Here is a 57,635-nt window from a genome sequence, read left to right as displayed (position 1 = left end):
TCTGCCAACCCGGCGGCTGATTTTGCCTGCTGCCGTGTCGATGGAGGCGCATTATAGGGCGCGCAGAGCGGATAGCAAGCGCAAAATTTAAAAAGTTTTTCAACCGCTCATTTTTCACGCACGAAGACGATAATTACCGCTTTTTAATCATTTCAGGCAGCGTTGCAAGGCTGTCGATAACCCAATCTGCCGCCGCCTCGCCTGCCGACGTCACCGGTTTACCGGTACGCACCAGCACTTTGGTGCCCACGCCTGCGGCTGTTGCCGCCTGCATATCTTCCAGCTTATCGCCTACCATATAAGAAGCCTCCATATCGATATGCAGAAAGTCGCGCGCGGCATTCAACATACCCGGCTGCGGTTTACGGCAGTCGCACTGCTGGCGACAGGCATCCAGTAAGGCTTCAGGGTGATGCGGACAATAATAAATACCGTCGAGATCCACCCCGCGGTCCGCCAGCGACCAGTCCATCCACTCGGTAAGTTGTTCAAACTGCGCTTCGCTAAAAATACCGCGCGCAATGCCGGACTGGTTTGTCACCAGCACCAGCGCAAACCCCATCGCTTTTAGCTCACGAAGGGCATCGATAACCCCATCAATAAATTCAAACCTGTCGATCTCGTGGACATAGCCGTGATCGATATTTATCGTGCCGTCACGATCGAGAAAAATGGCGGGGACACGTTTAGCCACCGGTAGCTCCTGTTTGGCATAGACTGACTGGCGCACATCATAGCCCTGATAGCCGAACGTGGCTATCACACTCTGATTGATTTAGACGTCTGGATGCCTTAACATCCATTTCCATTACGAACATGCTATACGCGGCACAACACCATGCCACGGCTAACTCTTTATAAGATAAAAATAATCTGATGATTAAACTTTCCAGAATCACTAAGGTGTTCCAGCAGGGCAATCGCACGATCCAGGCATTGAACAACGTCAGCCTGCACGTTCCTGCCGGGCAGATTTATGGCGTTATTGGCGCCTCCGGCGCAGGTAAAAGCACGCTTATCCGCTGCGTTAACCTGCTGGAGCGCCCAACGCAGGGCAGCGTGCTTGTCGATGGCCTGGATCTGACTACCCTGAGTGAAGCACAGCTAACCAAAGCCCGCCGCCAGATAGGCATGATATTCCAGCATTTTAATTTACTTTCATCGCGTACCGTTTTCGGCAACGTGGCGCTGCCGCTGGAGCTTGACAATACGCCGCGCGCTGAAATCAAACGCCGCGTTAGCGAGCTACTCGAACTTGTCGGCCTGTCAGATAAACATGACGCCTACCCTGCCAACCTGTCGGGAGGGCAGAAGCAGCGCGTCGCTATCGCCCGCGCGCTGGCCAGTAGCCCCAAAGTTTTGCTATGCGATGAAGCGACCAGCGCGCTGGATCCGGCGACCACGCGCGCCATTCTGGAGCTGCTCAAAGACATTAACCGCCGGCTTGGCCTGACAATTTTGCTCATTACTCATGAAATGGACGTTGTAAAACGCATCTGCGATTGCGTAGCGGTAATCAGCAACGGCGAGCTCATTGAGCAGGACACCGTCAGCGAAGTGTTCTCTCATCCAAAAACGCCGCTGGCGCAGCAGTTTATTCAGTCAACGCTGCATCTGGATATTCCGGAAGACTACGCCAGGCGGCTAAGCCCTGACCCCAGGACAGACTCGGTGCCATTAATGCGTCTGGAGTTCACCGGCCAGTCGGTGGATGCGCCATTGCTGTCGGAAACCGCGCGCCGCTTTAATGTTAACAACAACATCATTAGCGCGCAGATGGATTACGCCGGCGGCGTTAAATTCGGCATTATGCTGGCAGAAGTACACGGCGATAAAGAAAATACACAGGCTGCCATCGCATACCTGCAGCAGCATCACGTAAAAGTAGAGGTGCTGGGTTATGTCTGAGGCAATGATGTGGTTACTGGTTCGCGGCATCTGGGAAACGCTGGCAATGACCTTTGTCTCCGGCTTTTTTGGATTTGTGATTGGCCTGCCGGTTGGCGTATTACTCTATATCACTCGTCCAGGGCAGATCGTACAAAACGTGGCGTTTTATCGCCTGACGTCAGCGCTGGTCAATATTTTTCGCTCCATCCCCTTCATTATTTTGCTGGTATGGATGATTCCCTTCACGCGCGCCATTGTCGGCACCTCTATCGGGCTACAGGCGGCGATTGTCCCGCTGACCGTCGGCGCCGCGCCGTTTATCGCACGCATGGTGGAAAACGCGCTGCTGGAAATTCCATCAGGTCTGATTGAAGCATCCCGCGCGATGGGCGCCACACCGCTGCAAATTATTCGCAAGGTGCTGCTGCCGGAAGCGCTGCCGGGGCTTGTAAATGCCGCAACCATTACGCTTATCACGCTTGTAGGCTATTCTGCTATGGGCGGCGCCGTAGGCGCTGGCGGTTTGGGGCAGATTGGCTATCAGTACGGATATATCGGCTACAACGCGACAGTCATGAACACAGTACTGGTGCTGCTGGTTGTGCTGGTCTATCTGATTCAGTTCTGCGGTGACAGCATCGTTCGGGCCGTTACGCGTAAATAACACCACTTTCCTCACCGTTTCGGGCCGCGCGCACCGCGCGCGGCAACTAACGCAGCGTGAGGATTTCGTATTCGACTCATACAGAAGGAAGGGTTATGGCTATTAAGTTTAAAACTGTTGCGGCAATCGGCGCGCTGCTTGGCTCCCTGGCGCTGGCAGGCTGCGGGCAGGAAGAAAAAGATCCAAACCATATCAAAGTCGGCGTTATCGTTGGCGCAGAGCAGCAGGTTGCGGAAGTAGCGCAGAAAGTGGCAAAAGAGAAATATGGTCTGGATGTTGAACTGGTGACGTTTAACGATTATGTGCTGCCAAACGAAGCGCTGAGCAAAGGCGATATCGATGTTAACGCCTTCCAGCATAAACCCTATCTGGATCAGCAAATTAAAGATCGTGGATATAAACTGGTGCCGGTCGGCAACACGTTTGTCTACCCTATTGCCGGCTATTCCAAAAAAATTAAATCGCTGGACGAACTCCAGCCAGGCTCTCAGGTCGCTATTCCCAACGATCCGACCAACCTTGGTCGCTCTTTGCTGTTATTACAGCATGTAGGGCTGATTAAATTAAAAGACGGCATTGGCCTGTTGCCAACCGTGCTGGATGTGACCGAAAACCCCAAAAACCTGAAGCTGGTTGAGCTGGAAGCGCCACAGCTACCGCGCTCTCTGGACGACGCGCAAATCGCGCTGGCCGTGATCAACACCACTTACGCAAGCCAAATCAACCTGACGCCAGCGAAAGACGGCATCTTTGTTGAAGATAAAAATTCGCCGTACGTTAATCTTATCGTTGCGCGCGAAGACGACAAGGATGCGGAAAACGTGAAGAAATTTGTACAGGCCTATCAATCTGACGACGTGGCGAATGCGGCCGATAAAATCTTCAACGGCGGCGCCGTCAGGGGGTGGTAACGGGGTTTTCACACTTTTTACACAAAAAATTCAGGACGGGCCGCTGCCCGTCTTGTTATTTAGGCCATAGATTGATTCAATAAACGCCGTTTGATTATTCATTGAGGAAAAATTATGCGTGCTTTACCGATCTGTCTATTAGCACTCACGCTAAGCGGATGTACACTGCTAAACAGATCTCCCGTGGAACCTGTTGAAAGCACCGCGCCCCCCGTTAAGCCAGAGCCTGTTCGCCCGAAAGCGCCGCGCCCCGCACCGGTAAAAATTTATACCAAAGCTGAAGCATTAGTGGGAAAACCGTTTCGCGATTTAGGGGAAGTCACGGGCGAAGCCTGTCAGAGCAGCAGCCAGGACTCGCCGCCTAACATCGCAACCGCACGTAAACGAATGCAGATTAACGCATCAAAAATGAAAGCGAACGCCGTGCTACAACATAGCTGCGAAATTATCACCGGCGCGCCGGGCTGTTATCGCCAGGCCGTATGCGTGGGCTCTGCGCTAAAAGTTACTGCGCAATGACCAAATACCGTTTCGAACAAATCGGCGTTATTCATTCACCGTATAAAGAGAAGTTTGCCGTACCGCGCCAGCCAGGGCTGGTAAAAAGCGGCGGCGGCGAGCTTCATCTGCTTTCCCCCTGGCATCAGCCAGATGCTGTACGCGGTCTTGAAGGCTTTAGCCACCTCTGGATCCTGTTTATTTTTCACCAAACAATGGATAAAGGCGCAAGCCCCACTGTGCGCCCGCCCCGTCTCGGGGGCAACACGCGCATGGGTGTTTTCGCCACCCGCTCCACGTTCCGCCCTAATCCAGTCGGTATGTCGCTGGTTGAGCTAAAAGGTATTGAATACCGTAAGGATCGCATCATATTACAGCTGGGTAGTCTGGATCTGGTGGACGGCACGCCGGTTATTGACATTAAACCCTATTTGCCGTTTGCCGAAGCGCTGCCGGATGCGCGCGCCGGCTATGCGCAGCAAGCGCCCGAAGCGGCAATACATGTCAGTTTTACCCCCGACGCCGAACAACAGCTCAGCGCTCTGGCGACGCGTTACCCCAGCCTGAAAACCTTCATTATTGAAGTGCTGTCTCAGGATCCGCGTCCTGCCTATCGCAAGGGCGAAAATAAAGGCCGGGATTATGCCGTCTGGCTAATGGATTTTAACGTGCGCTGGCGCGTTAACGAGCAAGGCTTCGAGGTCTTTGCGCTGCAGCCGCGTTAATTTCCATATGTTCGCTTTTGGCAACTTCGCCACGCTGGTAAACTACGTCACAGTTCATTTGCGCGGCGGGAAACCCGCCGGTAATGCCGTCCGGGTCGCCAGCGTTACCATTGCCGAAAAATGAAGATTTAATTTTTGTACCAGGCTTGCTCTGAGCCTGTCTCAGACTGTTCATATGGAACCTTAAAACATGCGTACTAGCCAATACATGCTCTCCACACTCAAGGAGACGCCCGCCGACGCCGAAGTCATCAGCCACCAGTTGATGCTGCGCGCCGGGATGATTCGCAAGCTGGCCTCCGGGTTATATACCTGGCTGCCGACCGGCCTGCGCGTCCTGAAAAAAGTCGAAAATATCGTGCGTGAAGAAATGAATAACGCCGGGGCCATTGAGGTATCCATGCCAGTTGTACAGCCAGCCGATCTGTGGCAGGAAAGCGGGCGCTGGGAGCAGTATGGCCCGGAACTGCTGCGGTTTGTTGACCGCGGCGAACGCCCGTTCGTGCTTGGCCCTACGCATGAAGAAGTCATCACCGATCTGATTCGCAATGAGCTGAGTTCTTATAAACAGCTACCGCTAAACTTTTTCCAGATTCAGACAAAATTCCGCGATGAAGTACGCCCGCGCTTCGGCGTAATGCGCTCACGCGAATTCATCATGAAGGATGCTTATTCTTTCCATACGTCTCAGGCATCCTTGCAGGAAACTTATGACAGGATGTACGGGGCCTATAGCCAGATTTTTACCCGCATCGGGCTGGACTTCCGTGCCGTGCAGGCCGACACAGGCTCCATCGGCGGCAGCGCCTCGCATGAATTCCAGGTGCTGGCGCAGAGCGGCGAAGACGATATTATCTTCTCTACTCAATCCGATTACGCAGCCAATATCGAGCTGGCCGAAGCCGTCGCGCCGTCAACGCCGCGCGCCCCTGCGACGCAGGCGATGACGCTGGTCGATACGCCGAATGCTAAAACCATTGCCGAGCTGGTTGAGCAACACAATCTGCCTGTTGAAAAAACCGTGAAAACCCTGCTGGTGAAAGCGGAAGAAGGCTGCGAAACCCCACTGGTTGCTCTGCTGGTGCGCGGCGATCATGAACTCAACGAGGTAAAGGCTGAAAAGCTGGCCCAGGTCGCCAGCCCGCTCACCTTTGCAACCGAGGCTGAAATCCGCGCTGTGATCAATGCCGGCCCGGGATCCCTTGGCCCTGTTAACCTACCTGTGCCAATGGTCATTGACCGCAGCGTGGCGGTCATGAGCGATTTTAGCGCTGGCGCTAATATCGACGGCAAACATTTCTTCGGTATCAATTGGGAACGCGACGTCGCGCTGCCGCAGGTGGCGGATATTCGCAACGTCGTAGTAGGCGATGCCAGCCCGGACGGTAAAGGCACGCTTATGATTCGACGCGGTATCGAAGTGGGCCATATTTTCCAGCTCGGCACCAAATACTCTGAAGCGATGAAGGCGTCGGTGCAGGGCGAGGATGGCCGCAACGTCACGTTGAAGATGGGCTGCTACGGCATTGGCGTTACTCGCGTCGTCGCCGCCGCTATCGAACAGCATCACGACGAACGTGGTATCATCTGGCCGGACGCTATCGCGCCTTTTCAGGTGGCGATACTGCCAATGAATATGCATAAATCCTTCCGCGTGAAGGATCTGGCGGAACAGTTGTACAGCGAACTGCGCGCCCACGGCATCGACGTGCTGCTGGACGATCGCAAAGAACGACCGGGCGTAATGTTTGCGGATATGGAGCTGATTGGTATCCCTCACACTATCGTGCTGGGCGATCGCAACCTTGATAACGATGATATTGAATATAAGCACCGTCGCGAAGGTGAAAAACAGTTGATCAAAACCGGCGATATCGTTGATTACCTGTTAGCGAAAATTAAAAAGTAAAACGTTACGGCGCCCCGTTTCTCACGGGGCGTTGCTTTATCTGAGACAAAGGCGTGTCTTATGGCATTCAGATTCTCTCTGGCATTCCTGCCCGTTCTGGTCGGCTGTACTATGGATATCGGCCCTTCTCCTGAAACACAAAAGCTAACGCTCAGCCTACAGCGCCAAAGTTCAGCGCCCGGCAATACGCTGCGCGATATCGCGCCTGAGCAGTTGCTTGCCGGCGATTTGCTGTTTTCTTCTTCGCTCGGGCTAACTTCGCTGGGCATCCGGCTGTTCAGCACCTCGTCAGTCAGCCATGTCGCGGTTTACATTGGAGATGGGCAGGTCGCAGAAGCGGTTGGCGATGGCGTACAGATCGTAACGCTCGACGATGTGCTTCGCCATAGCGATAAGCTTTTTGCTCTACGGCTGGCGGACCTTACCCCGGAGCAGGCGCAGTCCATTACGCGCTTCGCCCATAGTAAAAACGGCAGCCGCTATAACTATGGCGGCATTGCTGAGATGGTGCCGTTTATGCTGACAAAACAGCTTTGCTCGCTAAACCCTTTCTCACGCGATTTTCGCCAACAGTGCATACAGGGGCTGGCCAGCGCGCAGCTCAGTACAGTAAACGGACAGACAAAGAACAGCTACTTTTGCTCTGAGTTTGTTACCGCCGCTTATGCCAGCGCCGGACGCCCGCTAACCCATGGGGAATCAAGCTGGGTCAGCCCGTCTGATCTAATGCATATGCGCGTTGGCGATGTGGCATCGCTGGCCCCCGAGCAATCGCTGATTTACGTAGGACACCTCAAGCAGGGGATTTATTTAAAGGCAAGAAAGCTGGCGCGGCTCGGCCGCTGAGCAACGCAGCGGCCAGGACTGCGGGTAAAAATTAGTCATCGCAGCCTTTGCCGGGGCTAAAGCGCCCGTCGCTATCGGCTTTTAGCGCCTTAAACGCTGCTCCCGTATCGGGGTTTTCCATATGGATGTAATGCGCTTTTAGCACCACCAGTACGGGTTTAGCCGCACCGCCAAAGCCGCGTTCCAACTGCGCGTTGTCTGCCATCAGAAAAGTGCGGCCAGTCGCACAATCCTGAAAGGTGGCGGTATCAGCCATATAGCGATACATTCCTTTCATCGCGATGGGCGTCGTCGGTAACGGCATATCCGTCGCTTTTAGCGTATGGTTGAACGGTGAATCAATGTGTTTACCACTGTTATCCAGTATTTCCAGCGCTTCGTTGCGAGCGAGAAGATACGTTTTCATGCCTTTATTATCTGTCAGAACCAGTTTTTCTGCGGTACGCGCCCATGTGCCATAGTTGCCATAGCTGCCCGGCGTTTTGCCGCCGATATAACGTATATTGCTCACCCAGGTACCGTCTTTTTCCAGAAACAGAGAAACATCAATACCTTCGCAATCAGCACACGGCAGCACGCCGTGATAACTTTGCTGCATCGGCTTTAGCGGCACCAACCGCTCATCCATGCCGGAACGGTTATGGCAGCCAAACAGAGAAAACAGTACGGCGGCTGCCATCGCAGATAACATCAGTTTTTTCACAGACAGCTCCTTGCAGATAAACAGTTAACTTAATTAATCCCGGACCCGGCCGCGCAGCGCCTTGGTTACCGATTTTTGCGCTTTAGCGTGCAGCCTGCGCTCTTTTGAGGCTCGCGTCGGGCGGGTGGCTTTACGGCTTTTAGCAACCGTCGTTAGCTCGCGAAGCAGCGTAACCAGACGTGCCAGCGCCGCCTCACGGTTCATTTCCTGGCTACGATATTCCTGCGCCTTGATAACGACAATACCTTCCGGCGTAATCAGGTGATGGCGAGCTGCCAGCAGGCGCGCTTTCCAGGCCTGCGGCAGGCTGGAAGCGCAAATATCAAACCGCAGGTGGATAGCCGTCGCGGTTTTGTTGACGTGTTGCCCCCCCGCCCCCTGCGCACGTATGGCGTTAAGGCTAACTTCCTCTTCGCTAATCGCCACGTTATGTGAGATGGCAATCACGCGCTCTGCCACACCGCTAACTGCAGTTCCAGATGGCGCTCTGCATCAGAAAGCCACAGGATGCCATCCTGGTACGTTGCCTGTAACGACATATTGCGCTCTGCCAACGCGCTCAACTGTGACAACTGTTCATCGTTAATGTTCCAGATAGTCAGATTAGTAAATTTCGCCAGCAGCGCCTGGTTCTGCTGCCGCCAGACCTGCGCTGCCCGGCTGTTGTAAGTAAACAACGCTACCTGCGCAGACTGGCTACACGCTTTTTTCAGCCGTTTTTCCTCCGGCAGGCCCAGTTCAATCCACCACTCAATTCCCATATGATCGTTACGCAGCCATAGATCCGGTTCTTCATCCGCACACAGCCCACGCGTAAAAACCAGCCGCTCATCGGCGTAAAGTATCCACGCCAGCAGGCGCAACATCATACGCTGCTGCGTTTCCGATGGATGACAGGCCAGCGTCAGGTTGGCGTCCAGGAAACGGTTACGATCAAGATCGGCAACGTTAACCGCTGCCTTATAGATAGTCGCTTTTAATGCCACAGGCCCCTCCGAAACAAACAGGCGTTAGTGTAACGGAAAGCCGGCAACGTTGCTGCATCGCCTCTGTATATCACGCCATTTAGTCTGTATCCGGCATAAACACCGTCGTGTAGAATATTGTCCACGCATAAGAGGGCTGGCGACCGCTCAGCCCGGGAAGGGCGCCGCCTTGCTAAACACGGTTAACCCTCGTAGGCTTAAACCGGCGCCCCGAATAAAAGTCTGTTGTCAGGGCTGTGACAGGAGGGCATATGGAAAAATATTGTGAATTAATACGCCGTCGTTACAGTGAGATCGCCAGCGGCGAGCTGGGTTATATCCCGGATGCGCTCGGCTGCGTATTAAAGGTTCTGAATGAAATAGCGTCTAACGAAGCGCTTTCAGAATCAGTCAGGGAACAGGCAGCCTGCGCTGCCGCAAATTTACTGGTGAGCGACTATGTCAATGAATGAAATGTATCACCCCATCAATTGCGATGATTATGACAATCTCGAACTCGCCTGCCAACATCATCTGCGGTTAACGCTGGAACTCAAAAGCGGAGAGGCATTTGAAGCAAAAGCCAGCGATCTTATCACCCGTAAAAATATTGAATATCTGATTATCGAAGATGCCGGCGTTCAGCGAGAAGTTCGCCTGGATAAGATTAACAGTTTCAGCCACCCCCGGATTGGCACCATTATCATTAGCGACGAATAGCACGACAATTCACATAACGGGCAGTTGTGGGCTTAACGCTGGCTGCGTAGGGCCACTGAAGCCCGCTGCCCCGCAAAGACTCCGCCGCTTCGCGGTACGCTCAACGCAAAGCGGTCGGCCCAACATTCTGTCTCCCGTCCCGGGCGCGCAGCCTTTGCCTGCGACTGCCGTTCGCCATTTTAGCGGGCGAACTTTCCATACGGTAAGGTAATTCTGTACGCGTTAAAAGCGACCTGGGATACGGCAAGCCGCCTGACAGGAGCCGTCCAACTTTATGGGGTCAGTCCATAATGCGGGCCTCAACCGACGGCGACCTTGTTTGCGCCTTAATGGGCAGCGTTGCCCTTGCTGGCGTAATAGGCCGCGAGATTCTCAATATCCTCATCAGATAAACCGCTAACATAGGCCTTCATAATCTCAGCCTGACCACCGCTGCGCTCACCCTTTTTATAGGCGTGCATCGCCTGGGAAAGGTATGCTTCGCTCTGCCCGGCAATGGAAGGGTACAGCGGTACCGACGAGACGCCCTCTGCGCCGTGACAGGCGACACACATCGCCGCTTTGCTTTCACCGGCCTGCGGGTCGCCTTTTGCCAGCGTTGGTAAACTTAGCGCAAGCAAGCCCATAACCAGCACTGCTCTTTTCATCATTGCTCCTGCTCCTTTTTCCAGTCTAATAGCCAACTCTGCCCGGGCTGCGCCTGGCCCTCCTGCGTAATGAACACGCCGGGCGCGGCGACAGGCTGCTCGCCATAAAACAACAGCGGCGTTGCGGCGCGCTGCCAGGGGGGGATCCCCAGTTCCTGCCACAGTTTTTTTATCGTTCTTCCACGCTCGCGGCCTACAATATGTATCTGCCCGTGCGCGCCGAAGCGCACGCTAACCGGCTCGTCGGCACGCGGCGGCCGCACAGCGATGCCGCTGTCGCCCCAACACAGCATACCCAGCCCCTCCGGCAATACAAGCGGCTGGCGGCTGTCGCGCCACTTAAGGCAAACGCCGTCTAACGACATACGCGTTTTTACCCACCACAGCGCCCCACGATAGCGTCGCACGGCATAAGCGCCAAAGCGCAGTTGCGGCGCTGCGTCTTCGCGGGCGCAGGCCACTTCCTCCCACAGACGAGTCAGCGCCGCCCGTGACGGCATGGCCACCTTCAGATGCGCAAACCAGCGACGCAGCAGCGCATTGCGCCGCGCCTCGCTCATTTCTGCCAGCGGCGCGATACGCAGCGTATTATCAGCGCCCAGCAGCCCGGACAAAGCATCGGACAACAGCTCATCCAACAGTTGCTCCTGTTCGCCGCACAGCGCCGCGCTACGGGCCGCTGCCCGTGCGAAGTGCGGCCAGCGCGCCTGCAAAAGCGGCAGCACATGCAGCCGCAAAAAGTTGCGATCGAAGCTATCGTCAGCATTGCTGTCATCGTCAATCCAGCACAAGCGATGTTGCCTGGCCCAGGCCTCAAGTTCGCTACGCGGCGTATCCAACAGCGGGCGCAACAGCACGGTGTGGGCAAATGCTAACCGCTGCGGCATTGCCGCAAGCCCTGCCGGACCACTCCCGCGCCGCAGCGCCAGCAACAGCGTTTCACACTGATCGTCCAGATGCTGCGCCGTCACCAACGCTTCATCCGGCGCCAGCGCCGAGGCGAGCGCCCGGTAACGCGCTTCCCGCGCCTGGGCCTCAGGCCCCTGCCCCCTGTTTTCCAGCGTCACGCGGCGCACCTGTAGCGGCACGTTCCAGCTATCACAAATTTCCTGGCAATGTTCAACCCAGGCATCGGCAAACCGGCTAATGCCATGATGTATATGAACCGCGCGCAGTTGCAGCGCGGGATGGCGCTCACGTAGCTGCACCAGACGATACAGCAGAACAGTAGAGTCCAGCCCGCCGCTGAAGGCCACCAGCAGACGGCGCTCTGGCTCCAGCCAGTCGGGCAACGGAGGAGATGTCATAGTCGGGATAAATATCAGAGAATGTTGCCGGCAACGTTACCGGGCCGCGCTGTGCGACGCAAGCTTTACTGCTGATAAAGCTCCAGCGGCAGCCCGTCGGGATCGGTGAAAAATGTAAAGCGCTTATCGGTAAGCGGATCGCGCCGGACGGGTTCGCTATGTATTCCATGATGCGCCAGATGGGCTACGGCGGCATCAAGGTCGTTAACGCTAAAAGCAAGATGACGTAGACCGCAGGCTTCAGGGTGACTCAAGCGCGCAGGCGGGAAAGGAAAAGAAAAAAGCTCAAGGGTGTATTGTCCATTGAGCGCCAAATCGCCTTTCCAGGAATCACGCTCTTCGCGATACACCTCTGACATCAGCGTAAAGCCAAGGATATCGCAATAGAATGCCTTACTGCGCGCATAATCGGTGGCAATAATGGCAATGTGATGTACGTTTTTCAGACCCAGCATGCGCGTCTCCTTTTTATCCCAATTCTGACGTTACGGGTTTCAGGCTCCGTTCGACAAGCCGCTTCTCGCCTTTTCGGAATGCTCTGCGAATGAAAAAGGCCGGAAAACCGGCCCCTTAGACGCATGATGCCCGGAATCAGGCGTAGCCGTAACTCATCAGGCGCTGATAGCGGCGATTGAGCAGATCGTCCGTGCTTAACACATCAAGATCCGCCAGATCTGCCAGCAACTGCGCCTTAAGCGCGGCAGCCATCGCTTCCGGATTACGATGCGCGCCGCCCAGCGGCTCTGTAATCACGGTATCGATAAGCTTTAGCTCTTTCAGGCGAGGCGCGATAATGCCCATAGCCTCTGCCGCCAGCGGCGCTTTATCGGCGCTTTTCCACAAAATAGACGCGCAGCCTTCAGGAGAGATAACTGAATAGGTGCTGTACTGCAGCATATTCACTTTATCGCCAACGCCAATCGCCAGCGCGCCGCCGGATCCGCCTTCGCCAATAACGGTGCAGATCACCGGTATTTTCAGGCCGGACATTTCACGCAGGTTACGCGCGATAGCTTCGGACTGGCCGCGTTCTTCCGCCCCCACGCCGGGATAGGCGCCCGGCGTATCGATAAAGGTGATGACGGGCATATTGAAACGCTCGGCCATCTCCATTAAACGCAGCGCTTTGCGATAACCTTCCGGCGCGGGCATACCGAAGTTACGGCGGATTTTCTCTTTTGTTTCACGCCCTTTCTGATGGCCGATAACCATCACAGGGCGGCCGTCCAGACGCGCTATACCGCCCACGATCGCTTTGTCGTCCGCATAGGCGCGATCGCCTGCCAGTTCATCAAACTCATCGAACGCAAAGCGCAGATAATCAAGGGTATAAGGGCGCTGCGGATGGCGCGCCAGTTGAGCTATTTGCCATGCGCCAAGATCGGCGAAGATTTTGCGGGTCAGTTCCACGCTTTTTTCACGCAGACGATGAACCTCTTCATCGATATTAATATCCAGTTTGTCATCCTGACGGCTCACGGCGGTCAGAGAATCGATTTTCGCTTCCAGCTCTGCAATCGGCTGTTCGAAATCAAGGAAATTCAGACTCATAATATTCCTGTTTTAGTCAAGCTCCGGCTCCACCTGCTACAAACCCGGCACGCCACGCGGCTAAAGGTTAATGGTTCGCGCCAGGGCAAATCAGTCAAACTCCAGCTCCACCTGCTCTGAACCGATCAGCCCACGGAGATCGTTTAGTAAACGATCGCTTGGCGATACGCGCCAGGCTGCGCCAAAGCGCAGACGCGCTCGCGCATCCGCCCTCTGATAGTAGAGATGTACTGGAATGGTTCCCGAACGATGGGGCTCCAGAGATTGACGGAGTCGGTTTAAAAGCTGGTCATCAATTTGCCTGTCCGTTAGCGAGATAGCAAGCCCGCGAGCATACTTTTCGCGAGCTTCGTCGATGTCCATCACTTCGCGGGCCATCATTTTCAGGCCCCCGCTGAAGTCATCAAAACTCACCTGCCCGCTAACGATCAGAATACGGTCTTTCTCCAGCAAATGCTGGTATTTCTCCAGCGCCTCGGTAAACAGCATCACTTCAAGGCGCCCGGAACGGTCATCCAGCGTACAGATGCCGATGCGGTTGCCGCGCTTGGTTACCATCACGCGCGCGGCCAGCACCAGCCCGGCAGCGGTAGTTACTTTACCGCGCTCGGTCGGGTGCATATCTTTCAGGCGCATACCGCCCACGTAGCGCTCAATTTCTTTAAGGTATTGATTGATAGGGTGTCCGGTCAGGTATAACCCTAACGTTTCACGCTCGCCGTCCAGCACGACCTGTTCCGGCCACGGCTGGCAGTTGGCGTAAGACTGTTCAACCTGCTCCGGCGCTTCAGCCAGTACGCCAAACATATCAACCTGGCCTATGGCTTCCGCCTTCGCATGCTGATCGGCGGCCTTGAGCGCGTCGCTCAAGGCGTTCATCAGCGCGGCGCGGTGCGGGCCAAGTCTGTCGAACGCGCCGGACATAATAAGTTTTTCCATCACGCGCTTGTTGATTTTCTTCGTATCGGTGCGCGCGCACAAATCGAAAAGTTCGCGAAAATAGCCGCCGTTATTACGGGCTTCAATAATGGCTTCTATCGGACCTTCCCCAACGCCCTTAATCGCGCCGATACCGTAGACAATTTCACCCTCATCGTTAACGTGGAAGTGATACAGCCCGGAGTTGATATCCGGCGGCAAAATTTTCAGCCCCATACGCCAGCATTCATCCACCAGCCCTACCACCTTATCGGTGTTATCCATATCGGCAGTCATTACCGCTGCCATGAACTCCGCCGGGTAATGGGCCTTCAGCCATAGCGTCTGGTAGGAGACCAGCGCATAAGCCGCCGAGTGCGATTTGTTAAACCCGTAACCGGCGAATTTCTCTACCAGGTCAAAGATTTTTATTGCCAGTTCGCCGTCGATGCCGTTTTTCTTCGCGCCTTCTTCAAACGTGCCGCGCTGCTTAGCCATCTCTTCCGGTTTCTTTTTACCCATTGCGCGGCGCAACATATCCGCGCCGCCGAGCGTATAACCGGAAAGTACCTGGGCAATCTGCATCACCTGTTCCTGATACAGGATGATGCCGTAAGTCGGCTCCAGCACGGGTTTGAGGCTTTCGTGCTGCCACTGAATATCGGGATAGGAGATCTCTTCACGCCCGTGTTTACGGTCAATAAAGTTATCCACCATCCCGGACTGCAAGGGACCCGGGCGAAACAGCGCCACCAGGGCTATCATATCTTCAAAGCAGTCAGGCTGCAGACGCTTAATCAGGTCTTTCATGCCGCGCGATTCAAGCTGGAATACCGCCGTGGTTTCCGAGCGCTGCAGCATGTCGAAGCTCTTTTTGTCATCGAGCGCAATGGCGGCGATATCCAGCGGCGGCTCGCCCTGTTTCTCGCGCCGGGCGTTGATCATCTCCAGCGCCCAGTTGATGATGGTGAGCGTACGCAGGCCAAGGAAATCAAATTTCACCAGGCCTGCGTATTCCACGTCGTTCTTATCAAACTGGGTAACCGGATGCTGGCCTGCTTCGTCACAGTACAGCGGCGCGAAGTCGGTGATTTTCGTGGGCGCGATAACCACACCGCCGGCATGCTTACCGGCGTTGCGCGTCACCCCTTCAAGCTTGCGCGCCATATCAATCAGCGCCTTAACTTCTTCGTCTGCCTCGTAAATTTCTGGTAACTGCGGCTCGGCTTCGAATGCCTTCGCAAGCGTCATGCCCGGATCGGGCGGCACCAGTTTTGAGATGCGATCGACGAAGCCATAGGGGTGCCCCAGCACGCGGCCTACGTCACGGATAACCGCCTTCGCCGCCATTGTGCCAAAAGTAATGATTTGCGATACCGCGTCACGGCCATACATGTCCGCCACATGTTCGATAACCTGGTCACGTTTTTCCATGCAGAAGTCAACGTCAAAGTCGGGCATCGAGACGCGTTCGGGGTTCAGGAAACGTTCAAACAGCAGGTCAAATTCCAGCGGATCGAGGTCAGTAATCTTCAGCGCATAGGCCACAAGCGAACCGGCGCCAGAACCTCGCCCTGGCCCTACCGGCACGCCATTGTCCTTCGACCACTGGATAAACTCCATGACTATCAGGAAGTAGCCCGGAAACCCCATCTGGTTGATAACCTGAAGTTCCGTCTCCAGTCGCTCGTCATACTCCGGGCGGCGTTCGGCGCGCTCCTGCGGATCCGCAAACAGAAATTCGAGGCGCTCTTCCAGCCCTTCTCTGGATTTTTTTACCAGGAAGTCTTCGGTGGTCATATCACCGGTTGGAAACTGCGGCAGGAAATATTCCCCCAGACGCACGATAACGTTACAACGTTTTGCGATCTCAACGCTGTTTTCCAGCGCCTCCGGAATATCGGCAAAAAGCTCGCACATTTCCTCCCCGGTGCGCAGATATTGCTGCGCTGAGTAGTTTCGCGGGCGCTTCGGATCGTCAAGCGTGAAGCCATCATGGATAGCAACGCGTATTTCATGGGCATCGAAATCATCGGCGGCCAGGAAACACACGTCATTTGTCGCAACGACCGGCAGGCCGTGACGTTCGGCCAGCTCAATGGCTGCGTGCAGATAGCTTTCTTCATCCGGCCGTCCGGTGCGAACCAGCTCCAGATAGTAGCGATCGGGGAAGTATTGCTGATAAAACGCCACGCACTGCTCGACCAACGCGCTATTGCCGCGAAGCAGGCTTTTACCGACATCCCCCTTTCGCGCCCCGGAAAGAAGGATTAAGCCCTCGTTGAGTTCGGCCAGCCACTGTCTGTCTATCCACGGCCCGGCGGCGCCATAGCCGCGCTGGTAGGCACGGGAAATCAACAGCGTAAGGTTTTGATAACCCTCATTGTTCATCGCCAACGCGGTGATGTGGCAGTATTCATCGCCCAGCCCTTCGCTGAGCATCTGGAAGTCGGCGCCGATAATCGGCTTTATTCCCGCTGCGTGCGCGCCGCCGTAAAACTTTACCAGACCGCAGAGGTTGGTAAAGTCGGTGATCGCCATCGCGGGCATACTAAGCGACGCGGCTTTTTTGACCAACGGCCCGACTTTCGCCAGCCCATCTATCATGGAATAGTCGCTGTGTATCCGCAGGTGGATAAAACGTGGTTCAGCCATTTTTCTTCCCGATTTTTACCGTCAGGAGACCAGGCCCAGCGCGCGCTTCACCGGGCCGAAACTGCGACGATGGTGCTCGGTAGCGCCGTGCTCAATCAGCTTTTCCAGATGAAACGCCGTGGGATAGCCCTTGTGCTGTGCGAAACCATATTGTGGAAAGTGTCTGTCCAGCTCAGTCATTTCACGATCGCGCGTAACCTTTGCAAGGATGGAGGCCGCGCTAATCTCCGCCACCCGGCTATCCCCCTTAACAACCGCCGTACATGGCATGGCAAGCTTCGGGCAGCGGTTGCCGTCAATCAGCACATACTCCGGCGTAATATGCAGGCCCGCTACGGCACGCTGCATCGCCAGCATAGTGGCATGAAGGATATTTAGTTCATCGATTTCGTGCGGTTCAGCGCGCCCCAGGCTCCAGCTCAGCGCTTTATCGCATATTTCAGCGAAAAGCGCCAGGCGGCGCTTTTCGCTGAGCGTTTTGGAATCGGCCAGCCCCGCAACAGGACGCGCAGGATCGAGGATCACGGCGGCTGTCACAACCGCGCCGACTAACGGCCCACGTCCAACTTCATCCACGCCCGCAACAAGGTGAGTATGAGGATAGATAAATTCGTTCATTGCGCTAATTCCAGCACTGCCGCCGCCGCCTGTTCATCGGCTTTACAGCGAATTTTTTCGTGCAGCTTGCGAAAAGTATCGTGAATTTCAAGGCTTTTAACGCCGCCGTCAAGTAATGCCGTCAGCGCCTCAGCCAGGTTATCCGGCTGACACTCTTCCTGCAAAAGCTCTTTTACCAGCTCGCGCCCTGCCAACAAATTAGGCAACGACACGTACTCGGTTTTCACCAGCCGCTTCGCCAGCCAGAAGGTGAACGGCTTCATGCGATAGCCCACTACCATCGGGCATTTCGCCAGCATACATTCCAGCGCGGCCGTGCCCGAGGCGAGAAGCGCCGCATCGCTTGCTATCATCGCCTCGCGCGCGCGGCCATCCAGCAGACGCATGCTCAGCTCTGGCGCAACTTGCGCCTTGATGCGTTCGAACTGCTCACGCCGTTTCGCATTCACCAGCGGCACCAGCAGTTCGAGCGCCGGCCAGCGCTGGCGCAAAATTTGCGCGGTTTTCAGGAAATCAGCGCTCAGCATTTCGACTTCCGCGCCGCGGCTGCCTGGCAGTAACGCAAGGCAGCGCGCGTTATGGGCAATACCCAGCGCATCGCGAGCGGCATTTTTATCGGGTTCAAGCGCCATAGCATCGGCCATAGTGTGGCCGATGAAACGGCAGGGAACGTTAAAGCGGTCATAAAACGCTTTTTCAAAAGGCAGGAAAGCCAGCACCAGATTGGTGGCCCGCCCGATTTTGAAAACGCGCTTTTGTCGCCAGGCCCAGACGGACGGGCTGACGTAATGAATCGTTTTGATACCGCGCTTTTTGAGATTACCTTCAAGCGTGATATTAAAATCCGGCGCATCAATACCGACAAAGACATCAGGCTCCAGCTCGCTGAGGCGTTTTGTCAGTTCCGCACGGATATGGAGCAGGCGCCGAAGACGACCAAGGACTTCCACTATCCCCATCACCGCCAGCTCTTCCATCTCATACCAGGCCTCACAGCCCTGCGCCTGCATCAGCGGGCCAGCCACGCCGACAAAGCGCGCACCGGGCGCCTGCTCACGCAATGCCCGAATCAGCCCGGCGCCAAGAATATCGCCGGAGGTTTCTCCGGCAACGAGCGCAATCGTAAGCGGTCGTCCTGCTTTCATTTAGCGAATCAGGCCACGGGTTGAGCGCGCGAAAAATTCAGTGAATAATTTCACCTCTTCGTGCTCCGTCGCCAGCGCGTCAATCTCTGGCTTTACTTCGTCAAGCGTTTTCCCGCTGCGATAGAGCAGTTTATACGCATTACGGATAGCATGCAGCGCGTCTTTACTAAAGCCGCGACGCTTAAGCCCTTCAATATTAACGCCAAACGGCGTTGCGTGGTTGCCCTGCGCAATGACGTATGGAGGAACGTCCTGCGCTACGCCAGAGCAACCGCCCACCATCACGTGCGCGCCAATGATGCAGAACTGATGTACTGCGGTCATGCCGCCGATAATCGCAAAATCGTCAACGCTGACGTGACCTGCCAGCGTCGCATTGTTCGCAAGGATACAGCGGCTACCAACCTGGCAGTCATGCGCCACATGGGCGTTGATCATCAGAAGATTATCGCTACCCACCTTCGTTACCCCACCGCCCTGTACCGTTCCGCGGTGAATAGTGACGCTCTCGCGGATACGATTACGATCGCCAATCTCCACGCGTGTCGGCTCGCCGGCGTATTTCAGGTCCTGGTTTGCCTCACCGATTGAAGCAAACTGATAGATCTGGTTATCACGGCCAATTCGGGTATGGCCATTGACGACGATATGCGACTTCAGTTCGGTTCCTTCGCCTATTTCAACGTCGGGACCAACCAGACAGTAAGGGCCAATGTGAACATTGGCGCCAATAACGGCGCCGTCTTCCACAATAGCGGTGGGATGAATAAAGGCGGATTTATCAATCACGTATCAGGCCTCCCGGTTACGGGCACACATCATAGTCGCTTCACAGACAACTTTACCGTCTACCGTCGCTACGCCGCTAAAGCGGGTTACGCCACGGCGGGTTTTTTCGAAAGTCACTTCCATAATCATCTGATCGCCCGGCGCAACCGGACGTTTGAAGCGCGCTTCATCGATCCCCGCAAAGTAATAGAGTTCACCCGGTTCAAGTTTCCCCATGCTTTTGAATGCCAGAATGCCGGTAGCCTGCGCCATCGCTTCCAGAATCAACACGCCAGGGAAAATCGGTTTGCCAGGGAAGTGCCCCTGGAAAAACGGTTCATTGACGGAAACATTCTTTACAGCACGCAAAAAACGACCTTCTTCAAAGTCCAGCACGCGATCTACCAGTAGAAAAGGAAAACGGTGCGGCAGAAGCTCAAGAATCTCTTCAATGTGCAGAGTATGAGTGTCAGTTGTCAAAATACTCTTCCTGTCTGATATAAAAATAAAACGCAATATAACACGAATACGGCCTGTCGCGCTCCGAAGATCGCCGACAGGCCGTGGAAACAATCGCTGGTCAAAACGATTATACGCTGCTGGTTTTGTCCTGACTGATGTGACGCTCAAGCGCTTTCAATCGCTTATTCATCTCATCGATGTTCATTACCAGCGCAGCCGTTTTACGCCAGGCTTTATTCGCTTGCAGCGGGATCCCGGAAGAATACACGCCAGGTTCCGTGATCGGGCGCATTACCATGCCCATTCCCGTTACGGTTACCTTATCGCAAATTTCCATGTGGCCGTTAATAACGCTGGCGCCGCCAATCATGCAGTAACGGCCAATTTTGAGGCTACCGGCCATGATAACCCCACCGGCTACCGCAGTATTGTCGCCAATCACCACGTTATGCGCAATCTGACACTGGTTGTCGATGATAACGCCGTTACCGATTTGCGTATCATCCAGCGCGCCGCGATCAATCGTGGTGCAGGCGCCAATCTCAACGCGATCGCCAATAATAACGCGCCCCAACTGGGGTATTTTCACCCAGTTGCCGCGATCGTTAGCATATCCGAAACCATCTGCGCCGATCACGGTACCCGACTGGATAAGGCACTGCGCTCCAATCGTGATTTCGTGATAAACGCTGACGTTCGCCCACAGGCGAGTCTCCGCGCCAATGCGGGTGTTTTTACCCACAAAACAGCCTGCGCCAATGATGACGTTATCGCCCAGCTCAACGCCAGATTCAATAACGGCATTTGCGCCGATGGCGACGTTAGCGCCCAGTTTAGCGCTGGGATCAATCACCGCGCTCGGCGCAATATTTTCCGCCGGCTGAGGTGTGGTATCGAGGATCTGCGCCATACGCGCATAAGTCAGATAGGGGTTTTTCACCACCAGCGCCGCGCCCCTGGCCCAGGGGAGATCGTCCTGAGTCATCACAACCGCCGACGCACGGCAGTCTGCCAGTTGCTCGCGGTAGCGCGGATTAACCATAAAGGTTATCTGCCCCGGCTGGGCAGACTGCATGGAAGCGACGCCGGTGATGGCAATATCGCCATCACCGTGCAATTCAGCATCCAGCTCGCGGGCTAAGTCAGCCAGTCGAATGGATGACATGAATTATTTCACCTGCTTGAGCACATCAGCGGTGATGTCTTTAACATCGCGGCTGTTGTAAGCAACCGTGCTGCTGTCAACAACCAAATCGATGCTCTGATCGTCGGCCACTTTCTTAACCGCGCTCTGAATACGGGTAACGAGCTTACCGCGTTCTTCGTTAGAACGGCGTGCGCGATCCTGTTCAAATTTCTGCGCTTTGCTGGAAAATGCTTCACGCTGGGACATGACGTCTTTTTCCAGTTTGCTACGCTCGCTTGCCTTCATGGTCGCGCCATCGCGCTGAAGACGCTGCATTTTGGATTTCAGATCGCCTTCTAAGCGCTGCAGCTCGCCTGCGCGGCTTTTGAATTCATTTTCCAGCGTACTGGAAACGCCACTCTTCTGCGCAACCTGCTGGAACAGGTTAGACATATTCACAACGGCAATTTTATCCGCCGCCTGCGCAGAGGTAGCCATAGCCAGGCCTACGCCCGCAGCAATTAACCACTTTTTCACTATAAACTCCTTAACCATGCCATATGTACCTACAGGTACGTTTCAGCTTAATCGGGCGGAAATTTCCGCCCGAAAATGTCGCTACACTGATTTAACATTCCCTTGTTGAAAGCAATTACCAGGTTTTACCAATGTTAAACTGGAACTGCTCCGCTTTGTCTCCATCGTATTTTTTAAACGGCTGGGCGTAGGAGAAGACCAACGGCCCCAATGGCGACATCCACTGCAAAGCGATACCGGCAGACATGCGAATGTTACTCGGATCGCTGTAGTCAGGGATACCGGCAGCACGGGTTTGCGCCGTGTTTTTCCAGTTAGTATCCCAGACTGTACCGGCATCCACGAACAAAGAAGTACGCACCGAATTGGCGTATTTATCGCTAATGAATGGCGTCGGCGTAATCAGCTCAAGGCTGGCAACGCCCATAGCGTTTCCGCCGATAGCATCGTTGGAGTTACACAGAGATGCAGTGTTACAGTTATTGGTGTTCGGGCCGTAATATGCCGCTTTCGGGCCAATGTTATTGGACTGGAAGCCGCGCACTGTGCTGGAACCCCCCGCATAGAAGTTTTCATAGAACGGCATTTCTTTGCTGCCCAGACCATCGCCATAGCCCCAGCGGGTACGGCCCAGTACGACCCACTTATGATCTTCATCAATAGGCATATAGCTTGCCGTATCCAGAGTAACTTTATAAAACTCGTTGTCGGATCCCGGTATGGTCACTTTACCGTTCAGGTTGACGCGGTTCCCCTTCGTCGGGAAGAAGCCGCGATCCAGATTGTTAAACGTCCAGCCGTAGTTGAACGTGAAGTCATCTGCGGAGAAATCGTTGTCTGTAGAGGTTTTGCTCGGGTTATTACCCTGAGAATCCAGGTAGCGCCACATTGCGATCTGCGGCTGCATATCAGACAGATCGTTATGCACGTACCCCAGACCTACGCGCAGGGAGTTATATTCATTGACCGGGAAGCCCAGCGTCCCGTCAAGCCCGTAGCTCCTGTTGGTATAGGTCGACAGATCCGCATCATCCGCCTTAAAGTCGTTATAGAACAAGCGGCCGCCGAGGCTCACGCCATCGACCGTAAAGTACGGATTGGTGACCGCCAGTTCAGTATAGGTCTGATAAGAGTTTTTCGTCCCGTTGATGCCAACGGAGTAACCCGTCCCCAGCCAGTTATCCTGCTGGACGCCCGCCTGGAAGCTTACGCCGCTTTCAGTACCGTACCCCACGCCAAAGTTCAGGCTACCGGTATTGCGCTCTTTAACTTTATAAACAATATCAACCTGATCCGGGCTGCCCGGCACACGCTGAGTATCAACGTCTACGGTTTCGAAGTAGCCGGTACGGTTAAGGCGCTCTTTACCCTGGTCAACCAGATTACTGCCAAGCCATGCCCCTTCCATCTGGCGCATTTCACGACGCAGAACGGAATCTTTTGAGACATCGTTGCCAACAAAGCGAATTTTACGCACGTAGTAACGGTTGCCGGAATCAACGCTTACGAGCAGTTTCACCGTTTTTTCAGGATCGTTGATTTCCGGCTGCGTCATGACGCGGGGATAAGCGTAACCATAACGACCCAGCAGCTTTTTAATGTCGTCTTCCATGCGGGTCACTTTGGTGCCGTTATACAGCTCGCCTGGCTTAATTTTAGTCAGGCTTTCGATTTCGGCTGAGTGGCCTGCCAGGTTGCCATTCACTTCAACGCCGGCAATGCGGTACTGATTGCCTTCATTGACGTTAATAGTAACGTAGATCCCTTTCTTATCCGGCGTCAGGCTTACCTGGGTGGAGTCAATATTAAAGCGAGCATAGCCGCGATCGAGATAGAAGCTGCGCAGGGTTTCCAGATCGCCTGCCAGTTTCTGCTTTTGATATTTACGATCGCCCACCAGGTTCCACCACGGCACTTCGTCACGCAGTTGGAAGCGGGAAAGCAATTCTTCCGTGCTATAAGCGTGGTTGCCCACGATGTTAATCTGCTGAATTTTCGCCGATACGCCTTCCTGGAACACCAGCTTCAGGTCAATGCGATTACGCGGCAGCGGCGTAACGACCGCCTTGACGCTGGCGCTGTATTTACCGACGCTGTAGTAGAAATCTTCCAGCCCTTTTTCGATATCGGACAGCGTGGTGCGATCGAGAGATTCCCCCACACGCACGCCAGACGCCTCAAGGTTTTGCTTCAGCATATCGTCCTTGACCGACTTGTTGCCGGTAAAGGTAATGCTGGCGATCGTCGGGCGTTCTTTTACCTGAACCAGCAGCGTATCGCCGTCGCGCAGAACACGCACGTCCTCAAAGTTACCCGTAGCGAACAGCGAACGTATGGTGTTGCTGATATCTTCATCAGTCACCGTATCGCCAACACGTACTGGCATACTAAGGAGGGCCGCACCAACAGCGACTCGCTGCAGGCCTTCGAAATGAATATCTCTCACTACGAACCCGTCTGCACCGTAAACGGTGGCGCTGCTGAAGAGCAGCGACGCTATGAGCAACTTTTTCATCGCCATCGTTGTTATGCGTTCTTCCTAACCTACTCTCTATAACCGAGAGAAATCATTGAAAAGTGCAAGCCCCATTAACAGCACCAGCAATATTGAACCAATGCGATAACTAAAGTCTTGAACTCGCTCGGAAACCGGCCCGCCTTTAAGCTTCTCAATCGCTAAAAATAGCAGGTGTCCACCGTCCAGAACAGGGAGCGGGAACAGGTTTATTATTCCCAGGTTGACGCTGATAAGCGCCAGAAACATCAGGAAGTAAATGATCCCGTACTCCGCTGAAACGCCTGCTCCCTGCGCGATGGAGATAGGCCCACTGAGATTGTTCAGTTTAACATCACCGGTTATTAATTTCCCCAGCATATTGACCGTCAGCTTCATCAGTTGCCAGGTCTTTTGCGTGGCAACGATTGCGGCATTAAACGGCCCATACTGGCGCACAGTTCTGTACTCTTCAGGCAGAGGAACCAGCGTAGGCACTACGCCTGCAAATCCTTCGGCCCTCGCTTTACCCGGTTTTGTATCCGGTATCAGCGTTAAAGACAAGGGGCTGCCCTGTCTTTCAATATCCAGTCGCAGTTCACGCCCCGGGTTTTCACGCACCAGGTTTGCGAACGTCGCCCAGTTTGTTAAAGGCTGACCATCGACTTTAACGATCCTGTCCCCGGCTTGCAAACCTGCTTTGCGCGCCGCCGATGTCGGCTGGACTTCCGCCAACACAGGTTCGATGCGCGGCCCGCGCGGCACAAGGCCCAACGAGGTTACCGGATCCTGACGGTCCGGTTCAAAGCGCCACTGCCGCAGGTCCAGCCGTTTCACGCTACGCGCATCGCTGCCAAACGGCGTAACCGTAACAGAAACCGAGGCATCGCCAATCTTACCGATAAGCGCCAGACGAACAGCATCCCAGTCAGGCGTTTCGATACCATCGATAGCGTTAAGTTCCATACCCGGCGCAATTTGTGCCTGCGCGGCGATGGAGCCCGGCGTGATTTCACCGATAACCGGGCGTACGCTGGGCACGCCGGCCATAAACACCAGCCACCAGGCAAAAACAGCAAACAGAAAATTCGCGACGGGCCCTGCGGCAATAATAGCGGCTCGTTGAGAAACGCGCTTATTGTTAAACGCCTGATGGCGCCGTTCCGGCATAACCGGCTCCACGCGCTCATCAAGCATCTTCACATAACCGCCAAGCGGGATTAGCGCAAGCGCAAATTCCGTACCGCGCCTGTCAGTACGGCTCCACAGCACTTTGCCAAATCCGATACAAAAGCGCTCCACGCGCACGCCGCAGCGCCGGGCAACCCAGAAATGGCCAAATTCGTGCACGGTGATGAGAATTCCCAGTGCAATGATAAACGCAGCCAGATTCCAGAGAATGCTCAGCATAAAAAGTCCTTAAAGCGCCCGGAAAAGCAGAAATAACAGGCAGACGAATACCGGCACTGCCGCCGTCAGGCTATCAATACGATCCAGTATGCCGCCGTGGCCGGGGATCAAATTCCCGCTGTCTTTAATGCCCGCTTCACGTTTGAACATACTCTCCGTAAGATCGCCCAATACCGACGCCAACGCTGCGGCAATTGAACAGATAAGCAATACAGAAGGCGACGTATTGAGGTGCGCCGAAAAACCAAAAATCCAGGCTATCGCCGCCGATGTCAGCAGCCCGCCCAGAAAACCTTGCCAGGTTTTGCCCGGCGAAACTTTCGGCGCCAGCTTATGCTTGCCAAACATTTTGCCAAACACATAAGCGCCGGAATCCGCCCCCCACACCAGCACCATCACATAGAGCAGCCAGATGGCGCCGGTATAATGGTTTGTGTCGTAATGCCAGTTGCGCAGCACCACCATGCCCCAAAAAAACGGCACGATAGTCAATAATCCAAAAATAAGGCGAAGCACGCGTGATTTTCGCCAGGCGGCGGCGGAGCGGGGATAGGATAGCACCAGTAAAAGCGCGGCGACCCACCACGCCAGCGACGCCCAAAGAACGCCATCAATGATATGCACATTTGCGCTTTGATGGTATTCAGGAAGCGTAAATAGCATAACGGCCAGTAGCAAACCGCAGAGCGCGGCCAGCCAGATACGCTGAGAGCGGCTGGCAAAACCACTAAGCTGCCCCCATTCCCAGGCGGCGAGCATGCAGACTATAAGCGTCGTAATGGCAAACCCCACTGGGGGCAGCCACAGTAGCGCGGCAATCACAGCGGGAATTAAAATCAGCGCGGAAATCAGGCGATACTTTAGCAAAAGCTACCCCCATCAGGCATTGCTGCCGCCGGGCATCGTACCACCAAAACGTCTTTCGCGGTTTGCAAAGGCATGTAGCGCACCTTCAAAATCTTGTTCATCAAAATCGGGCCAGAGAACATCTGTAAAATAGAGTTCAGCGTAAGCTATCTGCCACAGCAAAAAGTTGCTGATACGATGCTCTCCCCCTGTCCTTATAACTAAATCCACAGGGGCCAGCTCGCTCATGCAGATCTGCTTATTCAGCGCTTCTTCATCTATCTGGTCCGGACGCAGCAGGCCTTCCTGAACCAGGGATGCAAGGTGCCTGACGCCCTGGAGAATATCCCACCGACCGCCGTAGTTGGCGGCGATGTTCAGCGTCAACCCCGTATTCTGGCTGGTCAGCGCCTCGGCCTTCAGGATGCGCTCCTGTAAACGCGTATTAAAACGGCTGGTGTCGCCAATCACGCGCAAACGCACGTTGTTGCGGTGCAGATTTTTTACTTCGCTGTCAAGCGCCCAGGTAAACAGCTCCATCAGCGCGCTAACTTCCTGCGCAGGGCGGTTCCAGTTTTCACTACTGAAAGCATACAGCGTCAACGCGTCAATGCCATTATTCGCCGCAAAAACCACTGCGCGGCGCACGGATTTAGCGCCCGCTTTGTGGCCAAAGACTCGCATCTTGCCCTGTCTTTTTGCCCAGCGGCCGTTGCCGTCCATAATAATGGCGACATGGCGTGCACCGTGTGCAGGTACATTTTCGCTCAGTGGTTGATTAGCAGACAACATAACACGTTTACATTCCCTGATAAGGATTAAGCGGTTCAGGAATACAGAAACCTTCACGTAAAAAAGCCGTGTTAATCCACGGCGTCACCAACAGACAAGCATCGCTGATACTTCTGTCAGGTGGCGCAGACTATATCACCGAAGCCATAAGCTAACAAATAGCGTGGTTTACGCAGGCGCTAAATTTAACACTTTGCGTAACAATTTAACCAGCCAGCCGCCGCAGCGCGCGCGGCGCGGTCAACGGCGAGGACATCTTCCACGCTTTGCGGTTGCCTGGCGTCTGTTTCATCAAGCACGGCGGCATTGAGCGCGGCAATATCCGTAAAGCGAATCCGCCCGGCCAGAAATGCGCCTACGGCGATTTCATTCGCCGCGTTTAGCGCCGTCGTGGCCGCCTGTCCCCGATCGAAAGCGGTCATCGCCAGCTTCAGACAGGGATAGCGCTCAAAATCCGGCGCCATAAAGCTCAGCGAACCCATCTGGCAAAAATCGAGCGCTTTCGCTCCCGCATTTACCCGTGCCGGATAGCCCATAGCATGTGCAATCGGCGTGCGCATATCCGGTTCGCCGAGCTGCGCCAATACGCTGCCGTCACGGTAACGCACCATCGAATGAATGACCGACTGTGGGTGAATAAGCACTTCCATTTGTTGCGCCGAAGCATTAAACAACCAGCGGGCTTCAATATATTCAAGACCTTTATTCATCATGGTGGCGGAGTCAACGGAAATTTTCCTCCCCATCGACCAGTTCGGATGATTGCATGCCTGAGCGGGCGTCATTGCCGCCAGCTCAGACACGGGCGTATTGCGAAACGGGCCGCCAGAGCCGGTAAGAATGACGGAGGTAATACCGTTTTCCTCCAGAGAGGCATATCCCAGATGATTCTGGATTGTTTCAGGTAAACTCTGAAAAATGGCGTTATGTTCGCTGTCTACCGGCAGCAAACGCGCGCCGCTGCGCTTCACAGCGTCCATAAATAACCGCCCGCAGGTTACCAGCGACTCTTTGTTCGCCAGCAGCACCTGCTTGCCTGCGCGGATTGCCGCAAGCGTCGGCAACAGGCCTGCGGCCCCCACAATCGCCGCCATCACCTGGCTTACCTCGTCAAGCTGCGCCATCTCGCAGGCCGCCTGCTGACCTGCCAGCACCTGCGTCCGGCTGCCTGCTACGCCCAGGCCTTCACGAAGCTGACGGGCGCTGGCTTCATCGTCCATTACCGCATAGCGAGGCCGAAACTCAAGGCACTGTTCCAGCATACAAGCGACATTTTTGCCCGCAACCAACGCCGCCACTGTGAATCGTTCGGGATTATGGCGAACCACATCGAGCGTGCTACAACCGATAGAGCCGGTCGAGCCGAGGATGGTCAACTGTTTCATTGGCATTTATTAGCCCGAAAAAGAGATATTCACGCGCGGCATACCGCGCAACTAATGCAAAAACGCCGCCAGCAAAAACCGTATCAACGGTTCTTCTGTACGGCGTTTTCCACTCAGCGGAAATCAGAACTGCATCAGTTCAGTTTCTTTTTCCGCCAGCGCCGCGTCCACCTTTTTGATGGCCGCATCAGTCAGTTTCTGCACGTCGTCCTGAGAACGGCGATCTTCATCTTCACTGATTTCTTTGTCTTTGAGCAGCGCTTTTACTTTATCGTTAGCATCACGGCGAACGTTGCGCACGGAAACGCGCGCCTGTTCGGCTTCAGCGCGCACCACTTTGATCAAATCCTTACGGCGCTCTTCAGTCAACGGCGGCAGCGGAACGCGAATATCCGTACCGGCCGAGCTGGGGTTGAGACCCAGATCGGAGGCCATAATCGCCTTCTCAATGGCCGGACCCATGCTGCGGTCAAAAACGTTGATTTTTAGCGTGCGGGCATCTTCCACGGTCACGCTGGCCAACTGGCGCAGCGGCGTCGGCGTGCCGTAATATTCCACCATGATACCGTCCAGCAGGCCAGGGGAAGCCCGACCGGTTCGGATTTTGCTGATTTGGTTTTTAAACGCTTCAACGCATTTTTCCATGCGTACACCGGCGTCTTTTCTGATGTCGTTAATCACGTTATGAATCCTTGAAAACTGGTTGTCAGGCGGCCCCGGGCGAGTCGCGCACGCAGGCGCCGCGCGCAAATCCCGGTAAGGCGCAATATCTGCCTGACGCGGTCGCCGCGGTTATAAGCCGCCGCGTTCATCGCCCAACACAGACGGGATAAGTATAGCCCGTTCGGCTGCCTGGAGAGGGGCATCGCTTCAGGGTCTGGATCTTACCCTGATTTACGGCAAACGAAAATTAATCCGTGATCAAAGTGCCTTCTTTTTCACCCATGACCACACGGCGCAGCGCGCCTGGCTTGTTCATGTTGAACACGCGAATCGGCAGATTATGATCGCGGGCCAGCGTAAAGGCCGCCAGATCCATCACCTTCAGCTCCCTTTCCAGCACTTCCTGATAGCTCAGTTGTTCGTAGAGCGTCGCAGTTGGGTCTTTCACCGGATCGGCAGAGAAAACGCCGTCGACCTTGGTCGCTTTCAGTACAACGTCTGCTTCAATCTCAATACCGCGCAGACAAGCGGCGGAATCGGTTGTAAAGAACGGATTACCTGTACCGGCGGAAAGGATCACCACACGGTTGTTGCGTAGCAGGCTAATGGCTTCAGCCCAACTGTAATTATCGCATACCCCGTTCAGCGGAATCGCAGACATGAGGCGAGCGTTCACATACGCGCGATGAAGCGCATCGCGCATCGCCAGGCCGTTCATTACGGTTGCCAACATGCCCATATGGTCGCCTACAACACGATTCATACCAGCCTGCGCCAACCCGGCGCCACGGAACAGATTACCGCCGCCGATGACCACGCCCACCTGAATACCCAGCTCAACCAGTTCTTTAATTTCCTGAGCCATACGATCCAGTATGCTCGCGTCAATACCGAAGCCTTCTGCTCCCTGCAGCGCTTCGCCACTCAGTTTGAGCAGTATGCGTTTGTAAACGGGTTTTGCATTGGTAGCCATGTTTCTTTCCTGGGACAGTCAACAAATGGGACGGTGAGTTCTGGCGACAGAGTCTGTCGCATAGCTGCCGAATCTGAATCAGATCCGGCTGATTATTCTGTCAGGCCCAGCGCCTGAGGATAGCCGTCGCGCGGCCTTACTACACAATTGCTCTGCAAAACAGAGCAAATTATACCCCTAAAACCTTCGGGCATCGGGAACGCGTTATTTTAAGATCCGCAAGATCGCCGGCGCATCCCGTAAAAACGCCGCTTGTCCAAAATCAGGCGAGGCCGTCAGTCTGAAAATCCCGGCGGCTAACAGGCCCGCAAACGATCTTACCTACGCCTTAACGCCTGCTGAACAACGGCTTTATCCAAAATAGTTTGGGTACGGGAAGGCGGCAAGCCTGCGAATCCCCGGGCACTCATCTAAGTAAGTGGCTGGGGTAAGCAGGGGCAGCCTGCGCATCTGCGGCCCAAATTATGAAGATCAAAAAGAGCCGCCCGCAGGCGGCTACTTACAACGATTAAGACTGCTTAGACATAGCAGCAACTTCTGCTGCAAAGTCAGTCTCAACTTTCTCGATGCCTTCACCCACTTCAAAACGGATGAAACCGGTCACGTCAGCATTATGCTCTTTAAGCAGTTGGCCCACGGTTTTGCTCGGATCCATAACAAACGGCTGGCCGGTCAGAGAAACTTCGCCGGTGAATTTCTTCATGCGGCCTTCAACCATTTTCTCTGCGATTTCTTTCGGCTTACCAGACTGCATGGCGATATCCAACTGCACCTGGTACTCTTTTTCAACAACATCAGCAGAGACGTCTTCCGGCTTAACGAATTCCGGCTTGCTTGCCGCAACGTGCATGGCCAGTTGCTTAACCAGCTCTTCATCTGCGCCGGTTGCGGCAACCAGAACGCCGATGCGCGCGCCGTGCAGGTAGTTGCCCAGCACGTCGCCTTCCAGAATTGCAACACGGCGGATATTGATGTTCTCGCCGATTTTCGCCACCAGCGCAACGCGCTCTTCTTCAAACTGCGTTTTCAGCGCTTCAACATCCGTGGTTTTGCCAGCAACAGCCGCATCCAGCACCTTGTTGGCAAAAGCCTGGAAGCCGCCGTCTTTCGCAACGAAGTCGGTCTGGCAGTTAACTTCCAGAATCACGCCGTAGCCGCCCTGGATTTTAGTCAGGATCACACCGTCAGCGGCGACGTTGCCTGCTTTTTTCGCCGCTTTAATCGCGCCGGATTTACGCATGTTTTCGATTGCCAGCTCGATGTCGCCGTTAGCTTCAGTCAGGGCTTTTTTACAATCCATCATGCCTGCGCCAGTACGCTCACGCAGTTCTTTTACCAGAGAAGCGGTAATCTCAGCCATTATGAATTCCTCAATTATCTCTCAGGAGGTCGACTCTCTGGAGATATGACCCACCCAGCCGCGGCGGCCAGGCGGATTAAAAGAAAAAGGGGGCCTGAAACAGGCCCCCTAACCAAACTATGTCATACCTGGTTAATAAGGGGCTTTTCCCCCGCGCTTTGGCTGACAGACGCGTTATCTTTGCTCGCGCAGCCCGGAGCGCTGTTGAAAGCGCCCGGAACGTCTCGAGTTTGCCGCCATTCTGCCCTTCTCACGCTCCTGGGGTAAGCAAACAGGCCTTATTATTCAGCTTCTACGAAGCTTTCTTCCGCCTGAACAGCCAGATCCTGAGAACGGCCTTCGCGAACGGTAGCGGCTACTGCGCCCAGGTACAGGCTAACGGCGCGAATGGCGTCGTCGTTGCCCGGGATAACGAAATCAACGCCGTCCGGATCGGAGTTAGTATCAACGATAGCAAATACCGGAATCCCCAGGTTGTTTGCTTCTTTGATAGCGATGTGTTCGTGGTCTGCATCAATAACAAACAGCGCGTCCGGCAGGCCGCCCATATCCTTGATGCCGCCCAGGCTGTTTTCCAGCTTGTCCAGCTCGCGGGTGCGCATCAGCGCTTCTTTCTTGGTCAGCTTGTCGAAGGTGCCGTCCTGAGACTGCGTTTCCAGGTCTTTAAGACGTTTAATGGACTGACGAACGGTTTTCCAGTTGGTCAGCATGCCGCCCAGCCAGCGATGGTTCACGAAGAACTGATCGCAGCTCACAGCCGCCTCTTTCACCGCTTCGCTTGCAGCGCGCTTAGTACCGACAAACAGAATCTTGCCTTTACGGGAAGCAATTTTGTTCAGCTCAGCCAGGGCTTCGTTGAACATCGGTACGGTCTTCTCAAGGTTGATGATGTGAACTTTGTTACGCGCGCCGAAAATGAACGGCTTCATTTTCGGGTTCCAGTAACGGGTCTGGTGGCCGAAGTGAACACCAGCCTTGAGCATGTCGCGCATGGAAACAGTTGCCATGTTTAAAACCTCTGTTAAAAGTTGGGGTTATGCCTCCACGTATCCCATATTACCGACCCCTGGGGGCACCCCGGAATATGTGCCGATACGTGTGTGTTATACACAAAGTGAGTTTTCCGCTTACGCACGCGAAAATGCGCACATAAGTCCGGCGCGCTTTATACCATAACCGGCCCCGGGACTCCAGCGGTTATTATCAGTAAACGCTGCGTGAATAACCGATTTGGATCACTACGGCAGCCCTGATAACATACGTAATTATTGTCGAAAACCGACGCCTGCGGACGTAATTCATGGCTATATCAATTAAGACCCCGGAAGATATCGAAAAAATGCGCGTGGCGGGCCGCCTTGCCGCTGAAGTGCTGGAAATGATAGAACCTCACGTGACGCCCGGCGTCACCACCGGCGAGCTGGACCGCCTGTGCAATGACTGGATAGTCAACCATCAGCACGCCGTCTCCGCCTGCCTGAACTATCACGGCTTTCCTAAGTCTGTGTGTATTTCTATTAATGAAGTGGTGTGCCACGGTATTCCAGACGACGATAAATACCTCAAAGACGGCGATATTGTGAATATTGACGTGACCGTGATTAAAGATGGCTTTCACGGCGACACGTCTAAAATGTTTATTGTAGGCAAGCCGACCATCCTGGGCGAGCGCCTGTGCCGCGTCACTCAGGAAAGCCTGTACCTGGCGCTGAAGATGGTCAAACCCGGCGTTAACCTGCGTGAAATCGGCGCGGCGATTCAGAAATACGTTGAAGCGAAAGATTTCTCGGTGGTGCGCGAATACTGCGGCCACGGTATCGGCCGCGGCTTCCACGAAGAGCCTCAGGTGCTGCATTACGATTCTCCCGAAACCGATGTAGTCCTGAAACAGGGCATGACGTTCACCATTGAGCCGATGGTGAACGCAGGCAAAAAAGAGATTCGCACCATGAAAGACGGCTGGACGGTAAAAACCAAAGACCGGAGCTTGTCTGCCCAGTATGAGCATACTATTGTGGTGACCGATAACGGCTGCGAAATTCTCACGTTGCGCAAAGATGACACTATCCCGAACGTGATTTCGCATAACGAGTAATACAGAGCCGACTGAAACTGTCGATGCACGCCGGGCCGGACGGCCTGGGCCAGAAATGACAGTAAAATCAAACTGGAAAATCAATTCTTTGATTTTCGGCTGATAGCCATGAGAGGACAAAAACCGTGGTTTTGTCCTCTCCGGCATCAATCCGTGCCTGTGCCAGTCGGCTTTTTTCTTACTTTACGGGCGAGTCATGAGTCAAACATTACCTGAACAGCACCCAAACACGCTCACCCCTTCCCTTCCCGGCCAGCCCGATTATCCCAACGCCTGGCGCGACGAAGCGCTGCATATTGAGACCATCCGCGAACGTCTGGCGGTTTTTCAACGCTGGCTGGGCGAGGCCTTTGATGGGGGGATCCCGGCTGAGAAACTGATCGCTGCGCGCACTGAATTTATCGATCAGCTCCTTCAACGCCTGTGGCTTAGCTACGGTTTCGGCGAAAAGGCGGATCTGGCGCTGGTGGCTGTAGGCGGCTACGGGCGCGGCGAACTGCATCCGTTATCCGATATTGATGTGTTGGTATTAAGCCGCTGCCCGCTGCCGGAGGAACAGGCGCAGAAAATCGGCGAACTGATTACGCTTTTATGGGATCTGCGCCTTGACGTAGGCCACAGCGTGCGCACGCTCGAAGAGTGTCTGCTTGAAGGGCTTGGCGACCTTACTATCGCGACCAATCTGATTGAATCCCGCCTTATCATCGGCGACGTGGCGCTGTTTCTGGCGTTGCAAAAACACATTTTCAGCGATGGCTTCTGGCCGTCGGAAAAATTCTTCGCCGCAAAAATTGAAGAGCAGCAAGCGCGCCACCAGCGCTATCACGCCACCAGCTACAACCTTGAGCCGGACATCAAAAGCAGTCCCGGCGGTCTACGCGACATTCACACCCTGCAATGGGTAGCGCGCCGCCACTTCGGCGCCACGTCGCTTGACGAAATGGTCGACTTCGGCTTTCTGACCGAGGCCGAGCGCAACGAGCTTAACGAGTGCCGGCAACGGCTGTGGCGCATCCGTTTTGCTCTGCATCTGGCGCTTAATCGCTATGACAACCGCCTGCTGTTCGACCGTCAGTTAAGCGTAGCCCAGCGCCTGCATTATCAGGGCGAAGGCAGCCAGCCCGTCGAGCAAATGATGAAAGCGTTTTATCGCGTCACCCGCCGCGTCAGCGAGCTAAATCAAATGCTGTTACAGTTGTTTGATGAAGCAATACTCGCCCTCACCGCCGATGAAAAGCCGCGCCCGATTGACAACGATTTCCAGCTACGCGGCAGCCTGATTGACCTGCGCGACGAAACACTGTTTATGCGTGAACCACAGGCCATACTGCGCATGTTTCATACTATGGTACGCAACAGTGATATCAGCGGCATTTATTCCACCACGCTTCGCCAGCTATGCCACGCGCGACGCAACCTGACACAGCCGCTGTGCTATATCCCTCAGGCCCGTGAAATTTTCCTGTCAATGCTGCGCCACCCCGGCATGGTGCGACGCGGGCTGCTCCCCATGCACCGCCACGGTATCTTGTGGGCCTATATGCCGCAGTGGTCGCTCATTGTCGGTCAGATGCAGTTTGACTTGTTCCATGCCTATACCGTGGATGAGCATACGGTACGCGTACTGCTGAAACTGGAGAGTTTTGCAGACGAAGAAACGCGCCAGAAACACCCGCTGTGCGTCGATCTGTGGCCGCGCCTGAGCCACCCGGAATTGATTTTTATCGCGGCGCTGTTCCACGATATAGCCAAAGGCCGCGGCGGCGACCATTCAGTGCTCGGCGCCGAAGATGTTCTGAAATTCGCCGAGCTGCACGGCCTGAACGCCCGGGAAACCCAGCTAGTCGCCTGGCTGGTGCGCCAACATCTGCTGATGTCGGTCACCGCCCAGCGCCGGGATATACAGGACCCGGAGGTGATCAAACAGTTTGCCGCCGAAGTGCAGAGCGAAAATCGCCTGCGCTACCTTATCTGCCTGACCGTCGCTGATATTTGCGCCACGAATGAAACGCTGTGGAATAGCTGGAAACAGAGCCTGCTGCGCGAACTCTACTTCGCCACTGAAAAACAGCTACGCCGCGGCGTGCAAAGCACGCCGGATATGCGCGAACGCGTGCGCCACCACCAGAAGCAAGCGCTAACGCTGCTGCGCATGGAAAATATCAATGAGGTCGCGCTACACCATATCTGGGCGCGTTGCCGGGCTAACTACTTTGTGCGCCATACGCCAAATCAACTGGCCTGGCACGCCCGTCACCTGTTGCAACACGATCTCAGCCAGCCGATGATTTTACTTAGCTCGCAGGCGACGCGCGGCGGTACGGAGATTTTCATCTGGAGTCCTGACCGGCCCTATCTGTTCGCCGCCGTCTGCGCCGAGCTGGACTGCCGTAATCTGAGCGTCCACGACGCCCAGATCTTTACCACCCGCGACGGCATGGCAATGGATACTTTTATTGTGCTCGAACCGGACGGCAGCCCGCTATCCGCCGATCGCCATGAGGCTATTCGCCAGGGCCTGGAACAGGCGATTACGCGCAACGTCTGGCAACCGCCGCAGCCTAAGCGTCAGCCTAACCGCCTGCGCCACTTTACGGTGAACACGGAAGTCAACATCCTGCCTACCCATACCGATCGGCGCACCTTTATTGAGCTTATCGCGCTGGATAGCCCCGGCCTGCTGGCGCGTATCGGGCAGATCTTCGCCGATCTTGGCATCTCGCTGCACGGGGCGCGTATCACCACTATCGGCGAACGGGTGGAAGACTTATTTATTCTCGCCACCGCAGAGGGCCAAGGGCTGAGCGCGGCGCTGCAGCGTGAAGTACAACAACAGTTGACATCGGCCCTTAATCCAAACGATAAAGGCTAATCCAATCCATTAACATACGTAAAATTATCAGGAAAGTTCGCCAATGCAGCAGTTACAGAATGTTATTGAGTCCGCCTTTGAACGCCGCGCCGATATTACCCCGGCCAACGCAGACGCCGCTACCCGTGATGCGGTAAATCAGGTTATCAGCCTGCTCGACAGCGGCGCGCTGCGCGTTGCGCAGAAGGTTGACGGCCAGTGGGTCACTCACCAGTGGTTAAAAAAGGCCGTTCTGCTCTCCTTTCGCATTAACGACAACAAGGTTATGGAAGGCGCGGAAAGCCGCTATTTTGATAAAGTGCCGATGAAATTTGCCGACTATGACGAAGCGCGCTTTCAGAAAGAAGGGTTCCGCGTTGTGCCGCCTGCGGCAGTGCGTCAGGGCGCTTTTATCGCCCGCAACGCCGTGCTGATGCCCTCTTATGTCAATATCGGCGCATACGTGGACGAAGGCACGATGGTGGACACCTGGGCGACCGTCGGCTCCTGTGCGCAAATTGGTAAAAACGTTCACCTTTCCGGCGGCGTAGGCATTGGCGGCGTGCTGGAGCCGCTACAGGCTAACCCGACCATCATCGAAGATAACTGCTTTATCGGCGCGCGCTCTGAAATTGTTGAAGGCGTTATTGTTGAAGAAGGTTCTGTTATCTCTATGGGCGTTTACATCGGCCAGAGCACCAAAATTTACGATCGCGAAACCGGCGAAGTGTTTTATGGCCGCGTTCCGGCAGGCTCCGTAGTCGTTTCCGGCAACCTGCCTTCTAAAGACGGCGCTTATAGCCTGTACTGCGCGGTAATCGTAAAGAAAGTCGATGCCAAAACACGCGGTAAGGTTGGCATTAACGAGCTGCTGCGCGCCATTGACTAAGGCTTCTCCGCCCGCAGGACAGGGCGCTTTGCGCGCTGTCCTGAGACGGCTGACAAACCCCATCCTGACGCAGACAGAATGGATGAAATACAATAAAAAATAAGCAAAATCAACGCATTGATTTTCTCGTGCTTACTAAAAAGAAGGAAAAAACCCGTTTTTTCCTTCTTTGTCAATAGACTGAAGACAGGGCCTTTCCGCCCTGTTTTTCTCGCTCTCGCGCGTAAAACCTTGCGTACGCATCCATACCCAATTCCTGCCCGGGCTACCAGGCCCGCAGCGCCGGATAGGTAAAAAACAACAACTGGCAAACGTTTAACCCGAAATGGAACAGCGTCGCTACCCACAGCCTGCCGCTCCACATCCAGGCCAATCCGTAAATTACGCCCGCCAGCGCGGCAAAAACCATCAGCAACGGGCCGCCTGAATAATGCATCAGACCAAACAGCAGCGCGGACGCCGCCAGCGCGGCCAGCGGGTGTATCACCTGCGTCAGGCGCTGCTGGAGATAGCCGCGAAACAGGGCCTCTTCAGCCAAAGAAACAAAAAAGAGATTCGCCAGCGCAAACTGCGGCCACCAGCCAGGAAGATGCAATTCAAACTTTAGTCCGCCCAGCGCCACGGCGATACAAAGCAGAGCCGGAACCGACGCCGCCAGAACAAACCATGCCCGGCGCGGCGCGCGCCACGCTACCGGCGCGATAAAAAGCGTATTTATGCAGCCTGCAAGCACAAAGGGAACCAGCGCCTTATCAGCGTTGTAATAGAGCGTAAACGGCACGCTGGCGGGGCTAACCACAACCGCATCAAGCATCTTCAGGTTATGGAAGCCAGGCGCAAAGTGCAGCGTTAACGCAAGCGCATCCAGCACCAGCAACGCTTCGGTAATAACGCGCAGCCGCGCATGCTGCCTGAGGCGAAAATGGAGGGCAATCAATGCGACGGAAATAGCCATCCACGCCAGCGCTCTTACGTCCAGAATGCCTGAGTAGACCCCCATTCCCACGGCGACAGCCAGCGCCAAAAGAGAAAATCGTTTACGGAACGCCAACAGCAGCAGCGCAAGCGCGAGAAAATACCACATGAGTAATACCCGGTTATTTAAATAAACTGAGGGATAAGCACGCCTGCCCGGCCGGGAAAGGCAACCCGCCCCCAAAGCGGGGCGTACGGTATTTTACATGCCATAACCGCACTGACAACGTCCGGCACGCGATACGGCTAAAAATAACCACACTATTTTTACTGTTTAACTCCGCCTTAGCGCTTTTTTGCTTCAGACGCTGGCAAAAAGGGTTTTTAACGTTAACTATCTTAAGATTCCGTTTGTTTCGCTTAATGGGAAAACTGTCATGTATGATAATTTGAAAAGCCTCGGTATCACTAATCCGCAAGAAATCGATCGTTACAGCCTGCGTCAGGAAGCCAATAACGATATTCTGAAAATCTACTTTCGTAAGGATAAGGGGGAGTTTTTTGCCAAAAGCGTAAAATTTAAATACCCGCGCCAGCGTAAAACCGTCCTCGCAGACGGCGTGGGCCAGGGTTTTAAAGAAGTGCAGGAGATAAGCCCTAACCTGCGCTATGCAATCGATGAGCTGGATCAGATCTGTCAGCGCGAACGCGGCGCGATCGATCTCAAGCGCAAAATTCTCGAAGACCTGCGTCATCTTGAAAACGTAGTCACTCACAAAATTAGCGAGATCGAAGCCGATCTGGAAAAGCTGACGCGCAAATAATACGCCTGCCCGCAGCCCGGCGAAGGCGTATTAACGCGGCTCGCCCGTGCGGGCCGCAGTAGCGCGGATACAGGGCTTAATGCTGCTCGTCTAGCTGTAGCGCGATATACAGCAGCAGACGGTCGTCAAAATTGCTCAGATTCAGCCCCGTCAGCTCGGCAATGCGCCTGAGGCGATATTCCAGCGTATTGCGGTGAATAAACAACGCCTTCGACGTCGCCAGCGGCTGCACATTGTGGCGAAACCAGGCGCTAAGCGTGCGGCGCAGCAGGCCGTTGCCATCCATCGCCTTTAACTTCGCCAGCGGCTGCGCCAGCTCACTGGCCTGCCAGCCGCCGCGCAGACTATCCAGCAGCACCGGCAACTTAAGATCCTGATAATAATAGCTGCGGCTTTCCGGCATACGCTGTTTCCCCACAATCATGGTTGTGCGCGCCGTACGATAAGAGCGGGCAATGCCGCCAGGGCCGGTAAAATAGTTGCCCAGCGCTACGCGAAAGCGCAGATGGCCGCTCTCTTTCATTCTTCCAAGAAGCTGCTCCACGCGACAGCGATGATCGTCGGCGTCCCAGCGGCCAAAAGCATTAAGCGCCGGTTTTAGCACCACCATCTCGGTAAGCGAGACAATGGCTATCAGGTTATTGCGCTCAGGCATGGTCAGCGCCGTTTGTAACTGCCGCAGCTCCGCCATTGCGCTGTCAACGCCAAGCTGGCCGCTATCCACTTCAATCACCGCCGCCACGCGCGGCTGGTTAAGATCGATACCGAGGCGCTGCGCCCATTCGGTCAACGCCGGAATATTCTCCTCTGCCTGAATCAGGTTCATGACCAGTTCTTCGCGCAGGCGGCTATCCTGAGCTAACAGACGCATCAGGCGCGACTGCTCCAGCATCATTTCGGCAGTCATACACACCAGCTCGCCGTATTTACGCAACGACTCAGGCCTCCCGGTCAGGCCGATTACGCCGACGATCTCCCCTTCCTGACGCAGCGGCAGATTAATTCCCTGGCGCACGCCATGCAGATGACGGGCCACTGCATCGTCAATATCTACCACGCGCCCCTGGGAAAGCACCAGCAGCGCGCCTTCATGCAATTCACCAATGCGCTCACGGTCGCCGCTGCCGATAATACGTCCCCGGGCATCCATCACGTTTATATTGGTATCAATGATGCGCATCGTTCGCGCCACAATATCCTGCGCCATTTTGGTATCAAGATGCCAGCCCGCCATATTCTCCTCCCGTGAGCACGCCCCCAGCTTAAAAGAGATAATACAATTGCACATTGTGCATAAGCACAAAGCCGCAGAACGATATATAGAGTTGTGTCGGGAGTCACAAAACAGGCGGGAATAACGCGTCATGGCCCGCAGAACCTGCGGGCCGGTAGCATCTCATACGCACTCTAAAAGTAAACGCCGGTGCAGGCCGATAAACTTATCCATATGCGGCTTTTCTGATTTCATCGGGAAAAGCGCCAGACCTACCTCCAAAAGCGGTGTTGGTCAGCGCGACAACCGGCAGCCCGCAGGCAACGTCAGCAAACCAACGGTGTCCATAAGCGCCGCCGGACGGGTAAGCGCCCGCGTTGAGGATAGCGAAGGCGCAAAAACCGCGACAAGCCCATCTCCCCTCTGCTGAACGACGTCTAAACCGTCCGCCATCAGCGCCGGTTCAGAGTAGCCGTTCGCATACGGCTGTGCCAGTCGCGACAAACCACGCATGGTAAAAACTGTCTTTTCCAGGCCCGGCGGGACCGTCACTTTTCCCACACAATGTCCGCCAGGCTACGGCCTTCAACCTTCTCCAGCACGCCGCCTGCCACATCAATTCCCAGCGAATAGCGCCAGCCCGCGCCCGGTGCAAAATACAGCGGCGCGGCAACAAGACGGGGCAGATTTTCTTTAAGCGAGAGGCCAGCTCCATCCCGGCCATCGGAGATAGTTAGCCGGTGATAAGGGCGTACTGAAACGCCAGGAAACGATAACCCAGTCCTGATGTATGGGTCAGCAGGTGATGATCCGTAATGTCCGGGCGGGTTCCCTCTCCCAGCGCAGGGCGAAACTCCGGTAACCGGGACGGGACTTACAGAAAAGCCCCTTCTCCCCGCAGTGGAGAAGGGGCCAGATTACCCGGAAAAAATTACTGCATAAGCAGATAGATAGTCGTGTCGCCACGCTGTACATTCAGCGCCAGCACCGAGGGTTTGCTATCAAGAATTTTACGAAGCTCTGCGATGTTTTCTACCGGCTGTTGGTTCGCGCCAATGATAATATCGCCTTTCTTCAAACCGATACGCGCCGCCTGTGAATTAACCTTCACGCTGTTTACCACTACGCCTTTATCCTTGCCTGCGCGATTGCTCATTTCAGCGCCGTCAATCCCGTTGAAGATGCTGGAAGAGTCAACCTGAGTCTGGCGGCTCTGCTGCAACTCCAGCTCAACTTTTAACTCCTTGCCGCCGCGCAGCAGGCCAAGCGCAATTTTACTGCCTACCGGCATACTCCCCACCTGGGCGCGCAGCGCGGCGAAGCTGCTGATGGGCTTGCCGTTCATAGAAACAATCACATCGCCAGCCTTCAGGCCCGCTTTTGCGGCAGAGGAATTCGGCAACACCTGGCTGACGAAGGCGCCGCGCTGGGCGTCAACTTTCATCGCTTTGGCAAGATCGGAATTCAACTCCGTACCCATAATGCCCAGCTCGCCGCGACGCACCTGGCCAAACTGCACCATCTGCCCGGTCAGGCTTTTCACCATATTACTGGGAATAGCAAAGCCAATCCCGATATTGCCGCCGTCCGGCGCCAGAATCGCGGTGTTGATACCGATAAGCTCGCCGTTGAGGTTAACCAGCGCGCCGCCGGAGTTGCCGCGGTTGATTGCCGCATCGGTCTGAATAAAGTTTTCATAGTTCTCAACGTTAAGGCCGCTGCGGCCCAGCGCGGAAACTATACCCGAAGTCACCGTCTCGCCCAGGCCGTAAGGGTTGCCGATAGCGACCGCATAGTCGCCCACGCGCAGCGCGTCGGAGTCGGCAATATTAATGGCGGTCAGGTTTTTCGGATCTTTTAACTCAATCAGCGCAATGTCGGAACGCGGATCTTTCCCCACCACCTTGGCGTCGAATTTACGCCCGTCGCTCAACTGCACTTTAATCGTGGTGGCGTTATCCACCACGTGATTATTGGTCACCACATAACCTTTTGCAGCATCAATAATGACGCCGGAGCCCAGCGCCGCAAATTTTTGCTTCTGGCTTCCACCAGGCCCGCCCTGGCAGAATGGCGAGCTCTGAAACGGCGAACCGTCCTGGCAAAACGGTGAATCATCACCAAAGAACTGCTGGAAATTGCGCGGCATGCGGGATGTATTAACCGTAGTACTCCCTTCTACGTTAATACTCACCACTGATGGCATAACTTTTTCCAACATCGGCGCCAGGCTTGGCATTTGTTGTGACGTCATTGCGGAAGAAGCGGTCTCAGCGGCGAAGGCAGGTACGTGACCCAGCGCCAAACCCAGACTCAGTGCCAGCGCACTCATTGCTAACGTGGTTTTTTTCATCTTTATGTCTCAATATTACCTGTTGGGCAAAAAAGCTATGATATGGACGACCTATCAGAGTCACTTTTATATCGTGAAGTTCCCCTCATAATGTCATGGAAAAAGTAAAAAAATATTGGTTTTCTTTACAAAAGTAAATTATCAGGCTACCGCCATTAGCCGACGATACTCGTCCCAGGCATAAAGGTCAGTCATCCCGCTAATATAATCCTGAATTAACCGACAGCGATAATAGAACTCCATCACCTCATAATGCGGGTTGCTGCAAGAAAGCTTATCTACGGCTTCTTTATATGCCAGGCAGTGGCTGGACGATAATTTATGATACAGCCTTGTCTCAATGGGTAAATGACGCACGCCGCCCTCGCTGACCATCTGCTGAAAATCCGCCAGCGGCAGCATCAGCAGCGGGCTGTAAATATCCAGCAGACCGCTAATTACCCGATAACCCTGCAATTCGAGTTGTTCAACGTCCGGATGGTTAAATACATGCTGCATCGCCACCTGTTTATAAAGATCCAGCAATCGACTGGCCGGGCTGTCATCTTCAAGCAGCGCCTGATTAAAAGAGCCATCAAAAACAGGTTTAATATTATCAATAAAGCGCTGTGCGGCATACGGCACCAGCTTATTGAGCGTATTGACGCGCAAATACATAAAAAACTGATCCTCCGCGCTGCGTCGCATATTATTTGCGCGCGATTTTTCCCAGGCGTCAAGCACGACCTGAGAAAACAGATCGCCCTGGCAATGTTGCCCCCAGCGTGCGCAAAGATGATGATAAAGCCGCTCTACAGTAAATATATTTTTTTCTACCGCATCTTCAAGATCGGCTACGCAATAAGAAATATCGTCTGCCGCTTCCATTATCCAGGTGAGCGGAAAACGGCAGTAGTCGCCAAGCTCCAGTTCGCTGCGCAGACGCGCGATGTAATGTTCTTCAGAAAAATAAAACCCCGGTTTTTTCATTAAATAGCGGCAGGATGCCGGCGGCGTTTGCGCATCCCAGGCCGGGCGCGTGTATTTCAAAATGCAGCCCACCTGCGCCCAGGTCAGATTCAGCCGCAGCAGAGTATGCACCAGGCGAATACCCTGAGCGTTCCCCTCAAAGTGGCACAGATCCTGGCGCACTTTGCAGCGCAGCGTATTAAGCGCATCATCGCCCTCTTTCAACCGCAGCGTCGCAATAGCGCAGTGAAAATCTTCCTGCGCATCGCCGCAGGCCGCATCCGGGCGCAGGCGCTGGCGAAACCAGTCGTTAATAGCCGCCTCGCCAAAATGGCCGAACGGCGGGTTGCCGATATCATGCATCAGGCAGGCCATTTCAACGATACTTTCAAACGGCCCGGTCAGTGTTTCAAGCCCGTAGCGCGCCAGCAAATTTTGCTCTTTAAGGCGGCTTAATACCTCACGGGCAATGTAGCGGCCTACCTGCTGTACTTCCAGAGAATGCGTCAGGCGCGTGCGTACCGCCGCGTTACGTTCCAGAGGAAATACCTGCGTTTTTTGCTGCAGGCGACGAATGGCGGGTGAGTTAATAATGCGACCGCGATCGCTTTCAAAAATACGCAGGATTTCATGCTCGCTTTTTTCGCCTTCCGGGGAGCGGAAACGGCGATGCCAGTTTATTTTCCTGCGAAAGTCGATATCACTCATGATCCCTCCGGTTTATTTTCCTCGTCGTTTGACATGGTAGACTATGCCCGCAAATCCCACTATTAGCGAGTACCCCCCACATGAAAGCAGGCATCATTGGTGCAATGGAAGAAGAAGTCACGCTGCTGCGCGATAAAATCGACAACCGTCAAACGCTGAAGCTGGCAGGCTGCGAAATTTACACCGGCACGCTAAACGGTATGGACGTTGCGCTGTTGAAATCGGGCATCGGCAAAGTGTCTGCGGCAATGGGCGCCACGCTGCTACTGGAGCGCTGCAAGCCGGACGTCATTATCAATACCGGCTCAGCGGGCGGTCTGGCGCCGTCCCTGAAGGTGGGCGATATCGTTGTGTCCAGCGAGGTACGCTATCACGATGCCGACGTCACCGCCTTTGGCTACGAATACGGCCAGATGGCGGGCTGCCCGGCGGCATTCGTTGCCGACGAAGCGCTGACGGCGGCCGCGCAGCAGAGCATTGAGCAGCACAATCTACATGCGGTGCGCGGTCTGGTCATCAGCGGAGATGCTTTTATTAACGGCGCAGAGAATCTGGCGAAAATTCGCGCCCATTTTCCGCAGGCCATTGCGGTAGAAATGGAGGCGACCGCTATCGGCCACGTCTGTTATAACTTCAGCACGCCGTTTGTGGTAGTGCGCGCCATTTCCGACGTAGCCGACCAGCAGTCTCACCTGAGCTTTGAGGAATTCCTGGCGACCGCCGCGAAGCAATCCAGCCTGATTGTGGAAACGCTGTTACAGAAACTGGCGCATGGTTAGTATGCTACGGCGCATTCTGTACGCGCAGCTACTGCTACTCCCGGCGTGGCTGTACGCCGCGCCGCGGGTTATCACACTTTCACCCGCCAATACTGAAATCGCCTTTGCCGCCGGCATCGCGCCGGTGGCGGTCAGCGCCTGGTCCGACTATCCCGAAGCGGCTAAACGGCTCGAACAGGTCGCCAGTTGGCAAGGAATTAACGTGGAGCGTATTATTGCGCTAAAGCCGGACCTGGTGCTTGCCTGGCGCGGCGGCAACGCCGAACGTCCCGTCAACCAACTGGCTAAACTGGGCGTCAGGGTTCTCTGGGTAGATCCGCAAAGCGTGGAGGATATTGCAAAGGCGCTTGAGCAACTCGCCGTCTGGAGCCCGACGCCGCAAACGGCGCGCCGCGCCGCCGCCGGGCTGCGCGCGCAATGGCACGATATTCAGGCGCAACATGCCCGGGCCGCACGTAAAAGCGTGTTTATTCAGTTTGGCGACAGGCCGCTGTTTACCAGCGGCGGGCGCTCAATACAAAACGAGGTGCTTAACGCCTGCGGCGGCAAAAATATCTTTGACGACAGCGTCGCTCCGTGGCCGCAGGTCAGCCGTGAGCAGGTACTTACTCGCCGTCCACAGGCAATTGTTATTACCGGTGACGCGCGTAAGGCCGCCGCTGTAAAGCAATTCTGGGGCCGTGCGCTGCCGGTTGACGTTATCGCCCTCAATGCAGACTGGTTCGAACGCGCCGGGCCGCGTATTATCCTCGCCGCGCAGCAGCTTTGCGCTGCACTGACGCAGGTTGATGAATAAACTGAGGCGCGACAATGCTGGTTTACTGGCTGGATATTTTAGGAACTGCGGTATTTGCCATTTCCGGCGTGTTGCTGGCCGGTAAGCTGCGTATGGATCCGTTTGGCGTGCTGGTGCTGGGGGTCGTCACCGCCATAGGCGGCGGCACGCTGCGCGATATGGCGCTCGCCAACGGCCCGGCGTTCTGGGTTAGCGATCCTACCGATCTTATCGTCGCGATGGTGACCTGTGTGCTGACCCTGGCGCTGGTTCGAAAGCCGCGCCGTCTGCCGAAGTGGATTCTGCCGGCGCTCGATGCCGTCGGGCTGGCGGTCTTCGTCGGCATCGGGGTGAATAAAGCTTTTTACGCCGGCACAGGGCCGCTCGTCGCCGTGTGCATGGGCGTGCTGACCGGCGTCGGCGGCGGTATTATTCGCGACGTGCTGGCCCGTGAAGTGCCGATGATTCTGCGCACCGAAATTTACGCTACCGCCTGTATTCTCGGCGGCGTAGCGCACGTTATCGCCTACCAGCTCTTTCACCAGCCGCTGGAAAAGGCAAGCATGATGGGGATGGCGGTAACGCTGCTGATTCGCCTTGCGGCGATCCGCTGGAATCTTAAGCTGCCGGCCTTTGCGCTCGAAGAGCGCCACTGAATTTACAGCGCAGATTACCTGCGTCTTTACCCCATTTTTAGGGTCTGTGCGGCTGGCGACAAAGCAGGCTAAATCTGTTTGGCGCGCAGTCTGTTAACCGTCCCGCAGGCCCGATACCCCGGGCCTGTGGAGAAGCGACATAAAAAGCCATAAGCGGCTGCCGACATGTCTGAAGGCACGCTTTAATTTTCCTGGCGCAAATTAAATACTGAAGGAAGAACCGCAGCCGCAGGTGCTTTTTGCGTTTGGATTGGTCACAATAAAACGCGAACCTTCCAGACCTTCGGTATAATCTACGGCGCCGCCTACCAGATATTGCAGGCTCATCGGATCGACGACCAGCGCAACGCCCTGCTTCTCAATAGTCATGTCGCCGTCGTTGATCTGGTCGTCAAAAGTAAAACCATACTGAAAACCGCTGCAACCACCGCCGGTGATATATACGCGCAGCTTCAGGTTAGGGTTTTCCTCATCTGCAATCAGGTTCTTCACTTTACTCGCGGCCGCGTCGGTAAACTCAAGCGGCAGCGCTGCTACGTCATCACTCATTTTTTGCTCCAAACCAGTAGCTCACCGGGGAAAAAATTAACCCGATAGTTGTCGACATTATCCAATACCCTGGTAAATCGTTCAAGTATTCTGCGCGTCCCCGCCGCGCGCGCGCAGCTTCTGTGCCTCCTGCTTTGCCAGCGTGCGGGCGAGTATCGTGGAATAAAGCGGCTTGCCGCCCAAAAATTGCGCCAACAGCGTAGCGCCCAGGCAGGTAATAATCATGGGCAAAATAAGCTGGTAGTTATCGGTCATCTCCAGCACCAACACAATCCCGGTTAACGGCGCTCGTACGCAAGCTGCAAACAGCGCCCCCATCCCGGCAATGGCAAACGTGCCCGCATCAAGGTGGTAACCCGGAAACCAGGACGCGCACGCCATGCCAAACGCCGTACCCAACAGCGTACCAAGCGCCAGCATAGGCGCAAAAATGCCCCCCGGCGCGCCTGAAGAAAAGCACAGCACGGTGGTAATGACACGGGCGACAAAGATGAACACCAGCGCCCCGGCCGCATAGTTTCCGGCCGCGGCTATCGGAATCAGGTTGAACCCGCCGCCTGCCGCCGCAGGTTCAATGAGCCCCAACACGCCGCACAGTCCCCCCAACAGCGCGCCGGTAAGCACCCATTTGCGGATATCCCCGCCGTGCAGGCGCTGGAATTTATCCTGCGTAAAGAAAATCAGGCGATTAAAGAGCGGGCCGAGCACGCCAAAGACCATTCCCAGCACCAGGTACAGCCAGAGCGTTTCCACCGGCGCGTTGCTGAGTTTACCCACATCAATCACCGCCCCCTCGCCGTTAAATACCCGAAATACCACGCTCGACATAATCACGCCGGTAAATACGGCTTTAATGGAAATCAGGTTATAGCGAAACTGCGGGCGCATCTCTTCAATAATAAAAAGAATACCCGCCAGCGGCGCGTTAAACGCCGCCGACAGCCCCGCCGCAGCGCCGGTCGCCAGCAGCGTATGCCGTGCTTCGGCGCTGCGCATACGGAAGATATCCAGCACCATGCGGCCCACGTTACCGCCCAGTTGCACCGTGGGGCCTTCACGCCCAAGCACCATACCGCCGCCAAGCGTGCCAAGCCCGCCGATAAATTTTACCGGCAGCACGCGCCACCAGCGCACAGGGCGCAGTTCTTCAAGCGCCCCCTCAATCTCCGGTATGCCCGAGCCGCCAGCTTCCGGCGCGAAACGCCGCACCAGCCAGTAGCCCAGCGCCGCCAGCAGCGCAGAAGCGACAAACGCCAGCGGCCAGGCAAGCCACACATGGTCTGCAACCCCGGCAATGGCCTCCAGCCTCCGGTATTGCACGTAATTTACCGCCTTTTCAAACGCCACGCCGACAAGGCCCGCCAGCGTGCCGACCACCGCAGCCATAAACAATATCGCCAGCGGCGTTTTATCGCGCTGAAGCAGCCGGCCAATCAGTTTACGCCGCCGCAGGCGCAGTATTTCACGGGCGCTTAAAGAAAAGGTTTTGGGATTCATCGCGTTCAGCAGGCAGTTTTGAGACATTTCGTTATAGTTTACCCGGCGATAGCGGCGTCGTCCCGGGAAAATATCCGTCAGCGTTTCCTGCGTTGATCGATGACAACTTTTATACGTCGCCCCGGATCCCGTAGAATAGCGCGCTGAAAATCTCTTCCACGAATCAGGAGCCGATTCATGAGCCAGTCTGAAAACCTGTTTGCCGCCGCGCGCGCTTATCCCCGGCGGCGTAAATTCGCCGGTGCGCGCTTTCAACGGCGTAGGCGGCACTCCGCTGTTTATCGAACGCGCCGATGGCGCGTTTATTTACGACGTCGACGGCAAAGCCTATATCGACTATGTTGGCTCCTGGGGCCCAATGGTACTCGGCCATAATAACGCGACTATCCGCAACGCGGTGATTGACGCCGCTGAACGCGGCCTGAGCTTTGGCGCGCCAACCGATATGGAAGTGAAGATGGCGCAACTGGTGACGGATCTGGTGCCCTCAATGGATATGGTGCGAATGGTCAACTCCGGTACCGAAGCCACCATGAGCGCCATTCGCCTGGCGCGCGGCTTTACCGGGCGCGATAAGATCATTAAATTCGAAGGCTGCTATCACGGCCATGCCGACTGTCTGCTGGTAAAAGCCGGTTCCGGCGCGCTAACCCTCGGCCAGCCAAATTCACCGGGCGTGCCCGCGGATTTTGCCAGACATACCCTGACCTGCGTCTATAACGATCTTGCCTCGGTGCGCGCCGCGTTCGAACAATATCCGCAGGAGATAGCCTGTATTATCGTTGAACCGGTGGCAGGTAATATGAACTGCATCCCGCCACAGCCGGATTTTCTGCCTGGCCTGCGCGCGCTGTGCGATGAATTCGGCGCGCTGCTGATTATTGATGAAGTGATGACCGGTTTTCGCGTAGCGCTGGGCGGCGCGCAGTCTTACTACGGCGTAACGCCGGATTTAACCTGCCTTGGCAAAATCATCGGCGGCGGCATGCCGGTGGGCGCATTCGGCGGTCGCCGCGACGTCATGAACGCACTGGCGCCAACCGGCCCGGTTTACCAGGCCGGCACGCTCTCCGGCAACCCGGTCGCGATGGCGGCGGGCTATGCCTGCCTGCAACAGGTGGCGCAACCGGGCGTTCATGAAACGCTGGAGCAGCGCACCACGCAGTTGGCGAACGGCCTGCTGGAGGCCGCTCAGGAAGCGGGGGTCGCGCTGGTAGTGAACCACGTCGGCGGCATGTTCGGCCTGTTCTTCACCGATGCCGACAGCGTAACCTGCTATCAGGACGTTTTAGCCTGCGATACCGAACGTTTTAAGCGCTTTTTCCACCTGATGCTGGAAGAGGGCGTCTATCTGGCGCCATCTGCGTTTGAGGCTGGGTTTATGTCTGTCGCCCACAGCACCGACGACATCAATCACACTATCGACGCCGCGCGCCGCGCGTTTGCAAAGCTCTAAGCATCATGCCATAACAAGGCCGCGTGAGGTCTGTCGCCGCCCGCTCAGGGCTAAGGACGCGGCCTCCGCCCTACGTTGGGCGGAAAAGCGGGGCTGACTCGCCGCCAGTCGGGTGAAAGGACGCATCCACGCGTCCTTCACCGCCGCAGCCTTGCCCGGAAAACGCCTGAGCGCCCGGCGTAACGCCGGTCAGTTAAGATGTTTGAAAATCACGACTCCGTTAAGGCAAAAAACATGACAGGTTGAGATCCGGTTAGTGGGTTTTTTTTATTTAATCAGCCTTTTTGTTCGCTTTTAACATATACAGGCTGACCGCGCGAGGGCTGAAGCCCGGCAACCGCAGGCGAAAACAGTGACACAGCGCCCGCAATGCGGCTGGGGCGAAAAGAGGCAGAACGTCAAGCCGGCCAGGCTGTTGATCGCAAGGTAAGCGCGCCGCGAAGCAATGATGCCTTTGCATTATCGCAGGCGTTTGCAAAGTGGGCCGCTGCGGCCCACTTTGCCCATTGTTCATTCACCGTTGGCGCCCCCCGTGTAATCGGGCTTTAAGTGAACGAAACATCCGCTTAACCCTACGCGACCGGCGCTTTTTGCTGGAAAATAGCGTTACTTTCCCTGTCTGCGCAGTAACAACACAAAATACGGCGCGCCGATAAAGGTCGCCAGCAAGCCGGCCGGGATCTGATCCGGAAATAAAATCATACGCCCGCACCAGTCGGCCGCCACCATCAACGCGCCGCCCAGCAGCGCGGCGATGATAAGCTGCGCCAGCGAGCGGCGAAAGCCAAGCATACGGGCGATGTGCGGAGCCATCAGCCCCACAAAGCTGAGCGGTCCGATGGTCAGCGTAGCGGCAGCCGTTAACGTAGCGGCCAGCAGCAATAGCGTTATGCGCACCGGCGTCAGGGCAATACCGACCCCCCTCGCCGTCGCCCCGCCCAGCGCCAGCACCTGTAACCAGCGCCGACACAGCGGCGTAAGCGCCAACAGCAGCGCCATCACCCCTGCGGTACGCAGCGCCCGTTCGCCGCTGACATTATAGGTAGAACCGGAAATCCACGTCAGCAGCGTCGCCATACGCGGATCGCCGCTGGCAAGCAGCAGCATCAGCAGCATAGTAAACGCGGTGCTGAGCGCCATCCCCGCCAGCAGCATACGCTCAGGCGAAAACCCGCCGCGCCCGCCCGCCACGGTGATAACAAGCAGCGTAATGGCCGCCCCGAGGCTGCCTGCCGGCAGCAGCCAACCAAAAGCGTCCCCCGGCACCAGAAACAGCATCACCACAACGCCAAACGCCGCGCCGGAGCTGATGCCCAGCACTTCCGGGCTTGCCATATCGTTGCCGGTCAGGCGCTGAATAATGCAGCCTGCCGCCGCCAGCATCATACCGGCGCTCAGCGCCGCCAGCGCGCGCGGCCAGCGCCACTGCCACAAATCGGTCAGCATACCGGCATCGGCCCAGCGCCAGCCGACGGCGTCACGCCCCAGTACCAGAGCGATTGCCAGCAGCGCCAACAGCAGGCCGGCGCCGATCAGCGCACTGGCCGCTACGCGGCGGCGCTCCTGGCGTACACTCTCGCCCTGAGACATCGACGGCTCACGCGAGGTACGCAAACGCGGCAGCAGCCACAGCAGCAGCGGCGCGCCAAGCAGCGCCGTCACCGTACCGGTGGAGATTTCACGCCAGACCGTCGCCAGCCAGACGATAAGCTGGTCAGACAGCCAGAGAATCAGCGCGCCGATAACCGCAGCCAGCGCCAGGCGCGCCAGCAAACGCCGCGCGCCGAACATCCGGGCAAGCAGCGGCGCGAACAGGCCGATAAAGCCCACAATACCGACGGCGTTCACCAGCAGCGCGCTGATGGCGACAGCCAGCGTCAGGGCCAGCAAACGCGCCAGCGACAGCGCCAACCCCAGATTACGCGCCACGCCGTCATCAAGCCCCATCAGCGTAAGCGGGCGCAGCATCAGCAACACCAGCATTAACGCGCCAAGCAAACGCGGCCACAGCGCGCTCACGCTGCGCCAGTCGGTCTGGTTTAGCGTGCCTGTGCTCCACAGAAACATATTTTGCAAAGCATCATGGTTAAAAATCGCCAGCAGTTGGTTTAGCGCACCGCAATACATGCTCATCACCAGGCCTGCAAGAATTAGCGTCACGGGCGACAGACGCTTCCCCCAGGCAGCGCCAAACACCAGTAGCGCCACCAATCCCGCTCCCGCCAGCGCAGCGATTTGCTGAAAAGCCAGCGGCAGCGCCCAAAGCGTCGCCACCGTCACGCCAAGCTGCGCGCCGGTCGCCACGCCAAGCGTAGTCGGTTCCGCCAGCGGATTACGCAATACCTGCTGGAACAGTACGCCCGCCAGACCAAGCCCGGCCCCCACCAGCAGCGAAATCGCCAGTCGGGGTAGCGCGCTGTAGTAAAACAGCATTTCGCGTATATTATCGATATTCGGCTGCCGCCATGCCTGGCCCCAGGCCGCACGCGGCAGCAGTGCCGTCAGGTTGTATAGCGTCATCAGCAATGCCGCGGCAAACAGGGTTGCCAGCAACAGGCCGGGGAAAGCGAATGAGGGGGCTTTCATGAATGCCCCCTCAGCGCCCTATCCAGCACGCGGCAGAAATGCATGGCCGACAGCGTTGCGCCGTAAAACCACACCGGCTGCACGCGGGTAAAACGGTCTTTACGGACAAACGGCATCGCCTGCCACAGCGGCGTCGCGGCAACCTGGCTCATCTGCGCGTCGTCGCCGTGCGCAAAACAGACGACCTGTTCGGCGTCCACCGCCGCCAGCCGCTCCAGCCCCACTACGGCGCTCCCCCAAAAATTCACCTCGCCTGACCAGGCGTTTTCTAACCCTAACGTATCCATGACCTGCTGAAACAGGCTGTTTTTACCAATAATAAGCGCATGGCGCGCATCCATTAACGACATCAGCAAAATTGGCCTGCCGCGCCAGGGCGCAAAACGCGTCTTGCCGCTCTCAATAAAGGCATCAAACTGGTTAAGATGCGCGCGAACGCGCAGGCGCAAATCCAGCCGCTCTCCGAGTTCTGTCAGCGAGCGGCGGGCGCTGCTCAGCGGACGCGAGCCGTCGCTAAAGCGAATGCCCATGCCCGGCGCGATACGCTCAATTTTCTCTACCGAAGGACCGTAGCCTGCCGAGTAGACAATGAGCGACGCACGCAACTGACTTAGCAGTTCAAGATTGGGTTCCGTGCGCAGGCCTACGTCAATAACCTCTGGCGGCAGCGCCGGCTCCCCTACCCACAGGCGGTAGTTTCGGGCGTCGGCAACGGCCAGCGGCATTACGCCCAGCGCCAGCAGCAGCTCCACAGGCAACCACTCCAGCGCGACAATCCGTCTCAAATCCGGCGTTGCGGCGCGGCTGACGCCCGGCGCCGTCAGTAGCGGCGAAAGCGCCGCAAGCGCCAGCAGCCGGCGGCGCGATAGCGTGAAATCAAACATTTGCGGCCTCACCAGACAAAACTGACCGGCGCACCGCCCGACGGATGCGGCAGAATTCCCATCGGGATGCCGTAAATCTGCGCCAGCGTTTCGCTGTTCATTAATTGCCCGGGCGTCCCCTGTGCAATGACTTCGCCGCCGCGCAGCGCCACCATCCAGTCGCAGTAGCGCGCCGCCATATTGATATCGTGCAACACGGCAATCACCGTCAACCCGCGCTGACGGCTGAGGCGCTGAATCAGCGCGTGTACTTCCGCCTGATGGGCGACGTCGAGCGCGGAAGTGGGTTCATCAAGCAGCAGGCAGCGGCTGTCCTGCGCTACCAGCATGGCAATCCAGGCGCGCTGACGCTCGCCGCCGGAAAGGCTGTCCACCAGCCGGTGAGCAAAAGGTTTTAGTCCAACCAGGGCAATGGCTTCTTCCACTTTCTCGCGATCGGCCACGCCAAAGCGGCCCAGCGCGCCGTGCCACGGGTAGCGGCCAATGGCCACCAGTTCACGTACGGTCATGCCTTCTGCGGCAGGCAACTGCTGCGGCAGGTAGGCGGCTACGCGCGCAAAAGCTTTGCTACTCCAGCTATCCAACGGCTGCCCGGCCAGCGCAATATCGCCTTCTGACGGCTTCTGATGACGACCCAGCATCTTCAGCAGCGTCGATTTGCCGGAACCGTTGTGGCCGATAAGCCCGGTCACTTTACCGGCAGGGAAGGTTAAAGAAAGAGAGTGCAGCAGCGTGCGTCCCGGCACGCGAAAGGTGACATCGTTAAGGCTAAAGGTCGCCTCATGAACGCTCAGTTTATCCTGCATAACTCGCCAGTAGGTTAAAGGGCACGGCAAACCGCGCCCTGAGAGGGAAGGTAAATCAGAAGCGGAACGTAGCGGTCGCAACCACCTGACGCTCGGCCCCCCAGAAGCAGCCGTAGGTCTGAAAACAGCTTGCCACATATTCGCGGTCAAACAGGTTGTTTACATTTAGCGCAACGCTGGAGCCGCTCATGCCCAGGCGCGCCAGATCATATTTCACGACGGCGTTCGCCACCGTGTAGCTGCCCACTTTAAAAGCGTTGTCCGGGGAACCATAAGCAGAACCCACATAGCGCGCGCCAGCGCCCAGCGTCAGGCCGGAAAGCGGGCCATCGTAAAAGGTGTAATCGCCCCAAAGCGAAGCCATATGCTCAGGCACCTGCTCTGGCGTATTGCCCTTGAGTTTGGTGTCTGTGGTGTATTGCGCATCGGTATAAGTGTAGGACGCCGTCACGTTAATATTGGCATTCACTGCGGCTTTGGCCTCCAGTTCCAGACCACGCGTGCGGACTTTCCCTCCCTGAATCGAGAAAAACTCATGATTCGGCGCCGGATCCGCCATCAGGTTGTCAGACTTAGTCAGCTCGAACAGCGCGCCCGTCACCACAACCGGCATATCCTTCGGCACATACTTCACGCCCGCCTCGTACTGGCGGCCTTTAGATGGCTTAAACGCCTGGCCGCTGGCCGATGCGCCGGTATTAGGCTCAAAAGATTCGCTGTAGCTCAGGTAGGGGGTAATACCATTATCGAACAGGTAATTAACCCCGGCCCGACCGGTAAACTGGCTGTCGCTACGCGCAGAGATGCTCTTTGTCTCGCCGCGAGTTACCGCTTCCTGCCTGACCCAGTCGTAGCGTCCGCCAACGGTAAAGACAACGTTGTTCCATTCGGCCTGATCCTGCACGTAGATACCGGCCTGGCGCTGCTTATTCACCACTGAATACGGGCCGGAAACCCCCGCTTCTTTGCTGCCAAAATCAAAATCGCCGGTTACCGGATTATTGAGATCCAGCAGCGGCACAGAGCCGTCGTAACCGAACCAGGCGTCGATATCATTGCGCATGCGCATAAAGTCAACGCCCGTCAACAGCGTGTGCTTAACATCAGCGGTAGCGAATTTGCTTTGCAACTGGCTGTCAACAGAGAAGTTTTGCAGCTTTTCATTATCCGCTACGTATTTGCGCGCCAGATAGCGGCCTTTTTCCGCATCCGGCAACGCGCTGCACAGGGCGTTGCCCGCGTTATAGGCATCGCTGCACACGCCCACGCCGTACACGCTGTTCTGCGAGGTTTTATTTTCGGCAAAACGCAGGTTCTGGCGAAAGGTAAAGGTGTCGTTAAACGCATGATCGAAAGCATAGCCGACCATTTTCTCATTACGCGTGTAGGTATTGTTCGTGGCGCCTTCGTTAAAATCGCGCCCCAGACGTTTGCCGTTCGGCAACGTCTCAACGGTGCCCTCTTTCGGCAGCCAGCCATAGTAACCAACATCCGGTTCATTCTGGAAATACGACAGGAAGGTAAGGTGGGTATCGCTATCCGGACTCCACGTAAAGGATGGCGCAACCGCGTAACGTTGCTCTTTTTTATATGTCTGCATGGCGTTACTGGAGCGCGCCACGCCGGTCAGGCGGTATGCATATTCGCCGTTATCATCCAGCGCGCCGCCAAAATCAATACCGGTCTGGAACAGGTTGTCGGACCCCATTTTAAACTGAAGTTCACGGATGCTGTCCGCGTCCGGACGCTTGCTGACCATATTAATGATGCCGCCCGGGCTACTTTTTCCGTACAGCACGGACGTCGGGCCGCGCATTAACTCCGCGCGCTCCAGCATATAAGGGTCGATAACCGCATCATTATAAAAGTCGCCCTGCAGTTTCAGACCATCCAGATAGTTATTCTGACTCAGGCCGTTGGCGGTAAACCCGCGGATAACCACAAAATCGTAAGAATTAGACGCGCCGCGAGTGCCGACGTTTACGCCTGGCGTATAGCCCAGCGCTTCTTTCACCGATGCAGGCTGGCGCATCTGCATTTCTTCGCGGGTGACAACAGAAACCGACTGGGGGGTTTTCTCAATCGGGGTATCGGTTTTCGTCGCCGTCGCCGTACGTTTGGCGGCAATCGTTGCAGACGGCCCCCACGCACTTTCCTGCTCAACGCCCGCCGCGCCGGCGGTCACGGTGATGGTGTCTTCTTTGTTGTCCGCCGCCCGGGCGGTTACGGAAATACCGCCTACCGCTGCGGCTATCAGCACGGCAAGACGACAAACAGAAGCGTTGGCCGGCAGGCCGATATTGGAAAGCGCCATTGTATTTTTCTCTAAGGGAGTAATGAACTGAGAACGTAAACGATAATTATTATTATGGGCAAGAATGATAGGCGAAACGCAGCCTGCTTTTCAAGAACAAGCTGGCGCGCCAGACGCCGCCAGCGCAGGGTTCAACCGCTCTGCGCCAGTAATTTAACCCCACCTTCACAATTCTTTTTTTTTATTTGCCGTAACGTAACGAAAACGCTCTTTAAATCACATAACAGGCATAAAAAGTTCGTCTGCTGACGCATAATATCCGTCAGTTAAGCAAGCTTTGAATAACGATTCTGTTAATGCAAAAAACCAGGACACGTTGAGGTCTGGATTAGGGGCCTTTTACTTTTTATTTGCATCCCTGTTCGCGTTTAATCCGTGCAGACTTCAGCATGGGGGGCTGACGCCCGCTGAAATCAGGGAGCCGCAGGCGAAGACAGGGCGAGAGCGCCCGCAATGGCGGATTGGGGAGCAGCGAGACAAGTGGACGGACCGGGCGCAGGTGATGGCCGCCATGAGCGCGGCGCAAAGCAGGGTGCCTTTACGCTACCGCAGGCGCGGGCAAAGCGGGCCGCTTTGCCCGTTCACCGTTGATAAAGGGCTTTAAGTAAACGGAGCGCCGCTTAACCTTAAATGCCTGCGCATAAGCAGGCATTTTCCATTCGTTTATCCGGTTAGTTAATTAATCGCCGCCAAACATATCCTTAATCCAGCCTGCGACGCCGTCGCTTTTCTCCTGCTGTTGCGCAGGCTGCGGCGGCTGCTCGGAAGACTGGCTAAACGGATTGCGCGCCTCAGCCTGCTGCTGGCTTTGCTGACATAGCGCGCTGGGGTTGGTCGTCCATACCGGTAGCTGGCGCTGTCCGCCGCCGCACTGGAAGGTGCCCATGCTATCCACGCCGATATCCACGATATCTTCCGGCGCCACCAGATCCAGCGGAATCGGCGACTGGTTGCTCAGGTAACGCTGATAAATCGTCATCGCCCCGCTGGAGCCGTACAGGCGCGTGGGCTGATTGTTATCGCGCCCCACCCAGGTAATCACGACTTCC

Annotated in this window: 52 protein-coding genes and 1 pseudogene (1 of these 53 only partly in view); 17 read left to right on the top strand and 36 right to left on the bottom strand. The window is 55.8% G+C overall.

Features of this window, described 5'->3' with window-relative positions:
- Positions 1–133 precede the first annotated feature (133 nt).
- Positions 134–694, bottom strand: a complete 561-nt coding sequence (gmhB, locus tag JJB97_RS01715) for a D-glycero-beta-D-manno-heptose 1,7-bisphosphate 7-phosphatase (protein WP_238712079.1) — start codon at positions 692–694, stop codon at positions 134–136.
- A gap of 182 nt (positions 695–876) precedes the next feature.
- Between gmhB and metN the strand changes: the two genes are divergently transcribed.
- The 7 genes from metN (at position 877) to JJB97_RS01680 (ending at position 7,443) form a co-directional block, all read left to right on the top strand.
- Positions 877–1,908 carry a methionine ABC transporter ATP-binding protein MetN gene (metN, locus tag JJB97_RS01710; protein WP_238712074.1) on the top strand — a complete coding sequence of 344 codons (1,032 nt, stop codon included), beginning with the start codon at positions 877–879 and terminating at the stop codon, positions 1,906–1,908.
- Positions 1,901–2,554 carry a methionine ABC transporter permease MetI gene (locus JJB97_RS01705; RefSeq protein ID WP_238712073.1) on the top strand — a complete coding sequence of 218 codons (654 nt, stop codon included), beginning with the start codon at positions 1,901–1,903 and terminating at the stop codon, positions 2,552–2,554. The genes metN and JJB97_RS01705 overlap by 8 nt, the downstream gene beginning before the upstream one ends.
- A 95-nt stretch (positions 2,555–2,649) precedes the next feature.
- Positions 2,650–3,465: a MetQ/NlpA family lipoprotein gene (locus JJB97_RS01700; protein WP_238712072.1), complete on the top strand. Its 816-nt coding sequence runs from the start codon at positions 2,650–2,652 to the stop codon at positions 3,463–3,465.
- Positions 3,466–3,579: 114 nt separating this feature from the next.
- Positions 3,580–3,984 (top strand): Rcs stress response system protein RcsF, encoded by a 405-nt coding sequence (gene rcsF / locus JJB97_RS01695; RefSeq protein ID WP_238712071.1) that lies wholly within the window; start codon positions 3,580–3,582, stop codon positions 3,982–3,984.
- Positions 3,981–4,688, top strand: a complete 708-nt coding sequence (tsaA, locus tag JJB97_RS01690) for a tRNA (N6-threonylcarbamoyladenosine(37)-N6)-methyltransferase TrmO (RefSeq protein ID WP_238712070.1) — start codon at positions 3,981–3,983, stop codon at positions 4,686–4,688. Before rcsF ends, tsaA begins: the two co-directional genes overlap by 4 nt.
- Positions 4,689–4,878: 190 nt before the next feature.
- Complete coding sequence (gene proS / locus JJB97_RS01685; RefSeq protein ID WP_238712069.1) at positions 4,879–6,597, top strand: proline--tRNA ligase; 1,719 nt, start codon at positions 4,879–4,881, stop codon at positions 6,595–6,597.
- 60 nt (positions 6,598–6,657) lie between these two features.
- Positions 6,658–7,443 carry a YaeF family permuted papain-like enzyme gene (locus JJB97_RS01680; RefSeq protein WP_238712068.1) on the top strand — a complete coding sequence of 262 codons (786 nt, stop codon included), beginning with the start codon at positions 6,658–6,660 and terminating at the stop codon, positions 7,441–7,443.
- Positions 7,444–7,474: 31 nt separating this feature from the next.
- Here JJB97_RS01680 and nlpE read toward each other — a convergent pair whose 3' ends face one another.
- The 3 genes from nlpE to JJB97_RS01665 are packed head-to-tail and all read right to left on the bottom strand — an operon-like array spanning position 7,475 to position 9,132.
- Positions 7,475–8,146, bottom strand: coding sequence for an envelope stress response activation lipoprotein NlpE (nlpE, locus tag JJB97_RS01675; protein ID WP_238712067.1), 672 nt, complete (start codon positions 8,144–8,146; stop codon positions 7,475–7,477).
- A 33-nt stretch (positions 8,147–8,179) separates the two neighbouring features.
- A complete protein-coding gene (arfB, locus tag JJB97_RS01670) occupies positions 8,180–8,593 on the bottom strand; it encodes an alternative ribosome rescue aminoacyl-tRNA hydrolase ArfB (protein WP_238712066.1) in 414 nt (137 codons plus the stop codon).
- The gene (locus JJB97_RS01665; RefSeq protein ID WP_238712065.1) at positions 8,590–9,132 is read right to left on the bottom strand and encodes a YaeQ family protein; all 543 of its coding nucleotides are present in this window, start codon (positions 9,130–9,132) and stop codon (positions 8,590–8,592) included. Before JJB97_RS01665 ends, arfB begins: the two co-directional genes overlap by 4 nt.
- Before the next feature lie 251 nt (positions 9,133–9,383).
- Here JJB97_RS01665 and JJB97_RS01660 point away from each other — a divergent pair, with 251 nt between their 5' ends.
- A complete protein-coding gene (locus JJB97_RS01660; protein ID WP_238712064.1) occupies positions 9,384–9,584 on the top strand; it encodes a YaeP family protein in 201 nt (66 codons plus the stop codon).
- Positions 9,571–9,831 (top strand): Rho-binding antiterminator, encoded by a 261-nt coding sequence (gene rof, locus JJB97_RS01655; protein WP_238712063.1) that lies wholly within the window; start codon positions 9,571–9,573, stop codon positions 9,829–9,831. Before JJB97_RS01660 ends, rof begins: the two co-directional genes overlap by 14 nt.
- Before the next feature lie 326 nt (positions 9,832–10,157).
- Here rof and JJB97_RS01650 read toward each other — a convergent pair whose 3' ends face one another.
- The 20 genes from JJB97_RS01650 to rpsB form a co-directional block, all read right to left on the bottom strand.
- Positions 10,158–10,481, bottom strand: coding sequence for a c-type cytochrome (locus tag JJB97_RS01650; RefSeq protein WP_238712062.1), 324 nt, complete (start codon positions 10,479–10,481; stop codon positions 10,158–10,160).
- The gene (gene tilS / locus JJB97_RS01645) at positions 10,478–11,785 is read right to left on the bottom strand and encodes a tRNA lysidine(34) synthetase TilS (RefSeq protein ID WP_238712061.1); all 1,308 of its coding nucleotides are present in this window, start codon (positions 11,783–11,785) and stop codon (positions 10,478–10,480) included. The genes JJB97_RS01650 and tilS overlap by 4 nt, the downstream gene beginning before the upstream one ends.
- A 65-nt stretch (positions 11,786–11,850) precedes the next feature.
- A complete protein-coding gene (locus tag JJB97_RS01640; protein WP_238712060.1) occupies positions 11,851–12,240 on the bottom strand; it encodes a VOC family protein in 390 nt (129 codons plus the stop codon).
- Positions 12,241–12,376: 136 nt separating this feature from the next.
- Positions 12,377–13,336, bottom strand: coding sequence for an acetyl-CoA carboxylase carboxyl transferase subunit alpha (gene accA, locus JJB97_RS01635; RefSeq protein WP_238712059.1), 960 nt, complete (start codon positions 13,334–13,336; stop codon positions 12,377–12,379).
- A gap of 90 nt (positions 13,337–13,426) precedes the next feature.
- Positions 13,427–16,909, bottom strand: a complete 3,483-nt coding sequence (dnaE, locus tag JJB97_RS01630) for a DNA polymerase III subunit alpha (RefSeq protein ID WP_238712058.1) — start codon at positions 16,907–16,909, stop codon at positions 13,427–13,429.
- Positions 16,910–16,930: 21 nt separating this feature from the next.
- Positions 16,931–17,527 carry a ribonuclease HII gene (rnhB, locus tag JJB97_RS01625; protein ID WP_238712057.1) on the bottom strand — a complete coding sequence of 199 codons (597 nt, stop codon included), beginning with the start codon at positions 17,525–17,527 and terminating at the stop codon, positions 16,931–16,933.
- Positions 17,524–18,672: a lipid-A-disaccharide synthase gene (gene lpxB / locus JJB97_RS01620; RefSeq protein WP_238712056.1), complete on the bottom strand. Its 1,149-nt coding sequence runs from the start codon at positions 18,670–18,672 to the stop codon at positions 17,524–17,526. Before lpxB ends, rnhB begins: the two co-directional genes overlap by 4 nt.
- Entirely contained in the window at positions 18,673–19,461 is a 789-nt protein-coding gene (lpxA, locus tag JJB97_RS01615; RefSeq protein ID WP_238712055.1) for an acyl-ACP--UDP-N-acetylglucosamine O-acyltransferase, read from the bottom strand.
- A gap of 3 nt (positions 19,462–19,464) precedes the next feature.
- The gene (gene fabZ / locus JJB97_RS01610) at positions 19,465–19,920 is read right to left on the bottom strand and encodes a 3-hydroxyacyl-ACP dehydratase FabZ (protein ID WP_238712054.1); all 456 of its coding nucleotides are present in this window, start codon (positions 19,918–19,920) and stop codon (positions 19,465–19,467) included.
- Between the two features lie 109 nt (positions 19,921–20,029).
- Entirely contained in the window at positions 20,030–21,067 is a 1,038-nt protein-coding gene (gene lpxD / locus JJB97_RS01605; RefSeq protein ID WP_238712053.1) for a UDP-3-O-(3-hydroxymyristoyl)glucosamine N-acyltransferase, read from the bottom strand.
- Positions 21,068–21,070: 3 nt separating this feature from the next.
- The gene (skp, locus tag JJB97_RS01600) at positions 21,071–21,565 is read right to left on the bottom strand and encodes a molecular chaperone Skp (RefSeq protein ID WP_238712052.1); all 495 of its coding nucleotides are present in this window, start codon (positions 21,563–21,565) and stop codon (positions 21,071–21,073) included.
- Positions 21,566–21,680: 115 nt separating this feature from the next.
- On the bottom strand, positions 21,681–24,086 hold the full coding sequence (bamA, locus tag JJB97_RS01595; protein WP_238712051.1) for an outer membrane protein assembly factor BamA: 2,406 nt from the start codon (positions 24,084–24,086) through the stop codon (positions 21,681–21,683).
- Positions 24,087–24,116: 30 nt separating this feature from the next.
- Positions 24,117–25,469 (bottom strand): sigma E protease regulator RseP, encoded by a 1,353-nt coding sequence (gene rseP, locus JJB97_RS01590; protein WP_238712050.1) that lies wholly within the window; start codon positions 25,467–25,469, stop codon positions 24,117–24,119.
- A gap of 9 nt (positions 25,470–25,478) precedes the next feature.
- Complete coding sequence (gene cdsA, locus JJB97_RS01585; protein ID WP_238712049.1) at positions 25,479–26,336, bottom strand: phosphatidate cytidylyltransferase; 858 nt, start codon at positions 26,334–26,336, stop codon at positions 25,479–25,481.
- Between the two features lie 12 nt (positions 26,337–26,348).
- Positions 26,349–27,107 (bottom strand): (2E,6E)-farnesyl-diphosphate-specific ditrans,polycis-undecaprenyl-diphosphate synthase, encoded by a 759-nt coding sequence (gene ispU, locus JJB97_RS01580; RefSeq protein WP_238712048.1) that lies wholly within the window; start codon positions 27,105–27,107, stop codon positions 26,349–26,351.
- A gap of 185 nt (positions 27,108–27,292) precedes the next feature.
- Positions 27,293–28,492, bottom strand: a complete 1,200-nt coding sequence (gene ispC, locus JJB97_RS01575; protein ID WP_238712047.1) for a 1-deoxy-D-xylulose-5-phosphate reductoisomerase — start codon at positions 28,490–28,492, stop codon at positions 27,293–27,295.
- 123 nt (positions 28,493–28,615) lie between these two features.
- On the bottom strand, positions 28,616–29,173 hold the full coding sequence (gene frr, locus JJB97_RS01570; protein ID WP_238712046.1) for a ribosome recycling factor: 558 nt from the start codon (positions 29,171–29,173) through the stop codon (positions 28,616–28,618).
- 229 nt (positions 29,174–29,402) lie between these two features.
- Positions 29,403–30,128, bottom strand: a complete 726-nt coding sequence (gene pyrH, locus JJB97_RS01565) for a UMP kinase (RefSeq protein WP_238712045.1) — start codon at positions 30,126–30,128, stop codon at positions 29,403–29,405.
- Positions 30,129–30,636: 508 nt separating this feature from the next.
- Positions 30,637–31,488 carry a translation elongation factor Ts gene (gene tsf, locus JJB97_RS01560; RefSeq protein ID WP_238712044.1) on the bottom strand — a complete coding sequence of 284 codons (852 nt, stop codon included), beginning with the start codon at positions 31,486–31,488 and terminating at the stop codon, positions 30,637–30,639.
- Positions 31,489–31,769: 281 nt separating this feature from the next.
- Entirely contained in the window at positions 31,770–32,495 is a 726-nt protein-coding gene (rpsB, locus tag JJB97_RS01555) for a 30S ribosomal protein S2 (protein ID WP_238712043.1), read from the bottom strand.
- 293 nt (positions 32,496–32,788) lie between these two features.
- Between rpsB and map the strand changes: the two genes are divergently transcribed.
- From map to dapD, 3 genes are all read left to right on the top strand, one after another.
- Positions 32,789–33,583, top strand: a complete 795-nt coding sequence (map, locus tag JJB97_RS01550; protein WP_238712042.1) for a type I methionyl aminopeptidase — start codon at positions 32,789–32,791, stop codon at positions 33,581–33,583.
- A gap of 196 nt (positions 33,584–33,779) precedes the next feature.
- Positions 33,780–36,455: a bifunctional uridylyltransferase/uridylyl-removing protein GlnD gene (gene glnD, locus JJB97_RS01545; RefSeq protein WP_238712041.1), complete on the top strand. Its 2,676-nt coding sequence runs from the start codon at positions 33,780–33,782 to the stop codon at positions 36,453–36,455.
- Between the two features lie 43 nt (positions 36,456–36,498).
- On the top strand, positions 36,499–37,323 hold the full coding sequence (dapD, locus tag JJB97_RS01540) for a 2,3,4,5-tetrahydropyridine-2,6-dicarboxylate N-succinyltransferase (RefSeq protein ID WP_238712040.1): 825 nt from the start codon (positions 36,499–36,501) through the stop codon (positions 37,321–37,323).
- Between the two features lie 265 nt (positions 37,324–37,588).
- On the opposite strand, the gene JJB97_RS01535 is transcribed toward dapD, so the two are convergent.
- Positions 37,589–38,407 carry a CPBP family intramembrane glutamic endopeptidase gene (locus tag JJB97_RS01535; RefSeq protein WP_238712039.1) on the bottom strand — a complete coding sequence of 273 codons (819 nt, stop codon included), beginning with the start codon at positions 38,405–38,407 and terminating at the stop codon, positions 37,589–37,591.
- Between the two features lie 268 nt (positions 38,408–38,675).
- On the opposite strand from JJB97_RS01535, the gene JJB97_RS01530 reads away from it, so the two are divergent.
- Positions 38,676–39,062: a DUF3461 family protein gene (locus JJB97_RS01530; protein ID WP_238712038.1), complete on the top strand. Its 387-nt coding sequence runs from the start codon at positions 38,676–38,678 to the stop codon at positions 39,060–39,062.
- A gap of 76 nt (positions 39,063–39,138) precedes the next feature.
- Here JJB97_RS01530 and JJB97_RS01525 read toward each other — a convergent pair whose 3' ends face one another.
- From JJB97_RS01525 to dgt, 4 genes are all read right to left on the bottom strand, one after another.
- Positions 39,139–40,296 (bottom strand): CdaR family transcriptional regulator, encoded by a 1,158-nt coding sequence (locus tag JJB97_RS01525; protein ID WP_238712037.1) that lies wholly within the window; start codon positions 40,294–40,296, stop codon positions 39,139–39,141.
- A gap of 273 nt (positions 40,297–40,569) precedes the next feature.
- Complete coding sequence (locus JJB97_RS01520; RefSeq protein WP_238712036.1) at positions 40,570–40,836, bottom strand: hypothetical protein; 267 nt, start codon at positions 40,834–40,836, stop codon at positions 40,570–40,572.
- Between the two features lie 370 nt (positions 40,837–41,206).
- Complete coding sequence (gene degP, locus JJB97_RS01515; protein ID WP_238712035.1) at positions 41,207–42,628, bottom strand: serine endoprotease DegP; 1,422 nt, start codon at positions 42,626–42,628, stop codon at positions 41,207–41,209.
- A gap of 141 nt (positions 42,629–42,769) precedes the next feature.
- Positions 42,770–44,284 (bottom strand): dGTPase, encoded by a 1,515-nt coding sequence (gene dgt / locus JJB97_RS01510; protein ID WP_238712034.1) that lies wholly within the window; start codon positions 44,282–44,284, stop codon positions 42,770–42,772.
- An 80-nt stretch (positions 44,285–44,364) separates the two neighbouring features.
- On the opposite strand from dgt, the gene mtnN reads away from it, so the two are divergent.
- From mtnN to JJB97_RS01495, 3 genes are read left to right on the top strand one after another with little or no spacing between them, the layout of a single operon-like run.
- Positions 44,365–45,063, top strand: a complete 699-nt coding sequence (mtnN, locus tag JJB97_RS01505) for a 5'-methylthioadenosine/S-adenosylhomocysteine nucleosidase (RefSeq protein WP_238712033.1) — start codon at positions 44,365–44,367, stop codon at positions 45,061–45,063.
- A complete protein-coding gene (gene btuF, locus JJB97_RS01500; protein ID WP_238712032.1) occupies positions 45,056–45,859 on the top strand; it encodes a vitamin B12 ABC transporter substrate-binding protein BtuF in 804 nt (267 codons plus the stop codon). The genes mtnN and btuF overlap by 8 nt, the downstream gene beginning before the upstream one ends.
- Positions 45,860–45,873: 14 nt before the next feature.
- Positions 45,874–46,494 (top strand): TRIC cation channel family protein, encoded by a 621-nt coding sequence (locus tag JJB97_RS01495; protein ID WP_238712031.1) that lies wholly within the window; start codon positions 45,874–45,876, stop codon positions 46,492–46,494.
- Positions 46,495–46,695: 201 nt separating this feature from the next.
- On the opposite strand, the gene erpA is transcribed toward JJB97_RS01495, so the two are convergent.
- Positions 46,696–47,043, bottom strand: coding sequence for an iron-sulfur cluster insertion protein ErpA (erpA, locus tag JJB97_RS01490; protein ID WP_238712030.1), 348 nt, complete (start codon positions 47,041–47,043; stop codon positions 46,696–46,698).
- 81 nt (positions 47,044–47,124) lie between these two features.
- Positions 47,125–48,540 carry a H(+)/Cl(-) exchange transporter ClcA gene (gene clcA, locus JJB97_RS01485; protein WP_238712078.1) on the bottom strand — a complete coding sequence of 472 codons (1,416 nt, stop codon included), beginning with the start codon at positions 48,538–48,540 and terminating at the stop codon, positions 47,125–47,127.
- Positions 48,541–48,717: 177 nt separating this feature from the next.
- On the opposite strand from clcA, the pseudogene hemL reads away from it, so the two are divergent.
- A pseudogene (gene hemL / locus JJB97_RS01480) lies at positions 48,718–49,996 on the top strand (glutamate-1-semialdehyde 2,1-aminomutase).
- Between the two features lie 606 nt (positions 49,997–50,602).
- Here hemL and fhuB read toward each other — a convergent pair.
- The 5 genes from fhuB to mrcB form a co-directional block, all read right to left on the bottom strand.
- Complete coding sequence (gene fhuB / locus JJB97_RS01475) at positions 50,603–52,582, bottom strand: Fe(3+)-hydroxamate ABC transporter permease FhuB (protein WP_238712029.1); 1,980 nt, start codon at positions 52,580–52,582, stop codon at positions 50,603–50,605.
- Positions 52,579–53,466, bottom strand: a complete 888-nt coding sequence (gene fhuD, locus JJB97_RS01470; RefSeq protein WP_238712028.1) for a Fe(3+)-hydroxamate ABC transporter substrate-binding protein FhuD — start codon at positions 53,464–53,466, stop codon at positions 52,579–52,581. Before fhuD ends, fhuB begins: the two co-directional genes overlap by 4 nt.
- A gap of 8 nt (positions 53,467–53,474) precedes the next feature.
- On the bottom strand, positions 53,475–54,272 hold the full coding sequence (gene fhuC, locus JJB97_RS01465) for a Fe3+-hydroxamate ABC transporter ATP-binding protein FhuC (RefSeq protein WP_238712027.1): 798 nt from the start codon (positions 54,270–54,272) through the stop codon (positions 53,475–53,477).
- A 55-nt stretch (positions 54,273–54,327) separates the two neighbouring features.
- The gene (gene fhuA, locus JJB97_RS01460; protein ID WP_238712026.1) at positions 54,328–56,586 is read right to left on the bottom strand and encodes a ferrichrome porin FhuA; all 2,259 of its coding nucleotides are present in this window, start codon (positions 56,584–56,586) and stop codon (positions 54,328–54,330) included.
- A 679-nt stretch (positions 56,587–57,265) separates the two neighbouring features.
- On the bottom strand, positions 57,266–57,635 hold the 3' end of the coding sequence (gene mrcB, locus JJB97_RS01455) for a bifunctional glycosyl transferase/transpeptidase (protein WP_238712025.1). 2,132 nt of this gene lie beyond the right edge of the window; the window shows 370 of its 2,502 coding nt (coding positions 2,133–2,502); its start codon lies beyond the right edge, outside the window; the stop codon is at positions 57,266–57,268.

It is taken from the genome of Tenebrionibacter intestinalis (assembly GCF_016632365.1).
Lineage (GTDB): Bacteria > Pseudomonadota > Gammaproteobacteria > Enterobacterales > Enterobacteriaceae > Tenebrionibacter > Tenebrionibacter intestinalis.
This window is presented reverse-complemented; position numbering and strand designations above follow the sequence as displayed.

Bases quoted from the DNA above. Each gene is read 5' to 3' on its own strand.
- JJB97_RS01660 (WP_238712064.1), top strand. From the start codon at position 9,384: ATGGAAAAATATTGTGAATTAATACGCCGTCGTTACAGTGAGATCGCC.
- JJB97_RS01650 (WP_238712062.1), bottom strand. From the start codon at position 10,481: ATGATGAAAAGAGCAGTGCTGGTTATGGGCTTGCTTGCGCTAAGTTTA.
- proS (WP_238712069.1), top strand. From the start codon at position 4,879: ATGCGTACTAGCCAATACATGCTCTCCACACTCAAGGAGACGCCCGCC.
- erpA (WP_238712030.1), bottom strand. From the start codon at position 47,043: ATGAGTGATGACGTAGCAGCGCTGCCGCTTGAGTTTACCGACGCGGCC.
- map (WP_238712042.1), top strand. From the start codon at position 32,789: ATGGCTATATCAATTAAGACCCCGGAAGATATCGAAAAAATGCGCGTG.
- dapD (WP_238712040.1), top strand. From the start codon at position 36,499: ATGCAGCAGTTACAGAATGTTATTGAGTCCGCCTTTGAACGCCGCGCC.
- JJB97_RS01530 (WP_238712038.1), top strand. From the start codon at position 38,676: ATGTATGATAATTTGAAAAGCCTCGGTATCACTAATCCGCAAGAAATC.
- rcsF (WP_238712071.1), top strand. From the start codon at position 3,580: ATGCGTGCTTTACCGATCTGTCTATTAGCACTCACGCTAAGCGGATGT.
- ispC (WP_238712047.1), bottom strand. From the start codon at position 28,492: ATGAAACAGTTGACCATCCTCGGCTCGACCGGCTCTATCGGTTGTAGC.
- JJB97_RS01640 (WP_238712060.1), bottom strand. From the start codon at position 12,240: ATGCTGGGTCTGAAAAACGTACATCACATTGCCATTATTGCCACCGAT.
- glnD (WP_238712041.1), top strand. From the start codon at position 33,780: ATGAGTCAAACATTACCTGAACAGCACCCAAACACGCTCACCCCTTCC.
- tsf (WP_238712044.1), bottom strand. From the start codon at position 31,488: ATGGCTGAGATTACCGCTTCTCTGGTAAAAGAACTGCGTGAGCGTACT.
- dgt (WP_238712034.1), bottom strand. From the start codon at position 44,284: ATGAGTGATATCGACTTTCGCAGGAAAATAAACTGGCATCGCCGTTTC.
- fhuD (WP_238712028.1), bottom strand. From the start codon at position 53,466: ATGTTTGATTTCACGCTATCGCGCCGCCGGCTGCTGGCGCTTGCGGCG.
- rpsB (WP_238712043.1), bottom strand. From the start codon at position 32,495: ATGGCAACTGTTTCCATGCGCGACATGCTCAAGGCTGGTGTTCACTTC.
- accA (WP_238712059.1), bottom strand. From the start codon at position 13,336: ATGAGTCTGAATTTCCTTGATTTCGAACAGCCGATTGCAGAGCTGGAA.
- JJB97_RS01495 (WP_238712031.1), top strand. From the start codon at position 45,874: ATGCTGGTTTACTGGCTGGATATTTTAGGAACTGCGGTATTTGCCATT.
- degP (WP_238712035.1), bottom strand. From the start codon at position 42,628: ATGAAAAAAACCACGTTAGCAATGAGTGCGCTGGCACTGAGTCTGGGT.
- rof (WP_238712063.1), top strand. From the start codon at position 9,571: ATGTCAATGAATGAAATGTATCACCCCATCAATTGCGATGATTATGAC.
- JJB97_RS01535 (WP_238712039.1), bottom strand. From the start codon at position 38,407: ATGTGGTATTTTCTCGCGCTTGCGCTGCTGCTGTTGGCGTTCCGTAAA.
- rseP (WP_238712050.1), bottom strand. From the start codon at position 25,469: ATGCTGAGCATTCTCTGGAATCTGGCTGCGTTTATCATTGCACTGGGA.
- ispU (WP_238712048.1), bottom strand. From the start codon at position 27,107: ATGTTGTCTGCTAATCAACCACTGAGCGAAAATGTACCTGCACACGGT.
- lpxD (WP_238712053.1), bottom strand. From the start codon at position 21,067: ATGTCATCCATTCGACTGGCTGACTTAGCCCGCGAGCTGGATGCTGAA.
- fhuA (WP_238712026.1), bottom strand. From the start codon at position 56,586: ATGGCGCTTTCCAATATCGGCCTGCCGGCCAACGCTTCTGTTTGTCGT.
- lpxB (WP_238712056.1), bottom strand. From the start codon at position 18,672: ATGAAAGCAGGACGACCGCTTACGATTGCGCTCGTTGCCGGAGAAACC.
- tsaA (WP_238712070.1), top strand. From the start codon at position 3,981: ATGACCAAATACCGTTTCGAACAAATCGGCGTTATTCATTCACCGTAT.
- fhuC (WP_238712027.1), bottom strand. From the start codon at position 54,272: ATGCAGGATAAACTGAGCGTTCATGAGGCGACCTTTAGCCTTAACGAT.
- JJB97_RS01700 (WP_238712072.1), top strand. From the start codon at position 2,650: ATGGCTATTAAGTTTAAAACTGTTGCGGCAATCGGCGCGCTGCTTGGC.
- mtnN (WP_238712033.1), top strand. From the start codon at position 44,365: ATGAAAGCAGGCATCATTGGTGCAATGGAAGAAGAAGTCACGCTGCTG.
- pyrH (WP_238712045.1), bottom strand. From the start codon at position 30,128: ATGGCTACCAATGCAAAACCCGTTTACAAACGCATACTGCTCAAACTG.
- rnhB (WP_238712057.1), bottom strand. From the start codon at position 17,527: ATGAACGAATTTATCTATCCTCATACTCACCTTGTTGCGGGCGTGGAT.
- JJB97_RS01680 (WP_238712068.1), top strand. From the start codon at position 6,658: ATGGCATTCAGATTCTCTCTGGCATTCCTGCCCGTTCTGGTCGGCTGT.
- bamA (WP_238712051.1), bottom strand. From the start codon at position 24,086: ATGGCGATGAAAAAGTTGCTCATAGCGTCGCTGCTCTTCAGCAGCGCC.
- dnaE (WP_238712058.1), bottom strand. From the start codon at position 16,909: ATGGCTGAACCACGTTTTATCCACCTGCGGATACACAGCGACTATTCC.
- fhuB (WP_238712029.1), bottom strand. From the start codon at position 52,582: ATGAAAGCCCCCTCATTCGCTTTCCCCGGCCTGTTGCTGGCAACCCTG.
- metN (WP_238712074.1), top strand. From the start codon at position 877: ATGATTAAACTTTCCAGAATCACTAAGGTGTTCCAGCAGGGCAATCGC.
- clcA (WP_238712078.1), bottom strand. From the start codon at position 48,540: ATGAATCCCAAAACCTTTTCTTTAAGCGCCCGTGAAATACTGCGCCTG.
- JJB97_RS01525 (WP_238712037.1), bottom strand. From the start codon at position 40,296: ATGGCGGGCTGGCATCTTGATACCAAAATGGCGCAGGATATTGTGGCG.
- JJB97_RS01705 (WP_238712073.1), top strand. From the start codon at position 1,901: ATGTCTGAGGCAATGATGTGGTTACTGGTTCGCGGCATCTGGGAAACG.
- tilS (WP_238712061.1), bottom strand. From the start codon at position 11,785: ATGACATCTCCTCCGTTGCCCGACTGGCTGGAGCCAGAGCGCCGTCTG.
- btuF (WP_238712032.1), top strand. From the start codon at position 45,056: ATGGTTAGTATGCTACGGCGCATTCTGTACGCGCAGCTACTGCTACTC.